This window comes from Pontibacter ummariensis, assembly GCF_900188175.1.
GTDB lineage: Bacteria > Bacteroidota > Bacteroidia > Cytophagales > Hymenobacteraceae > Pontibacter > Pontibacter ummariensis.
The window spans coordinates 230,390-274,389 of record NZ_FZOQ01000006.1 but is presented as its reverse complement, the minus strand read 5'-3'; the positions used below and the strand labels follow the sequence as shown (position 1 = coordinate 274,389).

Annotated in this window: 35 protein-coding genes (1 of these 35 cut by a window edge); all 35 read right to left on the bottom strand. The window is 44.4% G+C overall.

From position 1 onward, the window contains the following. Nucleotides 1-93 (bottom strand): hypothetical protein (locus CHB92_RS09180; protein ID WP_144266288.1); only part of this gene is annotated, 93 nt, incomplete at its 3' end. A gap of 71 nt (nucleotides 94-164) precedes the next feature. Further along, the gene (locus CHB92_RS09175) at nucleotides 165-1,559 is read right to left on the bottom strand and encodes an undecaprenyl-phosphate glucose phosphotransferase (RefSeq protein ID WP_089318885.1); all 1,395 of its coding nucleotides are present in this window, start codon (nucleotides 1,557-1,559) and stop codon (nucleotides 165-167) included. Nucleotides 1,560-1,814: 255 nt separating this feature from the next. Continuing rightward, on the bottom strand, nucleotides 1,815-2,570 hold the full coding sequence (locus tag CHB92_RS09170) for a WecB/TagA/CpsF family glycosyltransferase (RefSeq protein ID WP_245842409.1): 756 nt from the start codon (nucleotides 2,568-2,570) through the stop codon (nucleotides 1,815-1,817). 387 nt (nucleotides 2,571-2,957) lie between these two features. Next, complete coding sequence (locus CHB92_RS09165) at nucleotides 2,958-3,539, bottom strand: acyltransferase (RefSeq protein ID WP_089318883.1); 582 nt, start codon at nucleotides 3,537-3,539, stop codon at nucleotides 2,958-2,960. Nucleotides 3,540-3,545: 6 nt separating this feature from the next. Beyond that, nucleotides 3,546-4,454 carry a glycosyltransferase family protein gene (locus tag CHB92_RS09160; protein WP_089318882.1) on the bottom strand — a complete coding sequence of 303 codons (909 nt, stop codon included), beginning with the start codon at nucleotides 4,452-4,454 and terminating at the stop codon, nucleotides 3,546-3,548. A gap of 33 nt (nucleotides 4,455-4,487) precedes the next feature. After that, a complete protein-coding gene (locus tag CHB92_RS09155; RefSeq protein ID WP_089318881.1) occupies nucleotides 4,488-5,390 on the bottom strand; it encodes a glycosyltransferase family 2 protein in 903 nt (300 codons plus the stop codon). 315 nt (nucleotides 5,391-5,705) lie between these two features. Continuing rightward, nucleotides 5,706-6,794 carry a glycosyltransferase family 4 protein gene (locus CHB92_RS09150; protein ID WP_089318880.1) on the bottom strand — a complete coding sequence of 363 codons (1,089 nt, stop codon included), beginning with the start codon at nucleotides 6,792-6,794 and terminating at the stop codon, nucleotides 5,706-5,708. A 1-nt stretch (nucleotide 6,795) separates the two neighbouring features. Continuing rightward, on the bottom strand, nucleotides 6,796-7,953 hold the full coding sequence (locus tag CHB92_RS09145; RefSeq protein WP_089318879.1) for a glycosyltransferase family 4 protein: 1,158 nt from the start codon (nucleotides 7,951-7,953) through the stop codon (nucleotides 6,796-6,798). A gap of 72 nt (nucleotides 7,954-8,025) precedes the next feature. Then, entirely contained in the window at nucleotides 8,026-9,492 is a 1,467-nt protein-coding gene (locus tag CHB92_RS09140) for an O-antigen ligase family protein (protein ID WP_179222995.1), read from the bottom strand. A 249-nt stretch (nucleotides 9,493-9,741) separates the two neighbouring features. Further along, entirely contained in the window at nucleotides 9,742-10,692 is a 951-nt protein-coding gene (locus CHB92_RS09135) for a hypothetical protein (protein WP_089318877.1), read from the bottom strand. A gap of 132 nt (nucleotides 10,693-10,824) precedes the next feature. Further along, entirely contained in the window at nucleotides 10,825-11,856 is a 1,032-nt protein-coding gene (locus CHB92_RS09130) for a lipopolysaccharide biosynthesis protein (RefSeq protein ID WP_106219093.1), read from the bottom strand. A gap of 610 nt (nucleotides 11,857-12,466) precedes the next feature. After that, nucleotides 12,467-14,836: a GumC family protein gene (locus CHB92_RS09125; protein ID WP_089318875.1), complete on the bottom strand. Its 2,370-nt coding sequence runs from the start codon at nucleotides 14,834-14,836 to the stop codon at nucleotides 12,467-12,469. Nucleotides 14,837-14,848: 12 nt separating this feature from the next. After that, nucleotides 14,849-15,634 (bottom strand): polysaccharide biosynthesis/export family protein, encoded by a 786-nt coding sequence (locus CHB92_RS09120; RefSeq protein WP_089318874.1) that lies wholly within the window; start codon nucleotides 15,632-15,634, stop codon nucleotides 14,849-14,851. A gap of 1,988 nt (nucleotides 15,635-17,622) precedes the next feature. Next, nucleotides 17,623-19,575: a polysaccharide biosynthesis protein gene (locus CHB92_RS09115; RefSeq protein ID WP_089318873.1), complete on the bottom strand. Its 1,953-nt coding sequence runs from the start codon at nucleotides 19,573-19,575 to the stop codon at nucleotides 17,623-17,625. A 680-nt stretch (nucleotides 19,576-20,255) separates the two neighbouring features. After that, nucleotides 20,256-21,170 carry a hypothetical protein gene (locus CHB92_RS09110; RefSeq protein ID WP_089318872.1) on the bottom strand — a complete coding sequence of 305 codons (915 nt, stop codon included), beginning with the start codon at nucleotides 21,168-21,170 and terminating at the stop codon, nucleotides 20,256-20,258. Further along, complete coding sequence (locus tag CHB92_RS09105) at nucleotides 21,170-22,108, bottom strand: DUF2334 domain-containing protein (protein WP_089318871.1); 939 nt, start codon at nucleotides 22,106-22,108, stop codon at nucleotides 21,170-21,172. The genes CHB92_RS09110 and CHB92_RS09105 overlap by 1 nt, the downstream gene beginning before the upstream one ends. A gap of 194 nt (nucleotides 22,109-22,302) precedes the next feature. Continuing rightward, nucleotides 22,303-23,454, bottom strand: a complete 1,152-nt coding sequence (locus CHB92_RS09100; protein ID WP_089318870.1) for a DegT/DnrJ/EryC1/StrS family aminotransferase — start codon at nucleotides 23,452-23,454, stop codon at nucleotides 22,303-22,305. After that, entirely contained in the window at nucleotides 23,451-24,098 is a 648-nt protein-coding gene (locus CHB92_RS09095) for a metallophosphoesterase family protein (RefSeq protein ID WP_089318869.1), read from the bottom strand. The genes CHB92_RS09100 and CHB92_RS09095 overlap by 4 nt, the downstream gene beginning before the upstream one ends. 10 nt (nucleotides 24,099-24,108) lie before the next feature. Then, nucleotides 24,109-25,008 carry an NAD-dependent epimerase/dehydratase family protein gene (locus tag CHB92_RS09090; RefSeq protein WP_089318868.1) on the bottom strand — a complete coding sequence of 300 codons (900 nt, stop codon included), beginning with the start codon at nucleotides 25,006-25,008 and terminating at the stop codon, nucleotides 24,109-24,111. A gap of 367 nt (nucleotides 25,009-25,375) precedes the next feature. Continuing rightward, on the bottom strand, nucleotides 25,376-26,410 hold the full coding sequence (locus CHB92_RS09085) for an ATP-grasp domain-containing protein (protein WP_089318909.1): 1,035 nt from the start codon (nucleotides 26,408-26,410) through the stop codon (nucleotides 25,376-25,378). Nucleotides 26,411-26,417: 7 nt separating this feature from the next. After that, nucleotides 26,418-27,047 carry a sugar transferase gene (locus CHB92_RS09080; RefSeq protein WP_089318867.1) on the bottom strand — a complete coding sequence of 210 codons (630 nt, stop codon included), beginning with the start codon at nucleotides 27,045-27,047 and terminating at the stop codon, nucleotides 26,418-26,420. Then, entirely contained in the window at nucleotides 27,004-28,200 is a 1,197-nt protein-coding gene (locus tag CHB92_RS09075) for a glycosyltransferase family 4 protein (RefSeq protein WP_089318866.1), read from the bottom strand. Before CHB92_RS09075 ends, CHB92_RS09080 begins: the two co-directional genes overlap by 44 nt. Further along, nucleotides 28,200-29,189, bottom strand: coding sequence for a polysaccharide deacetylase family protein (locus CHB92_RS09070; protein ID WP_089318865.1), 990 nt, complete (start codon nucleotides 29,187-29,189; stop codon nucleotides 28,200-28,202). The genes CHB92_RS09075 and CHB92_RS09070 overlap by 1 nt, the downstream gene beginning before the upstream one ends. Further along, nucleotides 29,182-30,399 carry a hypothetical protein gene (locus CHB92_RS09065; RefSeq protein WP_089318864.1) on the bottom strand — a complete coding sequence of 406 codons (1,218 nt, stop codon included), beginning with the start codon at nucleotides 30,397-30,399 and terminating at the stop codon, nucleotides 29,182-29,184. The genes CHB92_RS09070 and CHB92_RS09065 overlap by 8 nt, the downstream gene beginning before the upstream one ends. Nucleotides 30,400-30,505: 106 nt before the next feature. Then, nucleotides 30,506-32,338 carry an asparagine synthase (glutamine-hydrolyzing) gene (gene asnB / locus CHB92_RS09060; RefSeq protein ID WP_089318863.1) on the bottom strand — a complete coding sequence of 611 codons (1,833 nt, stop codon included), beginning with the start codon at nucleotides 32,336-32,338 and terminating at the stop codon, nucleotides 30,506-30,508. A gap of 6 nt (nucleotides 32,339-32,344) precedes the next feature. Continuing rightward, a complete protein-coding gene (locus CHB92_RS09055) occupies nucleotides 32,345-33,343 on the bottom strand; it encodes a GNAT family N-acetyltransferase (protein WP_089318862.1) in 999 nt (332 codons plus the stop codon). After that, nucleotides 33,294-34,451 (bottom strand): glycosyltransferase, encoded by a 1,158-nt coding sequence (locus CHB92_RS09050; protein WP_089318861.1) that lies wholly within the window; start codon nucleotides 34,449-34,451, stop codon nucleotides 33,294-33,296. The genes CHB92_RS09055 and CHB92_RS09050 overlap by 50 nt, the downstream gene beginning before the upstream one ends. A gap of 161 nt (nucleotides 34,452-34,612) precedes the next feature. After that, nucleotides 34,613-35,710: a glycosyltransferase gene (locus CHB92_RS09045; RefSeq protein WP_089318860.1), complete on the bottom strand. Its 1,098-nt coding sequence runs from the start codon at nucleotides 35,708-35,710 to the stop codon at nucleotides 34,613-34,615. A 294-nt stretch (nucleotides 35,711-36,004) separates the two neighbouring features. Continuing rightward, on the bottom strand, nucleotides 36,005-37,156 hold the full coding sequence (locus CHB92_RS09040) for a hypothetical protein (protein ID WP_106219092.1): 1,152 nt from the start codon (nucleotides 37,154-37,156) through the stop codon (nucleotides 36,005-36,007). 559 nt (nucleotides 37,157-37,715) lie between these two features. Further along, nucleotides 37,716-39,413, bottom strand: coding sequence for an MBL fold metallo-hydrolase (locus CHB92_RS09035; RefSeq protein ID WP_089318858.1), 1,698 nt, complete (start codon nucleotides 39,411-39,413; stop codon nucleotides 37,716-37,718). Nucleotides 39,414-39,426: 13 nt separating this feature from the next. Beyond that, nucleotides 39,427-40,110 carry a class I SAM-dependent methyltransferase gene (locus CHB92_RS09030; RefSeq protein WP_089318857.1) on the bottom strand — a complete coding sequence of 228 codons (684 nt, stop codon included), beginning with the start codon at nucleotides 40,108-40,110 and terminating at the stop codon, nucleotides 39,427-39,429. 189 nt (nucleotides 40,111-40,299) lie between these two features. Further along, entirely contained in the window at nucleotides 40,300-42,099 is a 1,800-nt protein-coding gene (locus CHB92_RS09025) for an ABC transporter ATP-binding protein (RefSeq protein WP_218824245.1), read from the bottom strand. Beyond that, nucleotides 42,092-42,778 carry an acylneuraminate cytidylyltransferase family protein gene (locus tag CHB92_RS09020; protein ID WP_089318856.1) on the bottom strand — a complete coding sequence of 229 codons (687 nt, stop codon included), beginning with the start codon at nucleotides 42,776-42,778 and terminating at the stop codon, nucleotides 42,092-42,094. Before CHB92_RS09020 ends, CHB92_RS09025 begins: the two co-directional genes overlap by 8 nt. After that, nucleotides 42,778-43,521 (bottom strand): SGNH/GDSL hydrolase family protein, encoded by a 744-nt coding sequence (locus tag CHB92_RS09015; protein WP_089318855.1) that lies wholly within the window; start codon nucleotides 43,519-43,521, stop codon nucleotides 42,778-42,780. Before CHB92_RS09015 ends, CHB92_RS09020 begins: the two co-directional genes overlap by 1 nt. 5 nt (nucleotides 43,522-43,526) lie before the next feature. Then, nucleotides 43,527-44,000, bottom strand: the final stretch of a protein-coding gene (locus tag CHB92_RS09010) for a Gfo/Idh/MocA family oxidoreductase (RefSeq protein ID WP_089318854.1). It continues 477 nt past the right edge of the window; only the last 474 of its 951 coding nucleotides appear in the window; the start codon falls outside the window, past its right edge; its stop codon occupies nucleotides 43,527-43,529.

Below are 44,000 nucleotides of genomic sequence, written 5' to 3'. Positions count from 1 at the left end.
GATGTCGATGCAGGTCACGTCGATGCCCACCTCGGCAAAGCACGTGCCCGTCACCAATCCTACGTAACCCGTGCCAACTACTGCTATTCTCATAGGTATTTAAACTATATCAAAAAAATAGAATCAATGTTTTTCATTCGGCAGTTCGATAACTTACCTTTTTCTTAAAAAGCTTTCTCATCTCCTCGAATTGCCTGCCAGGCCGTGAGCACCACAATTTTTAAGTCCAATAAGAAAGACCAGTTTTCAAGGTACCAGATGTCCGCCTGCACCCGCTTTTCCATGTACTGGGGATCTTTTGTCTCCCCCCGGAAACCGTTTACCTGTGCCCAACCCGTAATGCCGGGGGTCAGGAAATGTCTTACCATAAACTTTTCGATCATGGTGGAGTAGTCCTCCGTATGTTTCAGCATGTGCGGCCGTGGGCCAACGACCGACATATCCCCCATCAACACATTCAGGAATTGTGGCAATTCATCAATACTCGTTTTCCGGATAAAGGCCCCCACCCGGGTAATGCGTGCATCGCCTTTGCTTGCCTGCCTGCTGTCCGAATCGCTGTTCACGCTCATGCTACGGAACTTGAGGCAATAAAAAGGTCGGTTATCCTTACCGGAGCGCAACTGCTTAAAGAACACAGGTCCGGGGGAGTCTAATTTAATAATCAGGGCCATCAGTGGGATAAACCAGCTTAACAAAAAAACTGTCACCAGCAGGGAAAAGACAATATCAAAGCTCCGTTTTACGATCTCGTTCGCCTTGTCTTCTAAAGGTTCCCTCCTTGGTGTTAGAATAGGCAAATGCCCGTACATCTCCACCATGAAATTTTCCTTAAAGTAATTCTTCACATCCGGTACCAGCTTTATCCGAATCATGCGCTTGTCCGACTCCTCCATCAGCATCATGATTTTTTCGCGTGCGATGTCTGGCAAAGCGCAAAAGACCTCGTCTACATAATTTTGCTCTACAAAGTCCAGGCAATCTGCTACCTTCCCTAAAACAAGTTTGTTACTTCGGCCAGGGGGGATATGATCATCAAAAAAGCCAACAACTTCATAGCCTAAGTTCTTATGCTCTTTCACATAGTTATACAGGTCAACTCCAATCGTACCAGCCCCTACCACCACAATTCGTTTGTACTTGATCAGTGACCACCGCGTAGGTCTGCGCACAAGCAGAAAGGTAGTTTTCCAGAGCAACAGCAGCACGGTGAACAGCAGAAAAGACCCTATTATAAAAATATAGGGAAGATCGAACTGTGCAATGGACAGTTTCAGCAGGTTGGCAATAAGCACATACAAAAACAAGGACTTAAGCGTCACGCGGATGGTAGGGATCGCATCGCGTTTAAATATATCTTCGTACAATTTACTCACACTGGCGCAATAGAACCAGACGAGGTTCAAGAGCAGAAAATCCAATTTATAACTTTCTGTAATGTTCTCGCCGAGCAGGTCTGGATGGTGTAGGACAAAACCTGCATAAAGGGCCAGGTTTAGGAGCAGAAAGTCGAGTATTAAGTTTAGTCCTTTGGAAAAAGTAGTGTAGCGGTTTGCCATAAGTTAACAGCGGTACGGATTGAACGCCAAGTTACAAAATAACTATATAGAAACGCATAAATACTATGACATAATATTGCACTGTGCGAACTATAAGATTTTACCCTACAAGGAAATGCACTCACAAACAAGGATTGTCTATCTTAAAGCAGTAAACATTACAGGTAAACGATATTAAATTGCCTCCTTTTCCAAAAGTATGTGCCAAAAGTACTGCCAGTTATTAAGTACAGGAGCATGTTAAATGCTGTAGAGCTATAAAGATGAACTAGTAGAAAAAGTTTGACGAGATTTTGCTTTAAAAATAGAAGCTGCAAACACTGGCCCATAATATAGGTACCGCTTCCACATGCGTTTTGGCTCTTTTACCAATCGCCCTAACCACTCCAATCCCATGTTTATCCAAAATTTATCTGGCCGCTCCACGGTACCAGCATAAAAATCAAATACAGCTCCAATAGAGCAGATGACTTTTACATCCAGAAATTCCTTATGTGTGTGGACCCACTTTTCCTGTTTGGGTGCTGTCATGCCCACGAACAAGACATCTGGTTTATACCCATTGATCGCCTCCAACATAAGCGCATTATCTTCTTCCGAAAAGTTAGACTTGTAAGGAGGGGAGTACGTAACTGCTTGCACAGAGGGGTATTCAACGGCTAGACGTTCTTGAATTTTAGCAAGTGTTTTAGTTGAAGAACCTAAATAAAAGCACTTGCCTCCTTTCTTATTCAAGTCTTTCAGTAAATGTTGATGCAGATCTGCTCCAGCGATCTTAGCTACTTTTACTCCACTTAAAAACCTTGTTGCTGCCACAATACCGATTCCATCTGGCAGTAAAATATCTGCCTCCAACAAAGATCTCTTAAAGTCTACATCCTTCTCCGCCATACAATAAGAATACTGATTAATTGTGTTCACAAGCACTTTTGGCTGGTCAGGTAAAAAGTCTAAGCTACCTGAAAAAACAGGATAACCCATACAATTGACGGAGGTTAACTCTTTATTCATTCTACTTTTAAGCTTCTAAGGGTGAGTGTGGCTTATCGTACGACCCGTGCCTGCTTGTGTAAGCCAATAGTATTCTTGGACACGAATATTAAAATAATTGCAAATTTAAATATAGATGAACTAATACAAAAAAAGCACTAAACTTTAGTGCAATCTCATAAGGAGAAAAGCCGAAAGGGCCCTTTAGAACTAAGGGTAGATTTAATCTTTACCTAATACTGTTTATTCTTTGCATGCCTTTTATAGAACATTCAAATGCTTCAATAATGAAGCACTACCTTCTTTCTGTTATCATTTCAGCATCGATCAATTAGATTTCATTACTTTTTAGTATCTCGTGTTTTTTGTTAGAGATACTATTCAGGAAGGTTATGGTTGTAGAAGCACTTAAGCAACTACACTTTCTATGCCTCTATATTGTTTATGATCTTCTAGAAATTGCTTTTCAAGTAAAATGTGGTCTTCTAAATCTTTATACGAGTCGAATCTATCCCTAACTCTACGAGCTGGGTTCCCTGCATAAATTGTGTATGGTTCTGTATCTTTCGTTACAACTGAGCCTGCAGCTACAATAGACCCTTTCCCAAGCTTAACACCACTCATTATAATTGCACCATAGCCAACCCAAACATCATCTTCAATTACTGTAATTTGATTTAGCCCTTTCCAAGAATAGTGAGTATCCCTAATTCTTGGAGCAAGGCGAATAGGTACCCCTACTTTTTGGAAATGATGATCATACTTCCCAACCACAGCTACCTTGTTACCAAAGATTACATTATCTCCAATTATACAATCTGTTTCAATTTGAGAGTCTCTTCCAATATAGAAGTTATTGCCAATAACTAGCTTTTCTCTTGCCCAAAGGTAAACCCTAACCCCCGCATATAAGTTTTTTCCAATTTGATATCTTCTCCATTTGAGATGGACTAGATAGAAAAACCGAAGTTGTCTTAGTAATTGTTTCATTTATCTTTAGATATACTTAAGAACAAAGCTTTCAATCTTTGACTTTAGACGAGCTCTAATTCCCATCTTTCGCTGAAACCTTTTTTGATAGTAAGGATGCTTTTCTACTGCGTTAGGAAACACAAAATCTTCCGCATGACTCAAATCTAAAGAAGGGAGATATCTCTTGTTTGAGCCGTTCGTATGAGTCGCGAAATCATCAAATCCATTATTATAAACTTTAGAATGCACAGGATAAAGAGTTAGTCCGCCAACTTTATACTGGTAATAAAACCAACGTATTGCCCAGGAATCTAACAACCCTTCCATCTGGTGTCGAAGCATTTTGTTCAAGTCAGACCCGCCTTGTGCGAACTCCTTTTGCTCCTGCTTATTATGCTTGAAGCTGTCATAATCCTTTACCTGCCAGTCTACTCCTTCCCACCTGTCTTTCCACGTTGCCCATCCCCATGACCAGCCGCGGTTAAGAAAATAAGCATCCGCTTTATCAGAGGCACTTGTACCTAAGTCAAAAGAATACCCAGAGACTGAATAAACTTCTTGAACAGGCTGATATTGGAGTAAAGCTTTATTCATATAAGTTAGAAAGTTAGGAGTTGTTAATAGATCGTCCTCCAGAACTATAACTTTGTCGAAAGTTTTCATTACTTCCGTAACGCCATCAATTATGGAATTTGCTAACCCCTTATTAACTGGTGCTTCCTTTATTTTTACTGTTTTGAATCCCGTGATTGTTCTTAAATAAGCTCTTACTTCGCTAACTAATGCTAGGTCTTTTTCATGTTTAGCTCCATCAGAAAAAATAAATAAATTAGACTCTTTGGCAAGGGTGTTTTTTTGTAAGGCGTCTATTGCCTGCTTTAATGGATATACCCTTTTATAAGTAAAAAGTAAGACAGGAGCGTTAGAATTCATAATGAGCAGAATAACAGTAAGGGCTAAAAGCTCTTATCCCTTTACTTTTAGTTGAGAATATAACGTTCTTGCTGTGTCAAAAGTAAAGTACAATAAAGGAATGGGAGTATTATTTTTTGCCCAGTTCCATCTTGTCCTTAAGTTGTTGGGAGATTTAGGAGAAGTATAGAAATCTTTCCAATATGAAAAGTCCATTTTTTTGTGATGCTGTTTTAAACCTGTTTCTTCTACATGGGAAAAAACAACAGCTTTAGTAGCTACTAATAAATTGTACCCTTGTTTCTTACACCTTAAAGAAAATTCTTCATCAGCCATGTAATGAGGGAAATCACGTTGATTATATAATCCGAGCTCTCTGATACAGGCTATAGGAATCAACACACCTCGTCCAGGCAATAAATCAGCCACTACAAAATCTTGTCTTTTTTGCAATGTCTTCAATGAAAGTCCTAAGTCTACTGCTGGTCTGTACTTTGCTGTAATATTGTTCCATAAGGTACCTGCAAAATAAACTCTTTCCCTACTGTTTATGTCTACAGAAACAGAACCAACAAAAGCTGGCTTATTCTCTTCACAAACCTTCAATAACTCTTCTAAATAATTGTCTCTAACTACAAGATCATTATTTAACGTTAAAACAAAGTCATTTATTGAATCAGAAATTTCCAAAACCTTTTGAACTCCTAAGTTAGTAGCTGCTGTCCACCACATACTCTCATCCCCTTGAAGAACATGAACATCAGGGAAGTTTTCATATATAAATTCACTTGTACCGTCTGTAGAACCATGATCTACTACAATAACTTTATATTGTTTATAAGTTTGTTCATTAATACTAAATAAACATGATTTTGTATATTCCAAACGATTGAAAACAGGTATTATAATATATATCATATATTTATTGCTACCAAACTGAAAGTTGCTTGGCTTCAAAGGCCAACGTTTTTTTACTTCTATTGTTGATTATGGTAGAGTGTGTATAGAATACTTACACACTTAACATCCAACTTCTTTTTAAAAAGCTTTGACAGTAGTTCGATTGCTAGGCTATGAAATAATTACTAATATTCACCCGCTTACACTTATAACAACGGTACAAGCCTACATAAGCTATGTATCATTATACATAGAACTTAACTAACGATTTACCACAAATTATATCAAAGCTTTCTTTAATAGCTTCAATAGCAGGTATAGAAAAGTTTACGTGCTGCAAGCATATTATGAAAACAACTAAGGCTACAACTACTATCTAGCTTGATAGGACAATACCATCTTATCTATGTTAGATAAACCATGATTTTCCGTAACATAAGATCTAGCGGCTCTTCTAATTGAGTCGTATCTCAGCTTATCATTGAACGTAGAAACTACTCTTTCAGCAACTTCCTCAATATTCGAAAAGTCAACCACAAGCCCTGTTTCACCATTTTTTATCAAAGTGTTCAATCCTGGCACATTATTAACAACACAAAGAAGACTAGAAGCCATAGCTTCTAAACATGCGTTTCCAATTCCTTCAAATAAAGAAGGCATTAAATATATATTACTCATTGCCAAATAAGTAGCTACCTGATCTGTATTACCCGTAAACTGTACATGATTTTCCAAGTTGTTCTCTCTTACCCAATTTTTCTCTTCTCCTTCAAGATCGCCGCATCCGACATGAATGTATTGACAACTTATACCTTTATCAATTAGCAGCTTTATCAAATACAAACAAGCTTTATGATTTTTTACAACGGAACAAGACCCTACACTTACAAAACAGAGTCTTGTTAATTGACTATCAAAATTATTTGAGAGAAAACTACTAGAGCTTTTATTGTACAAATTTAAATCTATCCAATTATTAATCAGAACTGTTTTAGTTTTATATAGATACAACTCTGTCTCTTCAACACTCCCACTAATTGCAATGAAGGAAACTTTTAGAAGCTTCTGTGCTATCATATGATGAATCCGCCTTCGAACTTTTAGCGTGCCATAAAAAATAAAATTATTATGGACTGTTCTTACTATTTTTTTTGTACCTGCTAGGTAAGCGGTAAAAGCGGTATAAATGAAAGCACTTTCTCTATGTATATGAACAACATCAAAAGCCGAGTTATTTAAATAATCAAATAGCTCTTTAAAAAACTGAAAGTTTTTTTTGAAAGGTATATGTTCTACATTCCACCCTAATTCCCGATAGTATCTTGCATAAACACCTTCTTCAGTGCCTGTACTTAATACTGTGACTTGAAGTTTAGCTTTTTTAAACTTCGTTGAAGCTGTATATAGCATCAGCTCTGCACCTGAAAACTTTAATTCGCTAAGAATATGCAATACTTTCATATCAAATTAGTTTCTTATAAGCTTTTAAATATTTCTTTATAACTACTTCTTTAGAAAAATTTTTAAGAGCTACATCACGCCCTGTTAGCGAACATTTCTCTCGTACAGACTTCTCTAAAACTTTCTCTAAGCCACCGCATATACTTTGAGCATGTCTAACATCTACAAGTTTTCCTCCACCCTTTTCTAACATCCAAGGAATTCCACCTGCTTCCTTTCCTGCAACAATGGGGATTCCCATAGCCATTGCTTCAATGATAACCATAGGACAAGACTCCTCTAATGAGGTATGTAAAAAAACATCTGCATCTGAAAGTGCCTCCATTAGTTTATCAAAAGGTAATTTCCCGTGAAATGATACACCAGAAGAAGCATTATTCTTTAAGCACCAATAATAAGCATCTTCTCCAACACCATTTTGGGCGCCATATAAATGTAATTGAACGTTATGATATTTCTCTTTAAGTAGTAGATAAGCTTCAATTCCCTTATTAACATTCTTTAAACCATAAAAAGAATTATTTATCATTATAATCTTTATAGTATTTCCTAATTCCTTTTTTTTGTATAGCGAAAAAATTTCATCTGGTTCAAAGTTAGGTATAACATCCACGTTCTTTCTTGTAAATAATCTCAACCCTTTTGCTGTATAAGGTGAAACAGCTGTCAAATGTTTTGCTTTATATAAAACTATAGTTGCCATTATAAGCCTTACTAACCTATACACATCTTGTTGAGCACGAAGAACCCTTATCGGCGAATCATGACATGTTAGTAAAGTAGGAATTCCACTATCTATTGCTGCCCATCCATACTCATACTGCCAATGAGCATGAAGGATAGTTGGTTTTGACTTGATAATACTGTTCTTAAGAAACTGTCTCTCTTTGAAAAACAAATCTTTGCATCTGTCTAATGCCCTCTTTCTATACGCTCCTACATAAACTTTCAAGTTTTTTCCTTCCAACACTTCTACCTCATCTACCTCTAATTCAGGAGTCAAAGTAAAAACGAAAACTTCATACCCTTTTTCAAGTAAAGCTACAACTTGATGGTTAACAGGAGTCCCCCCCAAACCCTTTAACTTCAGTTTATCCTTATAGTATAAATGTTCACTAATTCCATTAATATCTATAGGTCCACATATTCCTATTTTCATTATTAATCAACTATAAATCATGAATTAATTACTAGAAGTGAAGCGGTTAAATACAATGTTCTTGTACATCCCCTACACATGGCCTAAACTCCCGCTATTGGACTCTATATTCTTAATTATAGAACAGTATAAGACTAAAAAGATCATCACTACCATCAGATAATTCGACTCTCTCACAAACTGTATTTTGTACTGGTTTATTAAAAAGAAAACAAACAACACATTGAACCCTAAAAGCAAATCTACATCGTAGCTTTTGTTTTTACTGGTTTTAGAGAATGAGACAAACCCTTTGTACAAAGGAAGAACAAAAAGAGAGACTAAGAAAAAAGCTCCTAAGTATCCCCAAATAACAATACTACTGAGGTACAGATTGTGATAGTCTGCAAAAGGACCAATTGCTCTATGGAAATGAACGCTTTTATAATCATCAACGGTAGTGAAATATCCTTCGCCTATGTACCCTCCATTTTGTTCTATTCTTTTGAATGCATAAGCAAATATACTACCTCGGTTCATTTCACTTCCAGAAGCTATGTCTGTAATTGATAAGCTACTTAAATTCATTTTGCTACTTCGTTCTGCAAAAGCTGAAATGTCAAAAATTTGGACATAACTATTTACGACAAAGAAAAAGATAACTGCAGTTATAAATGGTACAACTGCCTTAACTTTCACTCTTTTCCTAACTTTATATAGAATAAACACCAAAACTAACGGCAGTAGGAGAAATGAAGATCTAGTAACGGAAAGAAAAATACCAGAGATTGATATAACAATTATAGTAACACAAACTAAATAAAATTTTAAACTTACTTTTTTAAAGGAGCCTGAAAAAACGCCAGGTAAGAGCAAAGCAATCATTGACAAGGAATATTCTGCGTATGCTTCAAAATTTAAAAACGTGCCTGAACTTCTGAAAACGTTAAATTCAAACTCAACATCTGTAAATTTAGGAATGAGCTGAGAATTGAAAGGAATGAACTCAAACTTCTGGTTTAAAGAAACAACTAGCAAATATATTGAGAAAAAAAACTGAACTTCTATAAACCTAACATAATCGGAGTTCTCTATCTTTATCTTTGAAAGAAAGAGAATCAAAACCACTAAAGATAAGAATATAAAAAAAGCGCTAACCTTCGCATCAAAGGAAGCGCTTTGGTTAGCTACTAGGCTTAATAATTGGCATACTACAAGTAGAAAAAGAAAAGAAAGATTGGCTTTTGAAAATGAAGACTTTAACATAATAAATCTTTGATCATATACTGAATACATAATCAAAGCTAGTAAAGCAGCCAAGTTGAAAACCCCTCCTTTTTCGTTACCAAAAACAAAGTGGTTACAAAAGAACAACTGTATTAAAAATGAAGGAAAATCTAAGCGTTTTAGAGAAGAAAAAAATATTATGACAATCCCAACGAAAGAACATAAATTTACAGCAAATGGGAATTGCGCTAAACAAAAATTACCCAGTAGTAGGACTATAATCAACTTTATACAAATGACATACAAGCTTTCTTTGTTGGATGTAGTTTTCAAATACATATTCCTAAATTGTAATAGTCAGGATATAAGCTGACATTATCTGGCATGAAACAAGAGTTTACTTGACATTCCCCACTTAATATTTTTCTTTCGAAATCCCCCTTTCACCTACCCATGGAGGGGTAGCGAAAGAAAAATGAACCTGCTTGCTTTCTGCTACCAAGATTAGCTGTAGTGTCAGGTCAAGTAGTGGCATTTACACTATATGTGTGATAACGTCTGTGAAGCGAGTTTTATCTTAAACTATTGATAGCTTTTTATAAACATCTTTAATCTTCTTAAGTACGGTGTGTTCTTCATGAAATGGCTTTTCATGTGATAAGAGTCAAACTTAACACAACTACTAACTTCTCTAGATTCAACTTCTAAACTTTCTATCCAAGAATCAGTCTTCCTATGAAAGGCATTATTTTGTTCGCTCCTCTTTTTATCCTGTGCATGTGCACCTAAGGTTCCAACGTTAGTAATTAAATTAGTACTTGGAACTATCGCTAACCCATTATTCTTAAATAACGTATATTGCCACTGATAATCCCATGTAGATCCATAAACAGTGTCATTACTGTTATAAATTCGCTCAAAGTTATCTAACCAATACTGTGCATGTATTCTATGTTCAAAAAGCTGCAGTAGTTTTTTCTGTGTTTGTACCTTATTCCAATCTTGCATTTTGTAGTTATATTGCTTCCAAGCCCTTCTCCAAGTAGCCCATCCCCACACGTGCCCTATAATACTAAAAAAGTAGTTAGTTTGGCTCACTTTAAATTCTTCGTTCCATCGCGTCCCCGAAACGTGCATAACTCTTTCATCATGTTCATATTTGGACAACATTTTAGAGCAAAATTCAAAAAAAGACAAATCTGGCACACAATCATCTTCTAGAATAATCAATCTATCTACTCTTTCAAAAGCCCATGATATAGCTGAAGAGACTCCTTTCCCACAACCTAAATTAATATCTGAAAACTTAGTATAAACTTCACAATTCCAGTCGAAGATACGGCTATCAAGAAGTGTCCTGCATTTATATACTAGTTCTTTTTCTCCTTCTTTATTATATCGAGGGCCATCTGAAAAAATAAAAAGCTTTTCAGGCTTTATTTCTTTAATCTTACTTATCACCTTAGCAGTACACTCTGGCCTGTTAAATGTCACGAGTAGAACCGGCACTTTACACTGATTACTGTCTATCATTTTATCGGTTTTTTAGTAAAGCATTCTTCTTCTGTTCCTCTATAGCTTTTATTTAGGAAGAAGTGATAATAAATCACTTGTGAACTTTTCTTCTATAGATTACACAAAAGGTTTATTTTATTTTGGTGTTGCCTACGCCTCTTTAAAAGTAATCATGTATACTTGAAGAAGAACCAAAAACAAATATGTTAATACCGTAGCCACCGCAACTCCTATTTGTTCAAAATACCTACCTCCTAGTGAATATAATATGATACATAAAGTAGCTGATATTGCATGACTAATTAAACTTTTTCTAGTCTTTTGAGTAGCATTTATGATTGCATCTGAAATAGAAAACAATATCATCAAACCGCTTGTCACAGCTAATATGTTAGCATATTTAGTAGCAGAAGTATACTTACCAGCAGTAAGATAACTTATCAATAATGGAGAAAGTAGTATAAAAAGCATAACAGTTATCACAACTATTATCACCAGCAGCATCACCACTTTTTTCAATGCTTTAAGATTTTTATTAGCTGCGTGATTATATATCTCCGGCTCAAATGCTTGAAAAAAAGGAAACAAAGCAACATATATATAATTAGCTATACCTTTACCTATATTATATAATCCCATTTCGTAAGGATTATCCATTCTTTCCAGTACAATATTGTCAAAGTTCAAGACGGGTAAGTATAAAAATGATGCAGGAAGGAGAGGAAGTACAATTTTATAGGCTTTCTTCAAGACCTCTTTTTTTATAACTAATTTATTCGACTTAAAAATTATATAAATTGACAGCACTAAGAACAAAATTTCGTTTAATGCTAAACCAATCATTCGACCTTGTAACCCTAGACCTTCCGATACTACAAAATAAAGTGATATGGTAATAGCTAGCAGTCTATAACCTACTACAAAAAAGAGGTAGTTATATGGTTTGTTACTTAGTCGAAACTTCACTTGTATGAAGCCTTTATATAGGCTCATAACTTGAGTTCCTAAAGCTAGAAGAGCAAAAGGAAAGAAAGGTATAAGGGAATTAGAAAGCTTAAAATAAATACTTAATATTATATAAGAGGCCGGGAAGAAAATAATATTCCACAATATATTGAAAGCGACTAACGTAGCCAATGTTTCTCTTAACTGTTCAACTCCCTCTTTGAAATAAACAGACATGTAGTATGTCAAAAAGGAAAGGCTGTAAAAGCAACTAATAAAATTAGTTAAGGAAGTATAATAACCAAAATACGCAAACTCTTGGGCAGATAAATGTCGAGCAAATATCGGAGATGTAAATACAGAAATGCTAAATGTCAAAGCCGGTACAAGTAAATATATACCTGTTGTTTTTAGCTTTAACAGTAGAGGGTTATTGTTAAGCTTCCCCTTCTTATATTTTTTTTGTATTAACTCAACACTTGGCATCTAACACTACAAATAATTTTGTACAAAACTAAGCCTTTACCATCATTAAACTTTTATAATAAACAAGTCATGCTCTAGTAGAAAAGCCGTAGTTTTATCAAAAAGGTTAAGATTGAAAATTTAATAGACAGAGATTAGCTCATTTTTGATTTTTCAATAGAACAGCTGAAGAGGAAAATTAGCTTTAAAAAGCTCTTTTGTCTACATTATAGAGTACTAATTAGCAGTTGCAAGAGAACTTAGTCGATCTTACATCAAAGCATAAGACTTATCCTACTGTTTACACAATCCAGGCTAACCTTTTTCAATATTCTTTATAAATTAAATTTGTTGGGATAACATAAAGTAACATACTCCGGAGTTATATTGTTTTCTGTTTCTGCTTCTTTTCTTCTAAATTGGAGTAGCCGTAGCCGTAGCCGTAGCCGTAGCCGTAGCCGTAGCCGTTCTCCTTTTTTGCATCGTTCAGTACAATCATCGGGTGACTGAACTTCTGTTGCTGATATACCTCGTCCACAAGACTCAACTGTGACTTAAAGGTGTAGCCATAGCGGATGATGTAGATGCTTGAATCGATGTAAGCGGCCAGCGTAAAGGCATCCGATACCTGCCCTACCGGAGCAGTATCGATGATCACATGGTCGAAGTTCTGCTTCAGGATCTGGAGTAGCTGCCCTACCTTCGGGCTCAGCATCAATTCGGCTGGGTTAGGCGGAATAGGTCCTGATCCAACAACATATAGCCCCTCCTGTGCCGGTACAGGTCGTACGATATCGTCCACCGATACTTTATCAGACACCAAGTAGTTTGTGATTCCCTGTCCGTCCGGCAAATCTAGCTCTTGCAAGAGCCGTGGACGGCGCAGGTCAAAGCCCAGTACCACCACTTTTTTGCCTGTTAGTACCAAACTCGCACCTAGGTTAATACTGAAGAAAGTTTTGCCTTCGCCGCTCATGCTGGAGGTAACCAGGATCACTTTATTTTCCTTGCCCACGGCGGCATACTGCATGTTTGTGCGCACCAGGCGGAACATCTCGGCGATCGGGCTTCGGCTGTCCTTTGTTACCACCAGTGCTTCCCCGGTTTTATTATGGGCCAGTTCGCCTAGCACTGGGGTTCTAGTTGCCTTCTCTACCTCTTTCTTGTCCTGCACCTTATCATTCAGCAGGTCTTTTACAAAGATCCAGGCAAAGGGCACCCCCAGTCCCGCCATCAGGGCCAGCAATAGCACCAACATCTTTTTCGGTTTCACCGGATTATCCCCCGCCATGGCAGGGTCCAGCACGCGGGAATTTGAAACCGTGGCTGCCAAAGAAACGGCCGATTCTTCCCGCTTCTGCAAGAGGTACAGGTACAGTCCCTGCTTGATACTCTGCTGGCGCTGGATTTCCAAGAGCTCCCGTTCCACCAGCGGCACCTGCTGTATCCGGTTTTCGAAGGTGGCCATGTTGGCCCTTAAGTTATCCCGTGTGATCAGGAGGCCTCGCCGTATATTCTCCAGGTTCTCCAGGATGTTTACCCGCAAATTGGCCAGTTGGTCGTTCACGTTCTGCACGAGCAGGTTAGTAGGCTGCGTGGTATGCAGCATGCGCTCCCGCTCCAGCTGTAATTCATTGAACTTAGTGATAAGCCCGAGCAAGGTAGGATCCTCTATACTAAGGCTACTTGGCACCAGTTGGTAAGAACTCCCTTTTTCGCGCAGGTACTTTTCGATGGAGCTGAGCACCTCAAGCTGTATCTCGAATTCTGCCAGCTGTTTGCTGTAGGCACTGGCGCTTTCTACATAGAGTTTGGCCTCGGAACTGACATCCGTCAGCTCATTCTGCCGCTTGTAGGTCTCTACGTCCTTCTCTACGTCCGACAGTTCTGCGGTCAGGTACGTTAGTCGCTCGTCTATGAACTGAATCGTGTTAGAGGCAATCAGGTTTTTGTCTTCTACCGCCTCTTTGTTGTAGACCTCAACCAGCTTATTGATGATGTCTTTGCCTTTTTCCCGGATAGGGGCTGTTAGGCTAATGTTGAGCACGCTGGCGTCTTTGTTCACCGGCTCTATCACAAGCTCCTTGTTATAATAATTGGCTTGTTTCCGGAGGTCGTGAAACTTCACGATCACTTCCCGCAGATTTTCCGAAGAACTTCCTCCCGTTGCGTTCACTACTGTAAACACGCCATAGGGCTTTTTGATCTCCTGCCCGAGCTTGTGCGTAGAGATAATAGTCTCCCCTTCCTCATTCTCCTCTTCCAATTCAAAGAGATTGCCGTCTTGCAGGCGCAACACTATGCTTTTATCATAGGCCGCTGAATCCAGTTTCCCCACGATCACTTTTACCGGCAGGTCTTTGCCATAGATTTCGGCATCGCGCACCCTTCCCGGCTTGTAGTAGCTGGTTTGCAAAGAAAGCTCTGTCAGCACGCGCTGCATCAAGCTAACCGCTGTCAGCACCTCGATCTCGTTATCCACATTCTTCGTGGATTTAAAGATGTCCAGGTCACCAAGCGCAGAACCTCCTAGCAGATCTCCCCCCTTCTTATCATCCCGTATCAGGACTTTACTTTTGATGGCATATTGCGGCGTGGCATAGCGCAGGTATAGGAAAGCCAGGCCTAGCGCTACGATCGCTCCAATAACAAATATATACCAATAGCGCAGGTACTTGTACAGCTCCGCTTTCAGGTCGATCTCTTCTGCTTGTTCCGGTTGCTGGAACTGGAAAAATCCTTTCTCGGTCATGGCCTTATGCTACTAAAATAATCTTGCGACAAAAACGGAAACAATGGAAGCTGCTGCTGCTATAATGGACAGGGTGCGGGTGTTGGCGCTTGCCTGCACTTCTTTCATGCGGTCCGGCTCTACATACACCACATCATTTTGCTGTAGGTAGAAATAGGGAGAGTTCACCACCTCCTTGCTATTTAGGTTCAGGCGCATCATTTTACGCACGCCATTCTCCTCGCGCATCACCAGCACGTTCTCTCTTTTTCCAAAAGCCGTCATGTCCCCGGCCATACCCAATGCCTCGATGATATTGATCCGCTCGGAAGGGATAGTGAAGGTAGAAGGACGGTTTACTTCGCCTACCACCGTTACCTTGTAATTAAGGTAGCGCACGTTCACAATGGGTTCTTTCAGGTGCTCCCGCAATTGAGTCGTAAACTTCTCGGTTACCTGCGCTTTGGTAAGCCCTGCTACCTGCACTTTTCCCAGGATGGGGTAGGCAATGTTGCCTTCTTTGTCCACCAGGTAACCTTCTTTGGCCACGTTGCTGGCCGCAGTACTCGTCATGCTGAAATTGGTGATGCTACCTGCCGTGCTCGCGATGCCCGTGTTGAACAAGGCACTCGCTTCCGGATTCAGGCTGGTGACGGTGATGCTGAGCAGGTCGTAGGCCTGTATCTTCGGCTCGGTGTCGTTCAGGATCTTCTCCTCGTAGGTAGCCTGTTCGGGGATGTCGCTAAAGTAGGCCAGGTTGCGGGGGGTGCAGGAGACCAGAAACAGAAAGGCAAACAGGTAAAGTAAATGTAATTTCATTTGCAAAATAGGTTCTCAGGTAGAGAATAAAAAAGCAAGCATTCCGAAACATTTTTCTGTTGCTTTCGTAGCGCAAGCCTTTTGCAAATATGAGATAAAAGTTTGTTTTAAAGAATTAATGAATAGCTATTTTTCGAAAAGCGTACAAAAAAAATTTATGTTAAATATATAAGTATGAATATATAAGGCTAAGTTGGTTGGAAGGGCTTTGTCGGCGCTAAGTGGTGTTAGTTGGCCGAGAAGGTGTTTTTTAGTTTGTTGGCTGCGTGTTCTACAGTGTCGGGATTTGGTGGGGATAGCGTAGCTGGGCAGGTATATTTATTGACTGGCTGTGTCGCCTATAGCTTTGCTGTTCAGCATGGGTGAGTCCAACCACCCCTGCCCCTCCTTATCTAAGGAGGGGAGCTTCCCCCAGGAAGAGAGCTTACCCCCAGAAGAGGAGCCTGATCTTTTATATACTTAAAGTAGCCCCCTATGATGTACGTAGTTACCCACTAGTACCAAGCAAAAAGAGGTACACGTAGGATACAGGAGAGGGTCCCCTTGGGGTCTTACTGTTGCTCCAACAGAAACACGGCTTCTTACATTGTTTTTGATAGAGACAACAAGGGCTATAGCACTTATTTGTAGCTATCAGTAATAGCAGGCTCCCCTCCTTAGACAAGGAGGGGTAGGGGTGGTTGGACTTACCTATGCAAAACAGTAAAGCTTAATGCGACTTAGCAAGCGTAGGAACACCAGCCATCACAACCATACTTGCTCACCTAACCCAGTTGCTGCAAGACTTGCAAAGCGTAAATAAAACTTTCTCTTCTGCTATGTCCTACGGGTAGGTCTTTTTTCATAGGTAAGGGTAAGCAAGGGCTACGAAAAGCTTGCTGATCAACAGACACAGCAAAGGCACAGACAGATGCGATCATTAACTTATTTCTTCTGAAGCTGACGGCATGGCGCCTAGGCCCTTTAAAGTTCATCTTGTAAGGAGTGTCATCCTGCCTTTAGCTCCAGCGGGGCGTCCTGTAAACAGCTTCTTCCATTCCCCGCACGGCTGGAGTTCGTTGGTACTCTTGCTCATTTGGCTATAAGCATGTTGTTCCCCAGGGATTTTTCCTAACAACCTTTATGCTAAAAGCCTTACGAATTTCCTCTACAAGCCTTAACCTACCCCCTCCCAGGAGGGAAATAGGTTGCTACTTCTTGCACAACAGGTAATCCATGCTGGTATAAGGGCTCTGTTACAAGCTATTTCTTTAGAGCTTGGCAGTCTTATTCTATAAGAAGGCATTTATTCCTGGCTTTCTCTTTCAGTGTAAAAGAATAAAACGGCCCCATCTTAAGAGGACCCAGGGATGTAGCCGGGCACAGGAAGAAAAACTCCCCTCTTGGGAGGGGCAGGGGTGGGTTCTTATATGCCGGCCGCAGGTATAAGCTTCTAGCTACTGCTTTAGCCTAAGAAGCCTCGTAATTAACCGGAAGGAAGCCTCCTAATCTTTGATAACAGGCACATGAGGGCTAGGGGCTAGTAAGTCCCCGGCAGGTGGCTTTCGGACGAGGAAGCCCAAAAGAGCAGCTGTGAGCACGAATGCAATTAAGTTAAAGTCCCAGCGGGACGACAGGTTGGTAGCATGATAGGTAACAGTACCCGATAGCTCCGTAGGAGTGGCATGTGTGGGAGCGTTTTTACATGCCGCTCCTACGGAGCTCCAAGACAGCTGTGTGTTTTTCTACAAGCAAGCCGCCCCGCTGGGGCTAGAAGGCAATATCTGCTTACCCTACAGGCTAAAACCAGGGAGGGGAACAGGAAGGAAGACCAGGGAGGGGAACAGGCTTATACGGAACGCCCTATAAGCAGTTAGAGGGTTAGAGGGGGATGATGCCAGTGCACAGCAACGTGGACAGCCAAAACAAAGCCGGTAGGTTCTAAGACCTATCGGCTTTGCGTTTTCTGTTTGAAGCATTTAGCGAAGTAAGTGCCTTCGAGGGGGCTCTTAACAGGCAGTGGAGCGGCCATCGATCTCCAGGTCCAGTTGCTCAAAGCGGGAGTTCTGGCTAATGTACTCCGGTACGATCTGTTTCATCTTCTGCACGATCTTCAGCTCCTCCTTGTCCTTGTTCAGCTGCAGGAGCTCCTCGATCTCGCACACCACCTCCTCGTAGGCATATTCCCGCACCTTCGAGATCTTGATCTTTTTGTGATGGGTTGGGATGGTTGTTTCTTCCTCGTCCAGCAGCTCTTCGTACAGCTTCTCGCCAGGGCGCAGGCCCGTGAACACAATCTTGACGTCGATGTCCGGCACCAGCCCGGCGAGCTTGATCATCTTGCGGGCCAGGTCCACGATCTTCACAGGCTCGCCCATGTCAAAGATAAAGATCTCGCCTCCTTTGCCCATCGTGCCTGCTTCCAGCACCAGTTGCACCGCCTCCGGGATGGTCATAAAGTAGCGGGTGATCTCGGGGTGCGTGACGGTAACCGGGCCGCCCTTCTCAATTTGGGCACGGAAGCGTGGGATCACGGAACCATTGGACCCTAAAACGTTGCCAAAGCGGGTGGTAATGAACTTGGTTTGTGGACCGGAAGGGTTCTTCAGGAAGATCTTGCCATCTATTTTGCCGGCACTCACTTTGTTCAGCGACTGTATGTAGATCTCCGCGATACGCTTGGAAGTGCCCATCACATTGGTCGGGTTCACGGCTTTGTCGGTCGACACCATCACGAACTTCTCCACATCAAAGGTCAGCGACAGGTCCGCCAGGTTCTTCGTGCCCAGCACGTTGGTTAAGATAGCCTCGTAGGGGTTGTCTTCCATCATGGGCACGTGCTTGTAGGCCGCGGCATGGTACACAATTTCCGGGGCATGCTCCTCGAAGAGGGCATACATGCGGTTGAAGTTGGTTACATCGCAGATACAGGTGCACAAGTTCCCCTCGGGGAACAGTTCCTCCATTTCCAGCTTCAGCTCGTGCAAGGGCGACTCTGCCTGGTCGCACACCACGACCAGCGCAGGCTTGTAAAGGAGTACCTGCTTCACAATCTCGGAACCGATGGAGCCGGCGCCTCCTGTTACCAGGACGCGCTTCCCGGCCAGGTCCCGGGAAAGCTGCTCGTTCTCGATCACGATCGGTGGGCGCTGCAGCAAGTCCTCGATCTTCAGGTCCTTGATCTGGTTCATGCTCAGGTTACCCGACATCCACTGATCGGTCGGCGGCACGGTTACGACTTTAATGCCCAGTTCCACGCACTTCTCGATCGAGCGCTTCCGAAATTCTGACTTCAGGTCCTCATTAAACACGATGAGCTTATCAATCTTCAGCTTCCGCTGCAGCCGTTCGATGCTGTTGACATGGTACACCCTTTTCTGGTGGATGTCTTTATCGATCTTCCCCGGGTCTTCATCCACGAAACCTGCCACCGTAAAGCAGCCCGCATTACTTGCCTCCAGGGCCTGCTTCAGCAAGATAGAATGCCCGTCGGCGCCATAGATCAGGACGGTCTCTTTTTTATCTGCCGTACTTCGCTTGATAAACTGGAACAAAGCCTTGGCGGCCAGCCGGACCATGATCAAGAGCGTGGAGGAGATAAAGAAGGTAAGCAGTAGCACCAGGTAAATGTTGACCGAATCGATCTTATGCACTGGTGCCAGCCAGAAACCAATCAGGGCGGCATATACCAGGCTGCACACCAACAACGCCGAGAAGATGCGATAAATGTCGTAAATGCTCGAATAGCGGATCAGGCCCGTGTGCACCCGCATGGAGTAAAAGGTGATCAGGGACGTAAGGCAGAACAGCCCGATGTAAACCAGGAAATGTCCTCGTAAGATCTCAGAAAACTCAAATTGCCTCACCACGAAAAACGACAAGGCAAAGGCCCAGCTTAGGATGAGTTGATCTATTAATAAAATTATCCACTTCGGAAGTGATTTCTTAAGCAATATCTCCATAACCTTTAGACCCGCAGGTCCTTGTTGTTTCTACCACTGTCTGTTAGCTTAAAATAATGGCTATACCGCTCCAGACAAGTTGCGGCGATAGCATTTTAACTATAGATATGAAGAGTTATTTAAGTACAAGGTTTCTCATCTTTGAATCGCATATATAACTTTGTTAAGTCACACCACGCAAGCAGCAAGCCACGGCTTCCGTTGTGTTGATTAGAACGCGGAGAAAAACATTTGGTTTTACTGTTTTAAGACTGCTTTCTTTATTCATTAATTTTTACCGATATGTGCAACTACACATATTAGCATATATAAGTATGCAAATATAAATAAGATGCCTTGCTTTAAGCCCTGAGGATGGTCCGGTATGCGGCCTGCCATCGTACTGTTTTTTTAAAAAAAGAGGCCGTGAGAGGCAGGCAGCATATAAATAGCAACCACGCAGCTTTTGTTCTAACAGCCCGTTAGCAAAGGAGCCATTATCTAAAAAATCCTCCAATGGTGTATGGAGCGACAGGAAAGAGGGAGGTAGCACTGCAAACAGTTTCTCCTACACCAGACTGCCTTGTAGCCTTAGGGTGATCAGATCAGCTGAATAGTCCCGGCCCTCTTCCCCTGGCAAAGAATAGCATCAGCCTCATGCATGCAATCAAAAGCTGCCTGCGACAGGCATGCCGGAACCACTACATCTTGTCCCCGCTATGGATCATAATCTGCATTAACTCTTGCGCATCCGCAGCATCCGAAGTGGGCAGTATGGTAAAGAAGCCCGGCACGTTTTCGAAGCCCATCTCCTGGCAGGCTTTACTTAAGTCATTTTGTGTGGTAAAGTACAGGAGCTTTTTTCCCCTGTTCTCTAGCGCCCAATTTGTTAAGGCTTTGATGATCGTTTCGAAGGAGCCACCCTTATCGTGTGCCAGCAGTAAGACTTTAAGGGCGTTGTGCGTTTCCTCTACAAGGGCATAATCAGGGCCTATTTTCAGGAGTTCCGGCGCTTTTGGGCGGTTCAGGAACTGGGACCGGAACTCATCCGGCGTATAGCGAAAGCTTAAAGTGCCTGTTTGCGATTGGCTGTACCTGTTAAACACATCCGCCATAACCTCTTCCAGGTCACCTTCAATTCGTACCACCTCAGCCGCATCCACTCCGGGATAGGGTTCTCCCGGCGAAAACAACAGGTAAGTTGGCACTAAGGTAGATCCGGCATCCCGCAAACGCCTGTAGCTCGCGTTGCTTTCGGTCACAAAGGCCGCCAGGTAGGGCACCTTTTTTTGGGCAGCGATAGCCTTGGACAGGTGAATGATCTTGGTGAAGCACCCCTGCCCACGCGCCTTGGGGAGCGTCCAGGAGCCGGTCATGATGGCAATATCCACCGTGTCTCCATTCGGCTTTTCCAGCTTTCTGTACGTCACGGCCGAGCCGGCGATCACTTCTTTGTCTTCATGATGGATCAGCATGATGTCCGCGGGCTTGTCTCCCACTACTCGGCCAAAAGCCCAGTCATATTCTTTCTCCTGCCCCCAGCCCTTAAAACACGTATTCAGGTTTTTGATATACTCGGCTTTGTAGTTCCCGGGGTTAATTGTAACGTTATCCATTAAGCGGCAATTTTCTCGTGTGCAAATATCTGATCTGTGATCCCGCCCATGGATGTCCACCACAGGTCGTCTCCATACTCCTGCTCCAGCGCTGTTAGTAGTACGTCCAGGTAGTTCATGTAGGTTTGGTCTACGCCGTCTAAAGACACGTGCCCCATAGCCGTTTTGATGATATGGGCTTTGATAGACAGGAGTCCACCGTTATCCAATATCCTTCTGGCCCTGTCTGGCGTAGAAGTTGCCTGAAAGTTCGCCGGGATATGCACCAGCTGATCATTCTGGATTAAAGACGGATAAATGAGCGGAAGCTCTTTCAAGCCGCTCATGTTCGTTTTGGCATCTTTGGCGACAGGAGTAAAAATGTCCCGTGCCGAATTGATGAAGCGAATGTTGTGGGCGACCAGTTGATTCAGCAAACCATCCGGGGCGTTCCAGCCGGGCGGACAAATCCCTTTCACGTAGCGCAGTTTTGCACGGTCGAAGATCCGGATCATCTCGCTTAGGATGTCCTGAAACTCTTCCTCCGTCTGCTCCTGAAACTCCACTGGTATCTTCAAGCCTTTATGGCAGTGGTACAAGCCATGCAGGGCGATCTCTGTCCGCTCCATGTTGTTCAGGAAATTCACAAACTCCGGGTGCCGGTCGAGCCGCATGGTGCCTTTCTCCCATAGCGCTGCCAGGTAAAACTGATCCCTTAGTTGCGGAATTGAAGCAAGTAGCTTTCGGGTGGGGACAGGGGATATTTCCCGCCAGTCAGCCGTCGTAAAGAGCGTCACTTTTAGTTTCGGATGACGCTCCAACAGCCATTGGACGAGTCCCAGGCTCCCTTTCTCCAGGTCGCCCCCTGCCTCATAGTAATCGGTGCTTTTGGCGGGATGGATATCGTCTATGGTAAAACAGATGGCAGCTTTCTTGCCTTCCGGCAGCCAGTTTATCATGGAGTGCTTTCTTTTTGTTTGTAATGGCTTTAATGTTCATCTGGCAACAACTGTGTTTTCTGAACACTGGGTTTGTTTTCTGAACAGCGATGGACATGAGCAAGTACGAGTTGTAAGCGGAATGGGTTGATACTAGATATTGTGCAAGGTGTAAGCAAAGGCCGCAAAAGCAATAGCCAGTACTTAGAGCCAGCTCATCGTGATGTCCTCTCTACAACGCCTCTTACCTGCTCCACTACACGGTTCAAATCATCCTCTGTCAGATTAGATCCCGATGGCAGGCAGAGTCCCTGGTAAAAAAGCCTCTCGCTGGTACCGTCGCCATAGAAAGGAGCTGTTTCAAAAACAGGCTGCAGGTGCATGGGTTTCCAAAGCGGGCGCGATTCTATGTTCTCTTTTTCCAGGCCCAGGCGGATAGCCTCCCTCGTCAAGTCTCCCGTAGCATCGTCCTCCACTAAAATGGCACTCAACCACCTGTTTGCATAATAGCTTTCGTTAGGCTCATCAGCAAAGCGAATAGCAGGATAAGGGGCAAGCGACCTTTTATAGAACGCATAATTATTGCGCCTTTTCTCCACACGCTCTTTTAACACCTCCATTTGTCCACGCCCGATAGCCGCGCAAACGTTGCTCATCCTGTAGTTGTAGCCAATATGGGAATGCTGGTAATGGGGGGCGGCATCCCGTGCCTGGGTAGCCAGGAAGCGGGCTTTCTTTACCCAATCCTCATTTTTAGACACCAAAGCCCCTCCACCCGAAGTGGTGATGATCTTGTTTCCATTGAAAGAAAGAATACTCATGGCGCCAAAAGTACCAAGCTTCTGCCCTCTGTAAGAAGAGCCCAAGGCCTCTGCCGCATCCTCTACTACCGGTATCGCATGCCGGTTCGCAATTTCCATGATACGGTCCATTTGAGCTGGCATGCCGTAGAGGTGCACCACGATAATGGCCTTTGGTTTCTTGCCTGTCCGCTCCACACGGTCCAGAATCGCAGCTTCCAGGTAACGGGGTGACATGTTCCAGGTTTGGGCTTCACTGTCCACAAACACAGGCGTAGCGCCCTGGTAGGCAATAGGGTTGGCAGAAGCCGAGAAGGTCATGGACTGGCAGATCACCTCATCTCCCGCCTGCACTCCCAAAATAACCAGTGCCAGGTGCAGGGCAGCTGTGCCAGCGCTTAGGGCCGCTACGTGTACCCCCTCCCCTAAGTAAGAGGCAATGTCCTGTTCAAAGCCATTGACGTGGGGCCCAAGCGGAGCTATCCAGTTCGTGTCGAAGGCCTCTTGTACATACTTAAACTCGCTCTCGCCCATATGCGGCGAGGACAGCCATATCTTTTCTTTCATAGTCTTTTCTTTTGCTCGTAATAGTCAACGCAGACGGAGGGGTACTTCTCTCTTTTCATCTTATCAATCACGAGGTCTACCTTGTATACCAGTGCCTCCAGGTTTAGAGCCTTGCTTTCGGTATCATAGATGACGTAGTTGATCACGTTGATGTATTTCCTGTTCTGCCCCACGCTCCCGGTGTTCGTCAGCTTTCTCCCTGTAACTGACTCAGCTGTGAACTGATGGTGCGAATGCCCAATGATATAATCTTTCTCTAGTTTCAGCGCATTGACGTCCGTATCAGGATAAATGTATCGGTTATTGACGGTATGCTGTACCTGATAGTCCCCTATTACAGTGCTTTCTCCATAACCGGCGATTATTTCGTGCTGCAGAAAGGAGGGGTAGCAATGCTTGAAAAAAGCCTGGGCCACAGGATGCTCGCCGGGGTAAGCCCCGTTCAGAAAGTACGTTTCGTGGTTGCCCCGAAGGCAGGTGCAGCCCACACTTTCCAGTAACTGCACACACTCGTTGCTCCAGGGGCCATAGTTTACCACATCCCCATGGCATACCAGCTGGTCTACCTCTTTTTGCTCCTTTTGGAGCATTTTCTCGAGTGCAACCAGGTTGCCGTGTACGTCTCCAAAAATCAATACGCGCATGCCCCTTTCTTTAGGTTGGGAAAACCATGCTTTTCACTTTTTCAGTAAAAGGCCTGGTGCTGATGTTGCTTCCCGCTAGGTATTTTTCCAGAAGCGTGGTGTCAACCACCGCTCTTGAGGCACTAACCGCCTCATCTGTATTCAAAATGTTCTCAATGGGGTTCCCTGTGAGTTCACATAGGCTTTCTGCCAAGGCCAGTAGGGAAACCTCTTCTCCGGAAGCCAGATTGATAATTTTGTCGGGCCAGGACCGCATACGAGCTATGTGACAAATAGCTCTGGCCGCGTCCTCTACATGCAGGAAGTCGAAGCTAACCTTATTCCCGTTAGTCAAGCTGATCTTTTCTTTGTGCTGGGCCTGCTTTAATAGCTTTGTCAGGATGCCTCCCTCCTTCATGCCGGGGCCATAGAGCGCTGAGATACGCAAATGCAAGACTTCGATGTTATGCTGCGCCGCAACAGAACTCATCACGACCTCCTGTGCCAGTTTGGAAGCGCTGTAGCCTACGTGGTTGCCCATAGGATAGGTACTGGCTGTCTCTTTCAGCGGCACCGGCCAGGGCTTACCCACTACAACGAGGGTAGAGCAATTAATTACTTTCTTAACCCCGTTGGCAGCAGCCCAGTTCATGATGTTTGCGCCACCAATCACATTGGCTTCATATAAACGTCTCAGATCATCAGGGCTGCTGAAGCCTTGGGCAGGATCAGGCAAGGCAGAGGCACAGTTCATGATCACATCCGGAAGTACCCCAATGTCCTTAAAGGCTTTTGGCTGCGTAATGTCCACCGCATAGGCTCCATCCCGAGGGGTGCGCCGCACGGCATACACCTCCTCCCCCGCCTGTTGCAGGTGCTTCATCAGGGTACTCCCTAAGAATCCGCCCGCGCCGAATATCAAGTGTTTCATACAAATGTGCGTCTGTTCTTTTAGTGACTTCTAAACTTGACGGTGCCAAACCTGGCTGTTTAGCTTCAGGCACCCTACCCTTTCCGCACACCACTTATAGGGAAAACATAATACGAAATTAGCGGCAAAACCATACGGCAAGGTTTCGTGTTTCTCTCATCCTGAAAGCATTTTGTTAACTCCCAGCAATAGCCCGGGGTCCTGCTAAACCAGGTACTTACAAAACGGAAGAAGGACCTTCCTTTTACCGACGCAGTTTTCCGAACCTGTGCCGGTAAAGCTTGCTGCGCATAAAGTACAGGCCTGTTCCCCTCCCTGGAGGGGCTAGGGGTCGGGCTGCCACTACTTAGAGAAACAATCGAAAGTATTAGACTGAAAATGGGAAGTACTGACTTTGATACCCTTCCAGCACCTTGTTTTCTTTTAGTGCATTTAATTGCGAGGGCTCCACAAAAATGTCGGACCAGGTTCTGAACACCGCCCCGTCCCGAAGCTTGGGCTGTGTCATCTCCTCTATGCCAAAGAGATGGTTCAGCAAGGCCTCTACCTCATTGAAACCAAACATATACCGGAGGGGTGTGGTACCGCTAAAGCGACCATTTATCTCAAACACGACCGGTTTCCCATCTTTTATCCTGTATTGGAAATTTGCCGGCCCTTCTACCCCCAGGCGCTCTGCGATGCGACATATAATGGCATCATAAGGATTCTCGCCTTCCCGGTAAGCCCTGTAAGTGTTCCCATCGCGCAGGTCCCGTTTTAAGGAGACAATAGCCCGGCATTTTCCATCCACCACTATGCAGCCGGCCGTGTACTCTCCCTCTTCTTCCCCTATCATTTCCTGCACTACAAGATTGTTCGGATAAGAACACACTTCCTCCAGGTCCTGCTCATTTTCGATAACTTTTAATCCCTTCGAGCGGGCGCCATCCACTGGTTTGGCGATATAAGGAAAGGAGCTTTTCTGGCGCAGTTCTCGGAGGGCTTCTTTATCTGTTGTCAGGGCCGACACAGGATAGGGGAAACCATGCGCTTTCAAAAACTCTGCTGTCAGCCACTTGTCATTGGCGATCCGGATTACCTCAGGGCTGGACACAACAACCTTTACATGGTACTGCTCTTCCAGACGTTGCTTGTTTTCAGCGTAAACTGGCAGCTCTACATCTGTGCCAACCAGTACTGCATCTACTTTCTCTTTCTGAAGGATATCTTCCACAGCAGGTAAATAGCCGGGATCGGTCGCCATTGGGATAAGGTAAGCCTTATGCCCCAGGCTATGGCCCTGGGCTCTGTAATCCGGGTCGGCCGTGATGATGTAATATGCGTTTTTAGAGACTTTTAGGCTACGGAGTATGCCCTGCCCCAGCAAGGCACCGGCACCTGTAACAAGTATTCTTTTCATATAAGCGTCAGTTCTGATTTTTTTGGCGAACATGGTCAATAAAAGATGGCATCGTGGCATGCCCCTGTGCTGTTACCCCCTCCGATTTCAGCACCTTCTCCACTGTTAAAAGCAGGATTTTCAGATCCAGGGCAAAGGAAAGGTTCTCGACATACCTGGCATCGTACTCAAACTTCTCATCCCAGGTAAGTGCGTTTCGCCCTTTCACCGCCGCTAAGCCTGTGATACCAGGCCGCACCTCATGCCGTTTATGTTGCCTTTCGGTATACAAGGGAAGGTACTCAACGAGCAGCGGCCTGGGACCAATCAGGCTCATCTCTCCTTTCAGTACATTTAGCAGCTGCGGTATCTCATCCAGCGAGGTCTTCCGGACAAATTTCCCTACGGGCGTTAGCCTTTGCTCGTCTGGCAACAACTTGCCTTGCTTGTCCTTCAGATCGTTCATCGTCTTAAACTTAATGACACGAAAGACCTTCCCCCCCTTTCCGGGTCGGGGCTGTAAAAAGAAGACATCACCCCGGTTTGCCACGAACAGTAACAAGGTAACGAGCAGGAAAACGGGCAGCAAGACAAGCAGCGCAACCAAGCTGATGCTAAAATCGAGGAGCCGTTTGATGTAGCGTGGGTACAGTTTCATATTTTTTTAAGTGTTCCTGGTACTCCTTTAGCAGGAGCTTCCATAAGTGGGTTTGTTCATAGCGCTCCACGATCATGCGACGTGCCTTGCCGCTTAGCCGCGCGTAAAGCGCCTGGTCCACTAGTAATTTCTCCATCGCCTCGTAGAGTTCATCGGTTGCCTTCGGCGGAATGATCAGGCCGTTCTCCCCCTCCTCGATGATTTCGTTGCAACCATTAATATCCGTCACAATACAAGGCAGGTCGAAACAGCCTGCCTGCATTGGTACGTTCGGGAAGCCCTCCCGGTAAGACGGGAAAGCCAGCGCATGGCTCAGTGCCAGGTAAGGCCGCACATCAGACTGGTAACCGACAGATATAATGCCCGGGTTCTTTTCTATCTGCTCCAGTGTTTCTTCCGGAACAGGGTCTAAGTCCTGCTCTAGTGGCCCCACCAATAGCAGCTTACAGTTGGGGTGTTGCAGGTTTAGTTTTGTAAAGGCGGCGATCAGTTCCTGTATGCCCTTGTCTTTTACAATACGGCCAACGAAAACAAAAAGGAAATCGTTTTCGCGGACGCGAAGGCTTTCTTTTAGCTGCTGCTGTTTTTCGGCACTAAGCGTACTTCTGCTAAAGAAAGCTGTGTTGATGCCGTTGCTGCTCCCGTTTCCAATCACTTTCAGCTTTTCCGGATTATGGTAAAGGCTGTCTGAGATGATCTCCGCTAAATTACTGGAGTTCGGGTACACCTTGGTGGCACAGGCATAGGTTAGTTTCTCCACCATTTCTAATATGTAGCGCCTGAGTCCGCTTGTCTCCAGCAGGTATAAGCCTGCTACGGTGTGCAAGCGGATAGGGACACCCGCCAGCTTCCCCCCCAACATAGCAATAATACCAGCCTTGGGCGTGTGCGAATGTATAATAGCCGGCCTGTACCGCCTGCAAAGTTTATAAAAGTGCCACAGGGCTTTCAGGTCCTGGAGCGGTGTTATTTTACGGGTCAGGCCCAAAATAATATGTGGACAGTCCTGCTCTTTCATGGCCACCTCTCTTTCCGGGCCGTCTGCCGAGAGCATGATCGGCTTAAAGCCATGCTCCTTCATATATGGGAGTTGCCCCACGATCAGGTTCTTTAGAGAAATAGGTACTGTTGTAACACGAAATAAGACTGCCATTATGCTTTACCTTTTTGGATATGGTGGTATACGTCCAGCATGCTCATGCTCACCATCCCATACGTTTCTTTTAACTTCATAAAATGGTTCAGGATCAATACCAGGTCCTGCAGACTTTGCCTGGGGCTGTCGCCGAAGTTATGCGGATGCCACCACAGGTGGTAACACTCCCTGGCTTTTGCCGCTGCCGTCATCTCCCGTAGTACCCGTTTTAAGCGCAGACGGTTTAAAAAATTGTACTTCGGGTGTATCGGCCTCAGCAAGCGGCTGGCCGGAATGGCCAGTGGCAAGCCTTCTTTCAGCTGCAGCGAAGACAGCTTGTAGGACGTTTTTGCCCCAACCGGCACATAGGCATCCGCAGAGCGGAACAGTCTCTTCAGCAACCGCTCCTTCACATTCATATCCCAGAACCAATCCACCGGATTTGAACGAACCGTTTTGATACCCTCCTCAAAACAAACTTTCAGGTAGTCCTCATTCAGTTGATTCCGAGGGAACACCATGGAGTGCAGCATGGCTCCTTTTCTGGCGGCTATACTTTTAGCCGCCTGCAGGTCGCTTCTGAACTGGTCTACGGTCTGGCCAGCTTCCCGACAATAATAGTGCGAATAGGTATGGGTGGCCATCTCCTGGTACGGCGTGTTTTTTATCTGGTCTACAAGGGCCGGCGCAAAAAGGTACGGTGCCAGCTCAGGCTTTCCGGCGTACCAGTTTTGCAGCCTATAAGAAGATAAAGCCTGGTTTTCATAATCAGGCAGGACTTTCGGCTTAAAGGAGGTCCAGTCGTCCCAATCGTTCGCAAAGAGCATCCCCACGGTAGCCCAGGTAACGCGTATTTCCTCCCTTTCGAAATGTGCCAGCATTTCCGGAATTACCTGGCGCGTATTTTCAAAGTAACGCCCCTTTTCCTCCAGGGGCACCCTGTCGAAAATACCCCAATACAATTCGAAGTCTAATGAAATAGTAAATACTGGTAGATCGCTATGCATGTACTGTTGTTGCGTTTTCAATTGCCGCTGCCTCCATCAATTTCTTTTGCTTTAGGAAGCGCTTGTACTTTATCCTTCGCTTATAGTCAAGGTAGGAGAGCACTACAAAGAACAGGAAATACATCACCATACTCTTTTGCCTCATGGCTATCCCCAGGTTCGACATAACGAAGGAAAGTGCCAGGGAGGAGGTCAGGAAAATCGTAAGGCTCATCTTTACCAGAGAAGAGGAATTTGTCAGGTACTTAATAAAGCCCTTATCGAAAAGCTTGCTCGTTAAATAGAGATACAGCAGGTTCTCCAGAGAAACAAAGAGGCCTAAAGCTCCCGGGGCATCAAAGAACAAGGGGCGAAACCAGAAAGTGAACAGCTTGAGTGGCAGGGGATATGCGTTTATGTTAACACCGGATCCGGAATCAGACAGGTTCGCCGCCCGCTCTGTAGCAAATTCTTCAAAGCCCTCCACAATGCCCTCGTTTAAATTAATGTTAGCCATGGCCAGTATCTGATCGGAAAAGATGATCAGGGCGCCGATAAAAGAAACGTAGACCAGCAGCTTCTGGTAAAAAGGCACCTGCTCTTTACCGGTAAAATACCCTACCACAGCGCCTGCTCCTAAAAAGAGAAATACGTGTGGTCTAATCTGAAAGACGATAAAAGAACCCAGCAGCAAAGCGAGAATCCTTTTTTGCGGGAACTTCATGGCATAAGCAAACAAACCTATGCCCAGGAAAATGAGAGATCCCTTGCTAAAGGCAACGGTCCAGAAATGCATATTTGGCAGAAAAAGCAGCAGGGTAATGAATTCGAGCTTTAGCACTTTCACTTTTGTCTTTACATTCTCTTTGAAGAAAATATAAAAAAAGACAAAGCCCAGGTAACCAAACCAGGAGAACAAGGCCAACATCGTTTCATAAGAGAAACCCAGACTTTTGGCAAAGGGATAACCAACAAACTCTATAAACTTTGTATCGGACCCAAAGGCAGCGAACCAGGAGTCGTACCGGGTAGAGGCGTTTTCGTAGTAAGCCTTTGAGTCGGAGGGATGGGAAAGCTGGTAGACGTAATAGATAAGCCAGAACAAAGTGTGGTAAGCGTATAAACCGTTTAAGAGGTTAACAGACAGGAAGGGGAACTTCTTTTTCAGGTAACTTAGAATAGGCTGGTTTATGCCATATAATATTACTATCAGAATTAATGCCCCCATCATCTCTTAAGCGTCTTTTCTTAATGTACTCTGCTGTTCTGTTTATAATTCTTTGCAAGGCAGCGTGCCATAGCTAAACGGCCTTCGTCCTTCACCTGTGCCTCTGCTCCTACGTACCTCGCTGGTTCCGATACCATATTTCCATGGTCAGCAGGCCAAACAAAACCTTAGCCCGCTTGTCTTTCGACATGGCCACCTTATCGTTCATCAGATCTTCTACAAAGGAGGTGTCCAGCACATCTTTGTAGAGGCAGTTGCTACTATACAGGTAATCCTTGAGTATAGGTTGCAAGGTCTGGTCTACCATTCCGATGATCGGCACCTCAAACCCCCGTTTTGGGAGTTTCTCGTTGCCAGCCGGCAGGTACCTGGCGGCAAGCTTGCGGAGCAGATATTTTGTTGTTCTCCCCTTCACTTTCAATTTGTCCGGTAAGGAGGGAGCAAACTCCAATATATCCTTGGACAGGAAAGGTGACCTTCCTTCCAGTGAACTCTGCATGGAGCTGATATCGATCTTCTTTAGCAGGATATACGGCAGAATGGTCTGGAAGTCGGACAGCATGATCTTGCGCAGGTCAGAGATGTCTTTCCTATAGATGCCATTGATCGTTTTCTCCAAGGCCGTGTCAGGCTTCACTTTAAAGAGGGAGGTATCCAGCAGGAGGTCAGAACTGGCGCTCAGGTACTGCTCGTAACTGTCCAGGCTGTTGAGCTTCGCCAGGCGGTAGCCATAATTATAGAGGCTCATTTTATCTTTCGGAGACGGAAGCATGGGGGCCACTACCTTCGATAAAGCCTTTACTCCTTTGCTGCGCAGCAGGGCGTTTGCATAAGGCACATAGCGCCTGTAGCCGCCCAAAAGCTCGTCTCCGCCATCTCCATTCACAATCACGGTCAGGTGTTTCCTGGCCTCTTTGGCCACGTAGTAAGAAGGTATCTGGGAGTCATCCACAAAGGGCTCTCCGTAGGCGTTCACAATTTTTTCGAAGTCCTGCAAAAGATTGTCGTAAGACACGCTCAGCTCCTGGTGCCTGGTACCTAAATGGTTCGCCACTTTTCTGGCGATGGGTGACTCGTCGTACTTGTCGCTGAACTTTACGGTGAAAGTGCGTAGTTCCGGTTTCACCTCTGTAGCCATGGCGGTGACAATGCCACTGTCGATACCCCCGCTCAGGAAGCAACCTACTTCCAAGTCGCTGCTTTCGATGCGCTGCCGCACCGCCAGCTTTAACCTTTTGTCCAGCTCGGCCAAGGCCTCTTCTTCGCTGATGTCTAAGGTTTTCTCATAAAAAGGGACAATAGACCACCACTGCCTTTGCTCCGACATAGCGCCGCTGCGCACGTCTATTTCAAGTAAGTGGCCGGGGCGCAACTCGTATACTCCTTCAAAAGGCGTGTCTTTCCCATACACCATGCCGCTATGTAAATAAGTAGCAATAGCCGATAACCTGACAGAGGGCCGCAGCACTTGCTGCAGCACGTTCTGTTCGCTGCCGAAGTAAATGCTTTCGTCTGTTTTAGAGAAGTACAGCGGCTTTTTACCGGCCCGGTCGCGGATAAGGAACAGCTTGCCCTTCCGTTTGTCATACAGCGCCATGGCAAACATGCCTTCCAGGTGCTCTAGCATGTCCAGGCCCATTTGCTGGTACAGCAGCAGGATCGTTTCAGTATCGGAATGGGTATTACCCCTTAACCTGAACTGCTTACGCAGGTCCAGGTGGTTGTAGATCTCGCCATTGAAAATGATGGCTGCATCCTCTGTATCCATGGGCTGGGTACCGCCTGCAATGTCCACGATGCTGAGCCGGGCATGAAAGAGATGCACGTTGGGGTCATAGGTTTTGTACACCTGCCCGTCCGGCCCCCGGTGGCACAGCATCTCTTCCGCTATTTTCATGTCGCTTTCTTTCAGACGACCAACATTTCCAAATATTCCGCACATAGTTAATTAAAACAATTCCAGGTCTCCCATGGTGAAGGACCAGTTATTTATGTTGCCAGCGAGTGCTATCAGTTCGCTATCATTCACCTCCCGCACGGTTACTTCCGGGGCGAGCTGGCGCAGCGAAAACATTCTGAAGCGGATCCTTTCCCAGCGACTGATCGGGCCTTTCAGCATCAGACTGATAAAAGGAGTACCCAAACGGCCCGCCAGCTTGTGGCTGGCTTTGAGGAGCTGCTGCCGGTTTGGTTCGCCCCGCAGCCAAAGCGCATCGCATATCCTTAGCTCGTAGAAGTACTTTCGGGGCTTTAAATGAAAGAAGAGTAAAACCGCCTGCCCCTTTGCCTCATACACGAAAGACCCATAGGGTAGCTCCGGGATAGACTGATAGCGCCACTTGTAGTAATCAGCAGAATGATTCACATGGATCAGATCAGGTTTTAGATCAACTTGATAATTCCCCAAACCGCTGAAGTCCAGCTTTTGCAAATCGCGGTGGTAGGCCCAAAAGCGTTCTTTTGCAAATCTTGAATAACTAAAGGCTACGCTTCCTACCAGGTTAGGTTTCCCGAGCACCTGCCAACCCATTTTTAGGTAACCTGGTTTTGACTTATCGTTTGGCGTGTTGTAAATAAAAGAAGGAGGTTCGCTTTCTTTCAGATCCGCTATTAGCCCCTTCGTAAGCCGGGAAAAAATGCCCTTGCCCCTGTAATCGGGATGAGTACCGGTATCGACTGCCCGGAAGGCAGACAGTACCTTGTCCTGGTGTTTCCATTGCCAGCGCATAAAGGCCCGCAGCCCTACGAGCTTGTCCTCGTCAAAGGCCAGCAGCACCGGCGATTCGCCGAAAGGGTTGTCAATGTGTTTCCAGCGCCAGAAGCTCTCTGTCGGGGCGCCGTGCGCGGCCCCTAACGACAGCTCAAACAACTCAATGATGGCCGGTAGATCGCTTTCGCTAGCTGCTCTTACTGTATATTCTATCCGTTTCTTGGCTGTATGCTCCATGTGTTAAAAATTGATGGTAGACTTCTTCCAGTTCCTGCACCATTTTCTTCATGCTAAAGTGCTCCTCAATCCGCTTACGGGCATTGGAGGCGATCTCCTGTCTTCTTTCTTTATCGTGTAGCAGTGCCTCGATGTGCGCCTGCAGCGAGGCAATATCTCCGGCAGGGCTCAGCAGGCCTGACACACCATCCACCACGACTTCCGGAATGCCGCCAACACGGGTAGCCACCGGGGCGCAACTCATGCTCATCGCCTCCAGCAAAGCTATCGGCAGGCCTTCATAGTCGGAGGTCATCAGGTAAATGTCCGTCATGTCAAAATAAGGCATCACGTTGTGCTGCAGCCCTTCGAAAAAGATTCTGCCCTTCAGATTGGCCTGCATCGCCTGTGCCTCCACCTCTGCTCTTTCCGGCCCATCCCCTATCAGCACAAAGCTCACCTTGTCATGACCGGCCACAATCTCACGGGCCACCCGGACGAAATGATCCAGCCTTTTCTGCTTGCGGAAAACAGCCACAGTGCTTATCACCACATGGTCTTCCGGAATGCCCAGGCGCTGGGGCAGATCTGTTTCCGTGGTGCCGCGGGTAAAAAAAGCGGTATCGACCCCGTTTAAAACCAGTTTCAGTTTCTCAGGTGCCACCACCTCCTTCGAGGCCTGCTCTGCATCGGCTGAAACAGCAATTGTCAGGTCGCCCAGAGGCAGGGTTAAGCGGCTCATGAGCTTGGTGAGCATATGGTAGCTCGAGAAGTTATTGTGCTCTGTATAAATAACCGGAACGCCGGCTAACTTGGCAGCTACCCTGCCCGCGATACCCGCCCAGGCCAGGTGGCAGTGCACCAGCTTGATGTTGTGGCTTTTGATATAATCGACCAGGGCCGGCACCTTTAGGGAAATCTCGATATTATTAGCAGCTGAGAAGCAGGTAACCTTACCTCCATGACGCTCAATAGGCTTCACTACCTGGTCTTTCCAGGGAAGAAAATAGATGTAATGAAACTCAAATTGCTCTTGGTCATGGTATTTCAGCGTTTCGGGTAGCAGCATTTCTGCCCCCCCTCTACCGAGTGACTTTATAATGTGTAGAATTTTTATCTTTCCCGCCATGTGGCTCAATGGTTTTAGCTATTCTGTGTTCCATAAACAGTTCCGTGCAGGAACCACTTCATCTTTTCTGTTTCTTATTTTCTTTTGACACTGCTAGTACTAAGGAGCGGGAACGAACTGTATATTAATTTACCCTTCCTACTTTTGCCCCTTACAATTGTTTAGGCAGGGTTACTTCTTAACAAACCTTCATACAAGTGAACAAAGGAAGCTGCGATCCCTTCATTCATGTATTTCTTATTTACCTGCCTGAAGGCATGTTCGACGATACCCTTCGATTTATCGCTGTTCTTTATTAGCTCGCCTATTGCCTCGGTGAAACCCTGTTCATCTCCAGGCTCGACAAGCCAGCCTGTTTCACCCGGCCTCACTACTTCGCCAACTCCGCCTACTTTGTAGGCCACCACCGGCGTTTTGTAAAGCATTGCTTCTAAAATAACACCGGGTAGTCCTTCAATAATGCTCGGAAGCAAAAGTGCTTGTCCATGCGCTATGTAGTCTAAAGGATTTTGCACAAATCCGGTAAAATGCACTTGCTCCTGCAAGCCCATCTCAGCTACAAGTGCCTCAATCTCTGCCCGCATAGGGCCATCTCCTACAAGCCAAAGGTGTACCTGAGGTAGACGCGCCGTGGTTGCTTTGAAGATACGGAGGAGGCCCCGATGGTTCTTTTCGAAGGAGAACCCTCCAACATGCACCAAGTTAACCCGCTCAGGGGAGCTGCCCGGAAAAGGATCCTTTACCTCAACCTTCTTCTCTAAGCCAATAGGAATTACTTTCGTCTTAGCGTCCAGGGAGGGGAATAAACCGACTAAGTCCTGCCTGGAGTACTCGCTGACGGAAGCTACGGCATCCGTATGGTTGAATAAGAACCGGGTATAGGCTTTTTGAAGCGGCTTCTTAAGATACGAACTTAAGGTACTGGCGTTACGGAATACGAGTGGCTGCTGCCATCTAAAAAGCAACTTGGAGAAAACGGCATATTTTAACGTGTCTCCGGCATTTGCCTGTACAATGTCCGGCTTTTCCGCTGCTATTTTATCAGCTAAGGCTTTCCAGCCGGCCCTGTCCCACAAGCTGCTCTTAGGGTTTGCATTAATAGAAAGGTAGTTCCTGTTGTATTTTAAGGCATCCGGGCTTTCGTAAATAGCCAGTATTTTGGAACAATGTCCTTTTGTCTCAAGATTATCCGTTAACTGTGCTGCAAAGATTTCGGCTCCGCGTAGCTGTGGTTTATGAATTAACTGAAGGATTTTCATTTAAGTTGATTTACCCCTTTAACTCTCTTTAAGAACAATTCAAGTTGCAATAGCAGATTAAGTTGGCCTTTTTTCTACAAGAAAAGCGCTTCTCCTGCAGATGATGTACGGCTCAAATGAAAGGCGCGCTACTTATCAGGGAAGAGATCATAAGCGGAGTTCTTAACCCCTCTGTATAACTACAGCTAAAGAGCTGCTTATACAAGGTTCTAGATAAAAAACCTTGCTCAACACTTGCGGCTGAAGGCATACAATACGGCTGTTCCTGTAGCTTTCTTCCCGTAAGGGGAGACCTTAGTGTGCTTCTTTAGCTTTTACTTGGTTCAGGGCATAACTTACCGCGTAAGGGTACGACAACTCATCTGGGGTATTATCAGACTTAATATATTGGTTCCTGTATGTATTATAGTTAGGCTTAAGGCTTAGATCAATTTCCTGCAGATCATAATTATCTATGTTGATAACCTTTACATTTAGCTCTTTTGAAAGAGTCCTTATTGACCTCATGATATTTTCATAAGGTTCAAAGCCCCTGCTTGAGACCATTAATAAGGGCTTTTTATATATCACGGCAAAATTTACAGCTCCGCTATAATGAGTCATCACCAAAGCCGCATGCTTTACCAAATTAAGACTTTTGCCTGTTACAAGCTTTTTACCCTTAAACCTTTCTTGGTAGTGTGGATACTTTTCTGCTTCGGGGTGCCCGGCTATAACAACTGGTTTACCGTATTTTTGAGAGACATCATCCAATAGCTTGTTTAGCTTTTGGTAATACCTATCCACGTCTTTGTCATCCGCCCTCAGGTTTTTCAAGTCGGAATGATAATAAATCATTTGATCTAAAAAGACAATAGCATCTTGTAGAGAGAGGTCCAGCTCTATATCCTTCTTTAACAGATGTATATTATAATCATCTGCATGCGTTAGGATAACCCTTTCTTTAGGGTAACTAGAAGGAACTTGTTCTATGTTAGTAACCATTAAGTAATCGGGCTGATAGGCTTTTAAACCTACTACTTGTCCATACTTTCTGATAGCTTTCTGAACCACATAAAGCATTACATTACTAAAGGGCCGATATAAATTATAGAAAAATATGTTTCGTAGAACTGACTTTAGTGGATTAGAACTTTTACTGCTAGCTAAAGGAATACTTTTCGTTATCCTTCCAATCCAAATAAGGTCCTTGCGACACTTTATGATCTTGTATAGAATGGGAAAATAATGGAAGGTGCCTAAAGTAGAAAACAAAACAGCGCCGCTTTCTAACTCTTGCACCTTATCTTTAAGAATATCAAGGCTGTTGATCATAACAACATACTCCTTTATTGCTGGAGCATTCAAAACTATGTTACTGCTAAGACCAAAAAGGTTTCCAAAGTACCAGATTTCAACCTCGTGTCCCAGTTCTTTAAGCTGATTAAACTGATAGCTTTCAGTCATGCTATTTCGAAAAAGGCGTACTTCCAGAAAAACAATTTTACTCATAAGGGTGCTGTGAGACTTTGCTAATTGCGGCTTGCATGATGATAAATAGGATATGAAGCTTTACCTCTACTCTATATACATTTGCGTCTAGGGACATAAACCCCCTCTTAAAACAAAAGGTTACGGTTTTGCCAGCGTTTATAACAAAAGACAGGGGCCAAAAACACGCAAACCGTTCCTATCAAAAATAGAGCTTATTTATTGTATGAAGCTTTGATAGGTGAAATGTACTTTAAGTCTTTGGCAGGAAGAAGGCTGTGTAGGCTTACCTGAAAACACCCGGGAAAGATTAAAGCAGTTCACCAGGGCGCTCTCATAAATGCTTCTTTCCCCTTAGTACGGACTATGTTTACAGTTTGAGAGTAGGAACCCTTTAATGAAAATGGACAATTCATTAGAAAGGCAAAGGGCTTGTGCCTATGCTGGCCAAGAAAGCTGATCAAAACTACACGGCCAGGCGAGCTTAAGCCCTATTAAACTGCCTCAGAGGATGCTTACCTAGAAGACGGTGTACCTATGGAGTGTACTGAAGGGGCTGCTTATCTTTTACCCAAACTGGGTTTTGGTTAACAATAGTACACGCTCCGCAATACGACGTATAGCGGAAATGCTCTTTGGCAATATAATTGTTCGTAAAATGGTACCAGAAGTCAGACTCGTACTCATTTGGGAAGCGGGAGGCTCTCATTTGGAACCCAATGGATAAGTCCTCCCAAGGTAAGTAGTTTTCTATCACACACATAATAACCTCTGCCCTTATTCGAAGCTGCATTACCTTATAGCCTTCTACCTTAGCTACAAGGTCCTCTTTGTCGATCACCTTATATACATCATGGTAGAAATCGGCATATATGATTTTGCCCACTATCTCTTGATGTAAATCGTCTGTCGGAATGATTTGCAGTATTTGCTTCCCCCTAAAACCGGAGGACTTTAGATAATCAACAATGGCGCCTGGATCATACTGGAACTCCTCTTTAAACTTATTAATGTAATAAGTGCAGTCCTCTTTGTCTAAGTAAGTAGTTTCTACAGCTTTTGACGTTAAGTCCCCATCCCTAAACTCTATCACTTTGGCAGAATCAGGCCTTAAGGTCGTAACTGAAAGCCTTCCCAGGATTTTTTCGTAGTCCCCAAACGTGTTCTTGAGGTTTAAGTCCTTAATATACTTATCCCTTTCTGCATACTCAGAAAACATGCCTGCATAAGGCATATAGTACCGCGGAGTTGTTTCCTGAACGTACTTGAGCACGTTAGACTTAATTGCATTCCTGTTCCTTTTAAGCACAGCTACTTTCTCTTCCTCTGTATAGCCTTCGTAACAAAGCGGAAAGCCTGAGGCTCCTCCAGCAAATGAGGTCATTAGCAGATCAACATTCTTAGGAAGCTCATGGGCATTGAGGAAGTTAGAGTCTACAGTTAGTAATAGCTCATGGCCGTTGGCGCACACGTATAATCCAGAGTCGTCCCGGAAGTCACCGGATTTTAGCAGGCTTACCTGAAAGCCTGGGGTAAGCTCAAAAATGTCTAAAAAGTTGAGCGCTTTTACTTGAGTAAAACCAAGGTTACGTAAGAACTTCTCGGATGATCCGGACCTAAACTTTGGGGTGATAATGGTGATGTCGCGCGGTAGCAAGGCCAGGGTTTCTGCGTGCAGGTGGTCCGGGTGATTATGCGAGATATAAACGTAATCGGCCTTCTTCAGTAATTCGACAGACTCCTGAGGAGATGGGGCAGCTAACCACCAACCGGTCATAAACGCGGGACCAAACAACCAGGGATCCGTTATAATAGAGGTCCCATTACACTCTATAAAAACGGCAGCGTGGTTTAGCCATCGCAGGCTAACCGCTCCCTTCTTCTCTGATTGGAACGGATTCTTAAGCGACTTGTTGGCATCTTCTATGAACACCTCTCCTTGCTCGGACATCCGGAACGGCACCTGCTCTTTACATACATGTGAACTATTATATTGAAGGGTGTTTAGGTTGAGTCGCCAATCATGCATGGGGCATACCGCCTGCTCGCCTTTCACGATTAGCCTTCCTCCTGCATGATCGCATGTCTTATTAACAATGTAATCGATCTTGTGCGCGTCATTTACACGAATGATGTGATTCTTAACATCATTAATGCCAACCTTGAGTTCATCCAGTCGAACACATACCTCTTCCGATTCACTTACAGTCTCAAACCTGCCTAACTTGTTCATAGGGTACCTTGGTCTACTTTTCTAAAACAACATGGAAGCGAGCGCTTGTCGTGTTGCTTAGTTGATTCTTTATAATTAATTTATGTAGTTGCCTTATCTTAAAACCCGTTTCAGCAATAAGCCTGTTAATTCGCCTTTCGTTGTAAAAGCTTTGGATTGTGCCTTTCTCGTGCTCGCTTTGCACCAGCATGTCCCTGGCACCAAATCCTGATGAAGCATCTGTACAGATAAGGCTTAGATATACTAGTCTTTTTACCGTTCTGTTTAGCTCTTGCATGTATTTCCGTGCATTACTGAACTCCATGCTATCTAAAACGGAATCACAAATAGCTATATCAAAGAAGTTATCATGAAAAGGGAGCTCCGCTTTTTGGAGCAAGACAAAGCGATCAGCTAACTCAAAGCCCAAGGACTGCGCTAATTCTTGTGCCATCTTCAGCGCGTTAGAGGCAATGTCTACCCCGTATCCTTCTATTCCAAATTCCTCAAGTAATATGACTTGCCGCCCTATTCCGCAACCCAGGTCCAAGCCTTTTAGTTTTTGCTCTTCTACCAAGTGGTTTTGATAAGTGTCTACCCCAGTTTTTTTCTTTACAAAGCGGTTAAGAAACTTCACAACCTCTTCTTTTGGGTAGAAAATATAGTTCTCCTGACGGCTATAACTCTGCTCCCATTGTTCTAGTCTTAAACTTGCCATGGCCTGCTCTAAACGTTAAACAGCAATAACGAAAAGTCATAAGATACCCACTGTACCCCAACTTGCAGCTGTATCTGTTAGCGCAGTTAGAGGCATACTGCATGCGATAACAGCTAAGATGCTTTAACATGGTTATTGCTTCTTAGCGGGCTAACAGCAAGCCACCGGTATAGCCATAGAAATAAACTACTATAAGTTATTCATCTCTACCATTCTCTTGAATCTGTTAGAGGTTTCCTTAAGGGCGTCGAAGCTTCCCTCATTTTCTACCATACCATTCTTGAGGTAGACGATCCGGTCTGCATCTCTAACCGTTGATAAACGGTGCGCTATTATTATGATCGTATATTTACCCCTCAGCTGCTCAATATTTTCCTGTATGCTTTTTTCTGTTTCCGAATCAAGTGCAGAGGTAGCCTCGTCCATGAATAGAAAGTCCACTTCTTTATACAATTCCCGCGCAATGGATAAACGCTGTTTCTGCCCGCCACTCACCATAATGCCATTGTTTCCCAGCGGGGCATGCTCCTTTTCAGGAAGGCTCATTACGAAATCATAAATAGAGGCCATACGGAGTGCTTTATAAAAACGCGCTATGTTTTTTTCCGTCGGCTCATCCCAAAAAGTGATGTTGTTGAAAACGGTATCGTTAAAGATGACGGGCTCCTGTGTTATATAACCAATCCTTCTCTGAAAGGACCTGACGTCATATGCCTGAAGCTCTACGCCATCGATCAGTATCGTTCCTCTGTTTACCTGTAGCAAGCCACTTAGAACATTCATCAGCGTAGTTTTCCCTGACCCACTCTCACCTACCAGCGCTACCGTTTCATTTTTCCGAATCCTAAGAGACACATTTCTTAGCACCTGCGTATTATCGTAGGAGAAGTCTAGGTCTTTTAGCTCTATCTCGTGTTCAAACCTGCCAAAAGGCCTTGTCCCCGATCTTTCCTGGTGCCGTTCCAGTTCTTCCGAAAACTCGGTCATGTTATACAAGGAGCCCGAAACGGACAGAAAGGTGTTCCAGTAGTTTTGAACAGACATCAAAAAATTAAGGGCCCGGTAAAAGAACAGCAGGCTGAGAATAATTAAGCCCAAGCTCTGCCCAAAGAGGTTCACTTGGACTAAGATAACCACCACCACCACCAGTATGACAAGGGGCTCTCGTATAGCAACCAAGGCTGCAGCCAAAGTGCCTAGCCTACGCTGCACAAGTTCTATCCCTCCAATGGATTTTTTGAGCTTTTGGCCAAACTCGTGAATCAACCCGGAGGCTTTCAGGTACTTAAAGTTTGCCACCATTTGAATCAACAAGCCCTGAAAAGAATGGGTCCGGTTGGTAAACTTTTTTGATAGCTGCTTCGACTTTTTATAGAAGACATTGAATAAGGCATTGGTGAGTATTCCACCAATGGCAACAAATATGGCGAATTGTGCATTGGCCATGAGCGCAAAGCTCATGTACACAAATACCATTACACCATACTGGTATGCTTTAAAATAAGCCTGGTAGGCTTGGTTTACCCTATCTACTTCCCCACTAAATGTGTTCTGAATCTTACCGGAGTCACTGTTCACAAACTCAGTATAGCTGTATCCTGACAGCAAACTGATGTTCGAAAACCGGATTTGACGGATAAATCTCTGCTGCAGAACCACTTTATAGAAACCCTCCAAAAACTTCATTATCCCCTTTAGGGTAAAGAAGGACAACATAATTAAGAGAACCGTCTGCAAGTTCAGTTCGACGCCATACGTCTTCAGCCCCTCAACCAGAAAGGATAAGTTCCCCATCTGTTCTGTGTCTACCTCTCCCGCTCTACTGTCTATCATTTGTAGTAAGGGAAGAAACATGGCCAACCCAAAGCCGTCCAACACCCCTACCAAAATGCTTAGTCCTACAGAAATAAATATCTTATTTCCCAGGAAATGATAGAAGTAGGCGAAGTTTCCAAAGTATTTATTAAATATGTCTTTAATTTTACCCACGTTCTTCTCTAGAAATAACTAATTCAACAAGACTGAAATCAACTCCATCATCTATATCTATAGAAGCTACTTTATTCATTACGTACTTCTGTTTTTTTAATCTGCCCAACCCCTTTTGCTTTAACTTGTCTACGTTGATAATATAGATAGCCCCATTCAGCTCATACACTTTCGGGCAGTCCTGCCTCCTGGAAAAGTTTCCCTCTTTAGACTTTTGCAATACGCCGTCCGGATCTTCTTCGAATAGCACATAGTACGGGTTCGCGTCTGTTTCTTTTACAGAAACGATCATCTCCGTATCAGGCCTAACTAAGTTCAGTGCTTCCTGCAAGTGCTTACCTGTTCTTAAAGGCGAGGTAGGCTGCAGTAGCACGATGTAATCGTAAAGAACACCCTTGCTTTCATAAAACTGAAGGGCATGGAGCACAACCTGCTCTGTTGTGGCATGATCTGTGGCAAACTCTTTAGGCCTGATAAAGGGAACTTCTATGCCATACTCCTGTACCACGGCTGCAATCCCAGCGTCATCCGTGGATACACAGATGTTTTTCGGGTCGCTTATCTCCCGGGCGGCATCTATGGTAAACTGGATGAGAGGCTTTCCCTGAATCGGCTTGATGTTCTTTCCTGGCAGCCCCTTGGATCCGCCGCGTGCCGGAATCAAAAAAAGAAAGCTCATTAAAGTCTTAGTGTATCTTGTGGTTTATTTATCGCCCCTGACATGACCATCTGAGATAGTGTACTCCGCAAAGAAGAGAAATATTTTGAAAGGTACTGGAAAACAAAGCTGTTACCTTTCGCATTAAGATGATACCCATCTTCTAGGAATAAATCATTATCACCTGACTCTAAAGGGTCAACACTTGAAATAAAATCATATTCCTTTGTTAGCTTATCAAATATTGAATTGTACTTATCAACTTGGCGAGTAATTCCCGGATTCTTGTCTATCATGTTTTGACTGGGCTGTGCTATTTTAATTACTATTACCTTACTAATACTAGCCTCCCTGCATCGGCTAAAGTAATCTCTTAAGTTTTTCTCAAACTTATGTGGTAACACGTCTGCATACTTGGCCTCTCTTTTCCCAACAGTGTTAATAACACGCCATATCCTAGCAGAAACCGGTTTAGGCAGTTCATTCAGGGCTTTCACAAACAGCGAACTCCGTCTCAAGAATCTTGGAGCACAGTCAACGACCCCGATCTGCAATATAACCAGGCTCGGTTCGTAATGCTCCAAGTAATCTGATTTCGTAGAACTTACAAGGGCTTTGGTCGTTAAGCCCCTATAAAATTTAGGAATAAACAAAAACTCTGGATAAGCTTGGCAAAGCTTGAAGAACCATGTTTCTTCGAACTTTACATTTGCACGGGGTAAAGCCAAAGAATCTGCAACACATAACACTTTGTTACTAACCATTTTCCTTAATACGCTTTATTTAACATCGTGCTGTATATTTTTTTTGTATTCTCTACATGTTCTTTAAATGACACCAGTCTAGACCGTTCATTTTCTAAAAAAGCAAGAACCTGTTTGTATAAGCCTGGCTTATACTTCTTATCAATTTCATCATCAAACGAATGTTCCTCAACTTTTACGCTGCCTTTCTCTTGGATAGACAACGATTCGAGCGGTTTAAGATAGATCCTTCTTTTGCGTGTTAACAATTCGATTGCCCATCGTCCTGCACTTTCCCAATTTGCCAAATAGGAAAAAAGCACCCCTTTTTCAGTAACACCAGCCCCTGCAAAGTTAGATCTATGATGCCATGAGATATTTCCTTCCTTAGAAAAAGCCTGCCAGGTAGTTGGCTTACCAGCAAGACTGAACGCGAGATCAACCACGTGGGTAGAGTTTGCAAAAAACCAATTTTCCTTTACACCTTCAGCTTTAACCAA

Excerpts from the sequence above, each read along its gene's own strand:
- CHB92_RS09110 (WP_089318872.1), bottom strand. The coding sequence starts at position 21,170 with ATGGATAACGTTACAATTAACCCCGGGAACTACAAAGCCGAGTATATC.
- CHB92_RS09020 (WP_089318856.1), bottom strand. The coding sequence starts at position 42,778 with ATGAGCTTTCTTTTTTTGATTCCGGCACGCGGCGGATCCAAGGGGCTG.
- CHB92_RS09105 (WP_089318871.1), bottom strand. The coding sequence starts at position 22,108 with ATGATAAACTGGCTGCCGGAAGGCAAGAAAGCTGCCATCTGTTTTACC.
- CHB92_RS09160 (WP_089318882.1), bottom strand. The coding sequence starts at position 4,454 with ATGAATTCTAACGCTCCTGTCTTACTTTTTACTTATAAAAGGGTATAT.
- CHB92_RS09065 (WP_089318864.1), bottom strand. The coding sequence starts at position 30,399 with ATGATGGGGGCATTAATTCTGATAGTAATATTATATGGCATAAACCAG.
- CHB92_RS09055 (WP_089318862.1), bottom strand. The coding sequence starts at position 33,343 with ATGGAGCATACAGCCAAGAAACGGATAGAATATACAGTAAGAGCAGCT.
- CHB92_RS09090 (WP_089318868.1), bottom strand. The coding sequence starts at position 25,008 with ATGAAACACTTGATATTCGGCGCGGGCGGATTCTTAGGGAGTACCCTG.
- CHB92_RS09130 (WP_106219093.1), bottom strand. The coding sequence starts at position 11,856 with ATGTCTGTTTATTTCAAAGAGGGAGTTGAACAGTTAAGAGAAACATTG.
- CHB92_RS09075 (WP_089318866.1), bottom strand. The coding sequence starts at position 28,200 with ATGGCAGTCTTATTTCGTGTTACAACAGTACCTATTTCTCTAAAGAAC.
- CHB92_RS09115 (WP_089318873.1), bottom strand. The coding sequence starts at position 19,575 with ATGGAGATATTGCTTAAGAAATCACTTCCGAAGTGGATAATTTTATTA.
- CHB92_RS09095 (WP_089318869.1), bottom strand. The coding sequence starts at position 24,098 with ATGCGCGTATTGATTTTTGGAGACGTACACGGCAACCTGGTTGCACTC.
- CHB92_RS09015 (WP_089318855.1), bottom strand. The coding sequence starts at position 43,521 with ATGGTTAGTAACAAAGTGTTATGTGTTGCAGATTCTTTGGCTTTACCC.
- CHB92_RS09125 (WP_089318875.1), bottom strand. The coding sequence starts at position 14,836 with ATGACCGAGAAAGGATTTTTCCAGTTCCAGCAACCGGAACAAGCAGAA.
- CHB92_RS09175 (WP_089318885.1), bottom strand. The coding sequence starts at position 1,559 with ATGGCAAACCGCTACACTACTTTTTCCAAAGGACTAAACTTAATACTC.
- CHB92_RS09165 (WP_089318883.1), bottom strand. The coding sequence starts at position 3,539 with ATGAAACAATTACTAAGACAACTTCGGTTTTTCTATCTAGTCCATCTC.
- CHB92_RS09030 (WP_089318857.1), bottom strand. The coding sequence starts at position 40,110 with ATGGCAAGTTTAAGACTAGAACAATGGGAGCAGAGTTATAGCCGTCAG.
- CHB92_RS09120 (WP_089318874.1), bottom strand. The coding sequence starts at position 15,634 with ATGAAATTACATTTACTTTACCTGTTTGCCTTTCTGTTTCTGGTCTCC.
- asnB (WP_089318863.1), bottom strand. The coding sequence starts at position 32,338 with ATGTGCGGAATATTTGGAAATGTTGGTCGTCTGAAAGAAAGCGACATG.
- CHB92_RS09035 (WP_089318858.1), bottom strand. The coding sequence starts at position 39,413 with ATGAACAAGTTAGGCAGGTTTGAGACTGTAAGTGAATCGGAAGAGGTA.
- CHB92_RS09170 (WP_245842409.1), bottom strand. The coding sequence starts at position 2,570 with ATGAATAAAGAGTTAACCTCCGTCAATTGTATGGGTTATCCTGTTTTT.
- CHB92_RS09150 (WP_089318880.1), bottom strand. The coding sequence starts at position 6,794 with ATGAAAGTATTGCATATTCTTAGCGAATTAAAGTTTTCAGGTGCAGAG.
- CHB92_RS09080 (WP_089318867.1), bottom strand. The coding sequence starts at position 27,047 with ATGAAACTGTACCCACGCTACATCAAACGGCTCCTCGATTTTAGCATC.
- CHB92_RS09040 (WP_106219092.1), bottom strand. The coding sequence starts at position 37,156 with ATGACTGAAAGCTATCAGTTTAATCAGCTTAAAGAACTGGGACACGAG.
- CHB92_RS09070 (WP_089318865.1), bottom strand. The coding sequence starts at position 29,189 with ATGCATAGCGATCTACCAGTATTTACTATTTCATTAGACTTCGAATTG.
- CHB92_RS09045 (WP_089318860.1), bottom strand. The coding sequence starts at position 35,710 with ATGAAAATCCTTCAGTTAATTCATAAACCACAGCTACGCGGAGCCGAA.
- CHB92_RS09135 (WP_089318877.1), bottom strand. The coding sequence starts at position 10,692 with ATGATAGACAGTAATCAGTGTAAAGTGCCGGTTCTACTCGTGACATTT.
- CHB92_RS09050 (WP_089318861.1), bottom strand. The coding sequence starts at position 34,451 with ATGGCGGGAAAGATAAAAATTCTACACATTATAAAGTCACTCGGTAGA.
- CHB92_RS09145 (WP_089318879.1), bottom strand. The coding sequence starts at position 7,953 with ATGAAAATAGGAATATGTGGACCTATAGATATTAATGGAATTAGTGAA.
- CHB92_RS09085 (WP_089318909.1), bottom strand. The coding sequence starts at position 26,410 with ATGAAAAGAATACTTGTTACAGGTGCCGGTGCCTTGCTGGGGCAGGGC.
- CHB92_RS09100 (WP_089318870.1), bottom strand. The coding sequence starts at position 23,454 with ATGAAAGAAAAGATATGGCTGTCCTCGCCGCATATGGGCGAGAGCGAG.